The organism is Mesonia sp. K4-1 (assembly GCF_008017825.1).
GTDB lineage: Bacteria > Bacteroidota > Bacteroidia > Flavobacteriales > Flavobacteriaceae > Mesonia.
The window spans coordinates 1-57671 of record NZ_VRLS01000040.1 but is presented as its reverse complement, the minus strand read 5'-3'; the positions used below and the strand labels follow the sequence as shown (position 1 = coordinate 57671).

General features: G+C 33.2%; 53 protein-coding genes (1 of these 53 running past the window's edge). 28 read left to right on the top strand and 25 right to left on the bottom strand.

The window, feature by feature from the left end:
• Positions 1–280, top strand: partial view of an NUDIX hydrolase gene (locus FT986_RS06490; RefSeq protein WP_147864390.1) — the 3' portion only. The gene continues 149 nt to the left of window position 1, outside the view; the window shows 280 of its 429 coding nt (coding positions 150–429); the start codon falls outside the window, past its left edge; the stop codon is at positions 278–280.
• Positions 281–344: 64 nt separating this feature from the next.
• Positions 345–734, top strand: coding sequence for an acyl-CoA thioesterase (locus tag FT986_RS06485; protein ID WP_147864389.1), 390 nt, complete (start codon positions 345–347; stop codon positions 732–734).
• Here FT986_RS06485 and FT986_RS06480 read toward each other — a convergent pair.
• Together FT986_RS06480 and FT986_RS06475 are read right to left on the bottom strand one after the other, a co-directional pair.
• The gene (locus FT986_RS06480) at positions 731–1795 is read right to left on the bottom strand and encodes an endonuclease/exonuclease/phosphatase family protein (RefSeq protein WP_147864388.1); all 1065 of its coding nucleotides are present in this window, start codon (positions 1793–1795) and stop codon (positions 731–733) included. The genes FT986_RS06485 and FT986_RS06480 overlap by 4 nt on opposite strands.
• Positions 1795–2079, bottom strand: a complete 285-nt coding sequence (locus FT986_RS06475; RefSeq protein ID WP_147864387.1) for a DUF3817 domain-containing protein — start codon at positions 2077–2079, stop codon at positions 1795–1797. The genes FT986_RS06480 and FT986_RS06475 overlap by 1 nt, the downstream gene beginning before the upstream one ends.
• 215 nt (positions 2080–2294) lie before the next feature.
• On the opposite strand from FT986_RS06475, the gene galE reads away from it, so the two are divergent.
• A complete protein-coding gene (gene galE / locus FT986_RS06470; protein ID WP_147864386.1) occupies positions 2295–3308 on the top strand; it encodes a UDP-glucose 4-epimerase GalE in 1014 nt (337 codons plus the stop codon).
• Here the strand turns inward: galE and FT986_RS06465 are convergent.
• The gene (locus tag FT986_RS06465; protein ID WP_147864385.1) at positions 3305–3919 is read right to left on the bottom strand and encodes a M15 family metallopeptidase; all 615 of its coding nucleotides are present in this window, start codon (positions 3917–3919) and stop codon (positions 3305–3307) included. The genes galE and FT986_RS06465 overlap by 4 nt on opposite strands.
• Positions 3920–4012: 93 nt before the next feature.
• Entirely contained in the window at positions 4013–4378 is a 366-nt protein-coding gene (locus tag FT986_RS06460) for a hypothetical protein (RefSeq protein ID WP_147864384.1), read from the bottom strand.
• A 254-nt stretch (positions 4379–4632) separates the two neighbouring features.
• On the opposite strand from FT986_RS06460, the gene FT986_RS06455 reads away from it, so the two are divergent.
• Positions 4633–6132, top strand: coding sequence for a DEAD/DEAH box helicase (locus tag FT986_RS06455; RefSeq protein WP_111540399.1), 1500 nt, complete (start codon positions 4633–4635; stop codon positions 6130–6132).
• Between the two features lie 74 nt (positions 6133–6206).
• Here FT986_RS06455 and FT986_RS06450 read toward each other — a convergent pair whose 3' ends face one another.
• The gene (locus tag FT986_RS06450) at positions 6207–6827 is read right to left on the bottom strand and encodes a YqaA family protein (RefSeq protein WP_147864383.1); all 621 of its coding nucleotides are present in this window, start codon (positions 6825–6827) and stop codon (positions 6207–6209) included.
• Positions 6828–6916: 89 nt separating this feature from the next.
• Positions 6917–8212, bottom strand: coding sequence for a mechanosensitive ion channel family protein (locus tag FT986_RS06445; protein WP_147864382.1), 1296 nt, complete (start codon positions 8210–8212; stop codon positions 6917–6919).
• 149 nt (positions 8213–8361) lie between these two features.
• Here FT986_RS06445 and FT986_RS06440 point away from each other — a divergent pair, with 149 nt between their 5' ends.
• Together FT986_RS06440 and FT986_RS06435 are read left to right on the top strand one after the other, a co-directional pair.
• Positions 8362–10590, top strand: coding sequence for an FUSC family protein (locus tag FT986_RS06440; protein ID WP_147864381.1), 2229 nt, complete (start codon positions 8362–8364; stop codon positions 10588–10590).
• Positions 10587–11489: an SdiA-regulated domain-containing protein gene (locus FT986_RS06435; protein WP_147864380.1), complete on the top strand. Its 903-nt coding sequence runs from the start codon at positions 10587–10589 to the stop codon at positions 11487–11489. The genes FT986_RS06440 and FT986_RS06435 overlap by 4 nt, the downstream gene beginning before the upstream one ends.
• On the opposite strand, the gene FT986_RS06430 is transcribed toward FT986_RS06435, so the two are convergent.
• A complete protein-coding gene (locus FT986_RS06430; RefSeq protein WP_147864379.1) occupies positions 11486–13804 on the bottom strand; it encodes a transglycosylase domain-containing protein in 2319 nt (772 codons plus the stop codon). The genes FT986_RS06435 and FT986_RS06430 overlap by 4 nt on opposite strands.
• A gap of 107 nt (positions 13805–13911) precedes the next feature.
• The gene (locus FT986_RS06425; protein WP_147864378.1) at positions 13912–14682 is read right to left on the bottom strand and encodes a DUF1206 domain-containing protein; all 771 of its coding nucleotides are present in this window, start codon (positions 14680–14682) and stop codon (positions 13912–13914) included.
• A 178-nt stretch (positions 14683–14860) separates the two neighbouring features.
• On the opposite strand from FT986_RS06425, the gene FT986_RS06420 reads away from it, so the two are divergent.
• Positions 14861–15589: an SDR family oxidoreductase gene (locus tag FT986_RS06420; RefSeq protein ID WP_147864377.1), complete on the top strand. Its 729-nt coding sequence runs from the start codon at positions 14861–14863 to the stop codon at positions 15587–15589.
• 3 nt (positions 15590–15592) lie between these two features.
• Positions 15593–16543: an aldo/keto reductase gene (locus FT986_RS06415; protein ID WP_147864376.1), complete on the top strand. Its 951-nt coding sequence runs from the start codon at positions 15593–15595 to the stop codon at positions 16541–16543.
• Between the two features lie 162 nt (positions 16544–16705).
• On the opposite strand, the gene FT986_RS06410 is transcribed toward FT986_RS06415, so the two are convergent.
• Positions 16706–17572, bottom strand: a complete 867-nt coding sequence (locus tag FT986_RS06410; RefSeq protein WP_111540286.1) for an RNA polymerase sigma factor RpoD/SigA — start codon at positions 17570–17572, stop codon at positions 16706–16708.
• A 161-nt stretch (positions 17573–17733) separates the two neighbouring features.
• Complete coding sequence (locus tag FT986_RS06405; protein ID WP_111540285.1) at positions 17734–18162, bottom strand: peptidylprolyl isomerase; 429 nt, start codon at positions 18160–18162, stop codon at positions 17734–17736.
• Positions 18163–18372: 210 nt separating this feature from the next.
• Here FT986_RS06405 and FT986_RS15890 point away from each other — a divergent pair, with 210 nt between their 5' ends.
• A complete protein-coding gene (locus FT986_RS15890; RefSeq protein WP_187248583.1) occupies positions 18373–18525 on the top strand; it encodes a hypothetical protein in 153 nt (50 codons plus the stop codon).
• Between the two features lie 85 nt (positions 18526–18610).
• Here FT986_RS15890 and FT986_RS06400 read toward each other — a convergent pair whose 3' ends face one another.
• Entirely contained in the window at positions 18611–19435 is an 825-nt protein-coding gene (locus tag FT986_RS06400) for an OmpA family protein (protein WP_147864375.1), read from the bottom strand.
• Positions 19436–19606: 171 nt separating this feature from the next.
• Between FT986_RS06400 and FT986_RS06395 the strand changes: the two genes are divergently transcribed.
• Positions 19607–20266, top strand: a complete 660-nt coding sequence (locus tag FT986_RS06395; RefSeq protein ID WP_147864374.1) for a hypothetical protein — start codon at positions 19607–19609, stop codon at positions 20264–20266.
• Between the two features lie 67 nt (positions 20267–20333).
• On the opposite strand, the gene FT986_RS06390 is transcribed toward FT986_RS06395, so the two are convergent.
• On the bottom strand, positions 20334–21539 hold the full coding sequence (locus FT986_RS06390) for a multidrug effflux MFS transporter (RefSeq protein ID WP_147864373.1): 1206 nt from the start codon (positions 21537–21539) through the stop codon (positions 20334–20336).
• A gap of 290 nt (positions 21540–21829) precedes the next feature.
• Here FT986_RS06390 and FT986_RS06385 point away from each other — a divergent pair, with 290 nt between their 5' ends.
• Complete coding sequence (locus FT986_RS06385; protein ID WP_187248582.1) at positions 21830–22342, top strand: DUF4251 domain-containing protein; 513 nt, start codon at positions 21830–21832, stop codon at positions 22340–22342.
• A 1009-nt stretch (positions 22343–23351) separates the two neighbouring features.
• On the opposite strand, the gene FT986_RS06380 is transcribed toward FT986_RS06385, so the two are convergent.
• From FT986_RS06380 to FT986_RS06365, 4 genes are all read right to left on the bottom strand, one after another.
• Entirely contained in the window at positions 23352–25811 is a 2460-nt protein-coding gene (locus tag FT986_RS06380) for a S8 family peptidase (RefSeq protein ID WP_147864371.1), read from the bottom strand.
• Between the two features lie 6 nt (positions 25812–25817).
• On the bottom strand, positions 25818–26795 hold the full coding sequence (locus FT986_RS06375; protein ID WP_147864370.1) for an AAA family ATPase: 978 nt from the start codon (positions 26793–26795) through the stop codon (positions 25818–25820).
• Positions 26796–27198: 403 nt separating this feature from the next.
• On the bottom strand, positions 27199–30774 hold the full coding sequence (locus tag FT986_RS06370) for a M1 family aminopeptidase (RefSeq protein WP_147864369.1): 3576 nt from the start codon (positions 30772–30774) through the stop codon (positions 27199–27201).
• Positions 30775–30777: 3 nt separating this feature from the next.
• Positions 30778–31662: an ABC transporter ATP-binding protein gene (locus tag FT986_RS06365; RefSeq protein WP_147864368.1), complete on the bottom strand. Its 885-nt coding sequence runs from the start codon at positions 31660–31662 to the stop codon at positions 30778–30780.
• A 228-nt stretch (positions 31663–31890) separates the two neighbouring features.
• On the opposite strand from FT986_RS06365, the gene FT986_RS06360 reads away from it, so the two are divergent.
• From FT986_RS06360 to FT986_RS06350, 3 genes are all read left to right on the top strand, one after another.
• Positions 31891–33018, top strand: coding sequence for a sensor histidine kinase (locus FT986_RS06360; RefSeq protein WP_147864367.1), 1128 nt, complete (start codon positions 31891–31893; stop codon positions 33016–33018).
• Positions 33011–33709: a LytTR family DNA-binding domain-containing protein gene (locus FT986_RS06355; RefSeq protein ID WP_147864366.1), complete on the top strand. Its 699-nt coding sequence runs from the start codon at positions 33011–33013 to the stop codon at positions 33707–33709. Before FT986_RS06360 ends, FT986_RS06355 begins: the two co-directional genes overlap by 8 nt.
• A gap of 538 nt (positions 33710–34247) precedes the next feature.
• Positions 34248–34808, top strand: a complete 561-nt coding sequence (locus FT986_RS06350) for a DUF4494 domain-containing protein (protein WP_147864365.1) — start codon at positions 34248–34250, stop codon at positions 34806–34808.
• 143 nt (positions 34809–34951) lie between these two features.
• On the opposite strand, the gene FT986_RS06345 is transcribed toward FT986_RS06350, so the two are convergent.
• On the bottom strand, positions 34952–35269 hold the full coding sequence (locus FT986_RS06345; protein ID WP_147864364.1) for a hypothetical protein: 318 nt from the start codon (positions 35267–35269) through the stop codon (positions 34952–34954).
• Positions 35270–35272: 3 nt separating this feature from the next.
• A complete protein-coding gene (locus FT986_RS06340) occupies positions 35273–36349 on the bottom strand; it encodes a HEPN domain-containing protein (RefSeq protein WP_147864363.1) in 1077 nt (358 codons plus the stop codon).
• Positions 36350–37008: 659 nt separating this feature from the next.
• Here FT986_RS06340 and FT986_RS06335 point away from each other — a divergent pair.
• The 13 genes from FT986_RS06335 (at position 37009) to FT986_RS06275 (ending at position 46392) form a co-directional block, all read left to right on the top strand.
• Positions 37009–37242, top strand: coding sequence for a hypothetical protein (locus FT986_RS06335; protein ID WP_147864362.1), 234 nt, complete (start codon positions 37009–37011; stop codon positions 37240–37242).
• Complete coding sequence (locus FT986_RS06330; RefSeq protein ID WP_147864361.1) at positions 37242–37559, top strand: type II toxin-antitoxin system RelE/ParE family toxin; 318 nt, start codon at positions 37242–37244, stop codon at positions 37557–37559. The genes FT986_RS06335 and FT986_RS06330 overlap by 1 nt, the downstream gene beginning before the upstream one ends.
• A gap of 611 nt (positions 37560–38170) precedes the next feature.
• Complete coding sequence (locus FT986_RS06325) at positions 38171–39124, top strand: calcium/sodium antiporter (protein WP_147864360.1); 954 nt, start codon at positions 38171–38173, stop codon at positions 39122–39124.
• A 240-nt stretch (positions 39125–39364) separates the two neighbouring features.
• Positions 39365–39517, top strand: coding sequence for a hypothetical protein (locus FT986_RS16130; RefSeq protein WP_255505927.1), 153 nt, complete (start codon positions 39365–39367; stop codon positions 39515–39517).
• A gap of 81 nt (positions 39518–39598) precedes the next feature.
• Positions 39599–40120, top strand: a complete 522-nt coding sequence (locus FT986_RS06315; protein ID WP_255505926.1) for a UPF0158 family protein — start codon at positions 39599–39601, stop codon at positions 40118–40120.
• Positions 40121–40240: 120 nt separating this feature from the next.
• A complete protein-coding gene (locus FT986_RS06310) occupies positions 40241–40561 on the top strand; it encodes a hypothetical protein (RefSeq protein WP_147864358.1) in 321 nt (106 codons plus the stop codon).
• 4 nt (positions 40562–40565) lie between these two features.
• Positions 40566–41069, top strand: a complete 504-nt coding sequence (locus FT986_RS06305) for a DUF2231 domain-containing protein (RefSeq protein WP_147864357.1) — start codon at positions 40566–40568, stop codon at positions 41067–41069.
• A 3-nt stretch (positions 41070–41072) separates the two neighbouring features.
• Positions 41073–41963 (top strand): cation diffusion facilitator family transporter, encoded by an 891-nt coding sequence (locus FT986_RS06300; protein WP_147864356.1) that lies wholly within the window; start codon positions 41073–41075, stop codon positions 41961–41963.
• Between the two features lie 336 nt (positions 41964–42299).
• Positions 42300–42713 carry a helix-turn-helix domain-containing protein gene (locus FT986_RS06295; protein ID WP_147864355.1) on the top strand — a complete coding sequence of 138 codons (414 nt, stop codon included), beginning with the start codon at positions 42300–42302 and terminating at the stop codon, positions 42711–42713.
• Between the two features lie 497 nt (positions 42714–43210).
• Positions 43211–44158: a sterol desaturase family protein gene (locus FT986_RS06290; RefSeq protein WP_147864354.1), complete on the top strand. Its 948-nt coding sequence runs from the start codon at positions 43211–43213 to the stop codon at positions 44156–44158.
• A gap of 133 nt (positions 44159–44291) precedes the next feature.
• Positions 44292–44912 carry a DEAD/DEAH box helicase gene (locus tag FT986_RS06285; RefSeq protein WP_147864353.1) on the top strand — a complete coding sequence of 207 codons (621 nt, stop codon included), beginning with the start codon at positions 44292–44294 and terminating at the stop codon, positions 44910–44912.
• A 29-nt stretch (positions 44913–44941) separates the two neighbouring features.
• The gene (locus FT986_RS06280; protein ID WP_147864352.1) at positions 44942–45571 is read left to right on the top strand and encodes a thiamine phosphate synthase; all 630 of its coding nucleotides are present in this window, start codon (positions 44942–44944) and stop codon (positions 45569–45571) included.
• Positions 45572–45723: 152 nt separating this feature from the next.
• The gene (locus FT986_RS06275; RefSeq protein WP_147864351.1) at positions 45724–46392 is read left to right on the top strand and encodes a hypothetical protein; all 669 of its coding nucleotides are present in this window, start codon (positions 45724–45726) and stop codon (positions 46390–46392) included.
• A 70-nt stretch (positions 46393–46462) separates the two neighbouring features.
• On the opposite strand, the gene FT986_RS06270 is transcribed toward FT986_RS06275, so the two are convergent.
• Positions 46463–46912: a KTSC domain-containing protein gene (locus FT986_RS06270; RefSeq protein ID WP_147864350.1), complete on the bottom strand. Its 450-nt coding sequence runs from the start codon at positions 46910–46912 to the stop codon at positions 46463–46465.
• 334 nt (positions 46913–47246) lie between these two features.
• On the opposite strand from FT986_RS06270, the gene FT986_RS06265 reads away from it, so the two are divergent.
• Positions 47247–48329: an ArsO family NAD(P)H-dependent flavin-containing monooxygenase gene (locus tag FT986_RS06265; protein ID WP_147864349.1), complete on the top strand. Its 1083-nt coding sequence runs from the start codon at positions 47247–47249 to the stop codon at positions 48327–48329.
• A 432-nt stretch (positions 48330–48761) separates the two neighbouring features.
• Here the strand turns inward: FT986_RS06265 and FT986_RS06260 are convergent, their stop codons facing one another.
• From FT986_RS06260 to sbnA, 6 genes are all read right to left on the bottom strand, one after another.
• On the bottom strand, positions 48762–50312 hold the full coding sequence (locus FT986_RS06260) for an SDR family NAD(P)-dependent oxidoreductase (RefSeq protein WP_147864348.1): 1551 nt from the start codon (positions 50310–50312) through the stop codon (positions 48762–48764).
• A 120-nt stretch (positions 50313–50432) separates the two neighbouring features.
• Entirely contained in the window at positions 50433–51746 is a 1314-nt protein-coding gene (locus FT986_RS06255; RefSeq protein ID WP_147864347.1) for a DEAD/DEAH box helicase, read from the bottom strand.
• Between the two features lie 5 nt (positions 51747–51751).
• On the bottom strand, positions 51752–53092 hold the full coding sequence (locus FT986_RS06250; RefSeq protein WP_147864346.1) for a DEAD/DEAH box helicase: 1341 nt from the start codon (positions 53090–53092) through the stop codon (positions 51752–51754).
• Positions 53093–53293: 201 nt separating this feature from the next.
• Entirely contained in the window at positions 53294–54745 is a 1452-nt protein-coding gene (locus FT986_RS06245) for an alanine racemase (protein WP_222706187.1), read from the bottom strand.
• A gap of 11 nt (positions 54746–54756) precedes the next feature.
• Positions 54757–56511 (bottom strand): FAD/NAD(P)-binding protein, encoded by a 1755-nt coding sequence (locus FT986_RS06240; protein ID WP_147864345.1) that lies wholly within the window; start codon positions 56509–56511, stop codon positions 54757–54759.
• The gene (sbnA, locus tag FT986_RS06235; RefSeq protein WP_147864344.1) at positions 56504–57502 is read right to left on the bottom strand and encodes a 2,3-diaminopropionate biosynthesis protein SbnA; all 999 of its coding nucleotides are present in this window, start codon (positions 57500–57502) and stop codon (positions 56504–56506) included. The genes FT986_RS06240 and sbnA overlap by 8 nt, the downstream gene beginning before the upstream one ends.
• Positions 57503–57671: the final 169 nt, after the last annotated feature.

The window sequence follows — 57671 nt, the reverse complement described above, 5'->3', positions numbered from 1 at the left end:
GTTAATTGAAGGTTGCAAAAGAGAATTAGAAGAAGAAACTTCTTTGATGATCAACGATCTACAAAGAGTAGGGGTGTATGATGCAATAGAGAGAGATCCTCGTGGTAGGATGATTTCTGTTGCATTTACGGGTTGTGTAAAAAATTCCACGAAAGTGATAGCAAATGACGATGCAGAGAAAGCCGATTGGTTTTCAGTATTAGATTTACCGGCATTAGCATTTGATCATCAAAGAATAATAGCAGATGCAGCCAAGATTTTACAAATACCATTATCATAAACAGTGATGATTTCTTGCCGGAATTTTAACTAGTTTATTTTATATTTCAGTAAAACAAAAAACTATGAGATTTCACACTAGAAAATGGATAAAACCACAAGATTTAAATCCTAACGGAACTTTATTTGGAGGACGATTATTAGAATGGATAGATGAAGAAGCGGCCTTATATGCGATCATTCAACTGGAAAACCCTAAAACGGTGACCAAGTTTATGAGTGAGATAGATTTTAAAAGCTCAGCTAAACAAGGTGATATTGTAGAAATAGGTTTGGAGGTAACAAAATTTGGAACTGCATCTCTTACATTAAAATGCGAGGTGAGAAATAAAATGACTCGCGAAACCATTATTAGTATAGAAAAGATCGTCATGGTAAGCTTAGATGAAAATGGAAAAGCAAAACCTCATGGCAAAACCGAAATAGAATATGTAAAGAATAGATTAGAAAGTTAATTTCTTTTCTCTTTACTTTTCTTAATAGTGTTATTAATTCTTTTCTTTTCCTTTGGAGTAAGAGGGGCTACGTCTTCATTATTATTTTCCTTTTGAAGAACGATACTAGCGAAAATTGGAAAATGATCGGAGTGAATATTCCCTCCTTTATCAATTTTATCGATAAGGAAATCTTTAGACATAAATACATGGTCTAGAGGCCACCTTAATAAGATATTGTTAGCATTAAAAGTAGTATAAAATCCTCTTCCAATTCTAGGATCTAATAACTGACTGAGTTGCTGAAACTCTTTGGTAGTTTCAGACCAAGCAACATCATTAAAATCACCCATCACAATTGTTGGTAATTTAGAATCTTTAGCCATTTTTCCAACCATCATCATTTCTCCATCTCTATCGGTAGATTTAGGATTATGCTGTGGCATTGGTGGTGTTGGATGTATTACATATACTTGAATGGTATCTTTAGCATTCAATTTCATCTTGGTAGCAATAGAAGGTATAGAATCTGAGACTAAAAAATTGACTTTAGGGTCTATCAATTCTTTTTTAGAATACATAAGCATTCCATAAGTGTTTGGTAAAGGTTTCTTTAAAGTATATGAAAATTTGTTTTCTAATGATTTTACGGCCTTAGCCCATTTTTTATCCGTTTCTAAAAGAACGATAACATCTGGATCAAAGCTTTTAATTTCAGCTAATAATAAATCAGTTTTCTTGTTGGTCTGTAATACGTTAGCAATAAAAACTTTTAGGTTTTTAGAAGTATCAAAAGAAGATACATTTTTTACTTGATGTCTTGCAAACGGAGTATAAGGGTAAATTTTATAAAACTGAAAAAAGAGACAAGCTCCAATGCTAAAAGCAAATAAGTAATCCTTATAATTTTTTAAATCAAACCGCATAAAATAACATACAAATGCTGTAAATGTCAATATAGTTAATTGAACGTGCGGGTAATCAAACATTCTTATCCACCAATAATTCGCTGTAATTAGAGGGGTAACAGTTAGTAAAACTGCCAATGCTCCAAAAGCGATAAGAAAGTTTTTAAGTTTCACTATGCAGGAAGATATTTTTTGTCTGCGTAGAAAGGTCCGAATGGTAGAATAGAACACAAAACTACAATCATTAATGTTTTAAAAGACCAATTAAGTTTTTCGTACATCCAATAAGCTCCCATTACATATAATACAAAGAGAATACCATGTGCCATTCCTACAATTCTTACCATTTCTGGCATTTCCCAAATGTATTTTAGAGGCATAGCAATAAGTAGCAAAACTAGAAAAGAAATTGCTTCTAATATGCTGATGAGTTTAAAAGCTTTAATTGAATTATCCATGGAGTAAAATTTTATACAAATTTAGGCCATTTGAAGAATACTATAAAGAAATTCTATCTGGATTATTATATTAATAATATTCTTTTCAATTTTCCATTTATTTTTAAAATCTTATACCTAAATTGGTTTAAAATTATTTTTAATCTTTTAAAAGCATTCTATTTTTAAAAGAAATCAATGTCTATAATTAGGTGTTTAATTTTAATATTCTGTAAATGAAAATATTAGTTACAGGCGGACTTGGGTTTATAGGTTCGCATACCGTGGTAGAATTGCTTCAAAAAAATTATGAAGTGGTTATCATCGATAACCTTTCTAATTCTAGTATATCTGTATTGGAAGGAATCACTTCTATTACACAAAAATCACCACAATTTTATAAACTAGATTTAAAAGATAAACTAGAATTAAGCGAGTTTTTTGAAGAGCACCAAGACCTTGACGGAATTATTCATTTTGCAGCCTCAAAAGCGGTGGGTGAAAGTGTAGAGAAACCTTTAATGTATTATGAAAATAATATCAATACTCTTGTGTTGGTGTTACAGGAAATGAGAAGAAAAGAGCTTAGCAATTTTATATTTAGCTCGTCTTGTACAGTTTACGGTCAGGCCGATGAGTTACCAATTACAGAAGAAGCTCCTGTAAAAAAAGCAGAATCTCCTTATGGCAATACCAAGCAAATAGGAGAGGAGATTATTCAAGAATATGCAAAGGTTAATTCAGATTTCAGTGGTATTTCTTTGCGTTACTTTAATCCTATTGGAGCTCATGAATCTACACAAATAGGAGAGTTACCTATTGGCGTTCCACAAAACCTTATTCCCTTTATTACTCAAACAGCAGCAGGGAAAAGAAAAGAATTATCAGTATTTGGCGATGATTATCCTACACAAGATGGTACTGCAATAAGAGACTATATTCATGTGGTAGATTTAGCCAAAGCACATATTGTAGCTTTAGAGCGTCTTATTCAGAAAAAGAATAAGAAAAATTATGAGGTCTTTAATTTAGGAACAGGAAAAGGGAACAGTGTTTTAGAAGTGATTCATGCCTTTGAAAAAGTAACCCAACAAAAATTACCTTATAAAATCGTAGACAGAAGAGAAGGGGATATTATAGCCGCTTACGCCGATACTACTAAGGCAAATAATGATTTGGGCTGGAAAGCAGAATTGGGGATAGAAGAAGCTTTAAAAAGCGCTTGGGAATGGCAACTTAAACAAGATTAGTCACAATCAAATAAGGAATTGAGTACAGGAAAACTGTAAGCGTTGGAGAAATCATAATGCCACCATTCGGTTCTTATAGGGTTAAACCCGAATTTTTTCATTCCTTCCCTTAAGAGCTTTCTATTTTGAAGTACCACTTCAGGTAGATTAAAATTATCTTGATGAGCTTCTTTTCCGAAGAAATCATACGTAGTTCCCATATCTAATTCACAATCGTCAAAATCGACCAAAGTTAGATCTACAGCTGCAGCTCTGTTATGAACCGATTTATTTTTGTATGGATTTGCTACATACATAGCGTTAGGAAAAATATCCCACATCACTTTTTGTGCAGAAAGGGGTCTGTAACAATCAAACAACTTAATTTGATAACCAAATTCACAAAAATAGTTATTAGCAGCAATTAAAGCATCGGCTACTTTTGGAAGTAACAAGCATTTTGAGCAGTCATATATTTTCTTCTCTAGAAAATTATCTTCGGTAGCGTATTTAATATCGAACGTAAAATCTTTAGATACTTCTTCTAGATTAGTTAAATGAGCTATTTCTTGAGCTTGAGAATAACCCTTGTAATTCAGTAAAAAAAATAAAATTAGATACCACTTATACATACATACGTGCTCAATTATTAATTTAAGATATAAAAAAAAGAGGAGCTTTTATAAAAAACTCCTCTTTAAGACTAGATAAAATCGAGTAAATTTTTAGAACTCATACTCATTTAAAGCTCTATTGTATTCTCTTATTTCTTCAATATTGTGTTTGTTTTCGCTGTCTTTAATTAAATTGATAAGGTACATTAAACTCTCATCGGCATTAAATTCACTTTTCACTATTTCTTCTTCATCTTCAATAGGATCATCTTCAGGAATAGGAATATCAAATGTATAGTGCTCCTCTATATGCTCGGTAGTAAGTCTAAGTGCCTTTGCAATAACAGGTCTTTTTTCTTCTACGGCATAAGGTCTTAATTCCTTAAGATCGGCAACAAGAGTATTGGTGATGATTCCAGCATGTTCTAAATCATCAAGTATTTTCTTTATAATTTTTTGGGCCTTCGAGTTATTCAAAATGGACGGGTTTAATTATTTGACATTACTGCAAAAATAATTTTTTCAATCCTAAATATACCTACATATTTTAAAAAATTTCATTAGAAAACAATTATATACAAAACGCCGTTAGTTCTAATATTTTTAAAGGATTGACGCACAAGCCGATAAAATTATTTATCTATTTTATGCTAAATAATTTCAATAAACCTTTAAAACTGCGTAATTTTGCAGGGTTTTATAAGAAAAATAAGAAGGAGGAAATTAGCTTTATGAGAGAGAAAATAGTTGAAAAAGAATTATATGACTATCAAGAAAGAGATTTACAAAAAATCTTTACCTATTTAAACGACGCACCAGATAATTTTAATTTGTTGTATCAATTGCCTACTGGAGGAGGAAAGACAGTAGTTTTCTCTGAAATTGTGAGAAGGTATATTGAGCAGACCAACAAAAAAGTAGTGATCTTAACCCACCGAATTGAATTGTGTAAGCAAACTTCTAAAATGCTTAACGGATTTGGTGTACGCAACAAAATTATCAATAGTAAGGTAAAAGAGTTGCCAGATCAAGATGAATATCAATGTTTTGTTGCGATGGTAGAAACCCTTAATAACCGTCTTAACGATGAAAAGCTAGAGGTAGATAATGTAGGTTTGGTGATTATTGATGAAGCTCATTACAACTCATTTACAAAATTATTTAAATACTTTGAAGATTCTTTTATCCTTGGGGTAACCGCGACTCCTTTAAGTTCTAATATTAAGTTACCTATGAAAGATAACTATAAAGAACTTATTGTAGGAAACTCTATTCCTTCACTTATAGAAAAAGGTTTTCTCGCTAAAGCGGAAACCTATAGCTATGATGTGGGATTAACCTCTTTACAAGTAGGAATTAACGGAGATTATACTGTAAAATCTTCTGAAGACTTGTATACCAATATGTCTATGCAAGAAAAGTTGGTACAAGCTTATGAAGAGCGTTGTAAAGGTAAGAAAACACTTATTTTTAATAACGGTATTAATACTTCTTGGTACGTTTACCAGACTTTTAAAGATGCAGGTTATGAAGTAAGGCACTTAGATAATACGCACAGTAAAAAGGAGAGAAAAGAAATTTTAAAATGGTTTAAGCATAAGCCTGATGCTATTTTAACTTCAGTAAGTATATTAACCACAGGTTTTGATGAACCTACAGTTGAAAATATTATTCTTAACCGCGCCACCAAATCATTAACCCTTTATTACCAAATGATCGGTCGTGGATCGAGAAAACTGCCTCATAAAGACATCTTTAATGTAATTGATTTAGGAAATAATGCCGCTCGTTTTGGAATGTGGGATGCTCCTGTAGATTGGCAGCAAATCTTCAAGAATCCAGATTATTTCTTAGAAAATATTACGGGTGATGAGGAAATTGAGCGAGAATTTAAATACAAAATGCCTGAAGAGGTGAGAGAACTCTTCAAAAATTCTGAAAATATAGAATTCGATATTAAGAAAGCTTACAATGAAGCAGTTAATAACGGACAAAAATCTAAGGCTGTATTAGAAGAATCTGTGAATCAACATGCGCAAATGTGTGCTGAAAACAGTGAAGATGTTTTTGATGCAAGAATCCTAGCTAGAGAGTTAAAAGATGATATTAGAGATCGTGTAAAGAGATATTCTTACTGTATCATCAATAATACTAAAAACTACCGAGATTGGTTATTTGAAGACTATAATCGAAAATTACGATCTAGAATTAACGATCTATTTCAAGAGTAGAGAAATTGATAAAATAAAAAGCCCGATGTGAAAAATTCACATCGGGCTTTTTTTATTTTATAGAAGGAAACGTTTTAATTTAACGCTCCAAAGATCATAATTCCGTAAAGTAAGAAACGTACAAATCTTAGTAACCCAAATAAAAGGTAGCTTTTAAATGGAAACTTAATGACTCCCGCGGCAATACTAGAGATTGCAAAAGGAATTGGTAGAAGAGCTCCTACCACAATTAAAAAACCACCCCATTTACGCATATTTTTAATGTGTTTTGCCATTTTTACTTCTAGGTACACAAAAACAGAAGGAATACTTGCAATTCCTCTCCCGGCAAAATAAGAGACAATTCCTCCAAAATAAGAAAGAAAAGCAATGGCGGTAAGGTATAAATTAGGATGAGCAGACTTTCCAGACCAAGCGATAAATATCTCTGGCGGAATAAGTCCCAAAATCGATTCTGAGGCAAAAAATACCGCTAAAACACCAATGGGATGAAAATTATCGGTTACATACGTCAGAATATCGTTAATATCAATAACAAAGAAATGTACACAAATTAGAGCTATGATAAATAGAATTATGGGTAATGCTGCTTTTATTAAACTCTTACCTACAAATGAATAGAATCCCGTATACGAGTAATATTGGTGAAGTAATTTCCACCTAGGTTTTTTATTTGAATTATTTTTTTGTGTCATCTTTAGTATTAAAAGCTGCAAATGTAATAGCTTCTACAGCGGTTTACAAGTCTATTTGAGTAAGAATTAGTATTTCTTTTTTATAAGCTTCAGGCATCTTTATCTGATGTTTGAGAGGTTTCTTCATTTTTTAAAGAGACTTGAAAATTCTTCCCAGAAGGAAGTTCAAAAATCTCTAAATTAAAATAAGGAACAGCAGCTAAAACGTGATCAAAAATATCAGCAATAATATATTCATAATTCTGCCACACTTTATCTTTACTAAAAGCATATATTTCTAACGGGATTCCTTGGGATGTAGGTTCTAACTGCCTAATCATCGTCATCATTTCTTTATTGATCGCCGAATGTTGTTTAAGATAAGTATCTACATACTTTCTAAATACACCAAAATTGGTTTGATTTCTTCCGTTAAGCAAAGTAGATTTCTCTATTTGATTCTCTGTATTGTAATTATTAATTTCAGTTTGACGAGTAGTTAAATAGTCTTTTATTAAGTGAATTTCCTTGAGTTGATCAACTTCAGCCTCCGATAGAAAATGAATGCTTGATGATTTAATTAAAATCGATCTTTTTATTCTTCTACCTCCCGAAACACTCATTCCACGCCAGTTTTTAAAAGAATCGGAAATTAAATAATAAGTGGGAATGGTGGTGATGGTATTATCAAAATTACGCACTTTAACTGAGGCTAGATTGATTTCAATCACATCTCCGTCTGCCGCATATTTTTCCATCGTAATCCAATCGCCTATACGTACAGTATCGTTTACAGAAACTTGTATGCTGGCTACAAAACCTAAAATAGTATCTTTAAAAATAAGTAGTATCACTGCTGAGAGTGCGCCCAAAGCCGTTAGAAAAGTCCAAATATCTTTTCCTGTAATGTGAGAGAAAATGATTAAGAACCCACAAAACCAAGTGAAGATCATAAACACTTGTATGTAACTGTCAATTGGTTTGTCTTTAAAGCTATTAAGCGTTTTAAGAAAATCTCTAAAAGTGAGGATAACACTCCTTATTACCATAATAACAATAATGACCGTAACCACATCAATAAGTATTTTCGCATCGTCACTATAATGTTTAAAATCTATTAATGCTAAAGGCGTAAGCCATCTCACTAAAAACAATGTAAGTAAATGTGAGAAGTGATAAATGGTTTTGTTTTTAAAGAGGAAATCATCAAATTCTGTCTTGGTTCTCTTAGAAAGCTGAACCATGAATTTTCTTAAGATGGTTCTAAGAATAAAATTAAAAACATAGACCACAATAATCAACACCGTAAAATTGATGATTAAATTACCGTACACAGCTAGGGAATCTTGCCATCCCCAATCTTTAAATAGATGATAAAAAGTACGTGTTAATTTTGATGGAGTCATTAATTGCGGTTTTCTACAAAAGTAACGTGGATTCGCAGCTTAAGCAAAAACTTAACGCTATTTTTAGTTTTAAAATACAAAACTATTCTTAAAGGATAAGCTAAGCTTTACGGAACATCTATATTTGCATATCACCCGAAATTATAATTGTGTACAACCTAAAAAAAATTAAGAAAAATGCGGTTCGTTATGTAACCGGATTGGATTTTGCGAAAGGCTATGTTTTAGCCTTAGCTATGGTAGTACCTTTATACCTCACCAATCTTTTTGATTTATTACCTATAGGAGTGGCAATGGCTTTAGGAGTTTTGATGGTTGCACCTAGCGATGTAGCCGGAAATCTAAGACATCGTTTACTAGGAATGCTTTGTGCAGCTCTATTAGGGATTTTAGGAACGCTTTTAGGAGGATATTCTCAAGAATTTCTCTGGCTCAATTTATTGGTGGTTTTTATTTTTGTATTTGCGGTTTCTTTACTTTCCGTGTACGGATTTAGAGCTTCTTTGGTAACTTTTACGGGTTTGATAGCCATCGTATTGTCGTACGCTAATTTAGGCGATATAGCGATTTGGCTACACACTATATACATAGGTTTAGGGAGTCTTTGGTATATAGGACTAAGTTCTCTATTTCTTTATTTGAGGCCTAATAAACATACCGAATTGTTACTGGGTGAAACCGCTAAGCTTACAGGGGATTTTTTAATATTAAGAGGGAAATTACTTTCTAAAAAAAATAATAGAGAGCAACTCAAAGAAGAGCAGTTTAAGTTACAAGTAAGCATCAATGAAAAACATGAAGATTTAAGAGAAGCGCTTTTAAGTTCGAGAAAAGAATCTGGGGTTTCTAATTCTTCCCGTAGAAAACTATTAATTTTTATCGATTTGGTAGACTTGCTAGAATTAGTGGTTGCCCATCCCATCAATTACCAGTACATCGACGAAATAGAGGAGGAGGAGCCTTCGATGATTACCAAGTACCAAGAACTCATTTTTGAAATGAGTCAGCAGTTATTTCATATTTCTGAAGTATTTATAGATAATTCAAAAATAACATCTTCCACTAATGTATCTCAATCTTATAAAGAGATAGAATCCTTTTTACAAGAGGAAAAATCATCTACGCTCAACTCAGATCGATTTTTGTTTTTACAAAATATGTTCGATTTTGAAATGAAACAGATCGAAAAAATCAATTCAATAGAGCGGGTTTTAAAAAATATACACCAAAGAAATAAAATCAAAATTCAGCCAAAAGCTGAAATTCAACAATTTATAACCCCTATAGATTATAGTTTTAGAAACTTAATTCAGCAGCTAAGTTTAAACTCTCCCATTTTTAGACATGCATTAAGATTAGCATTACTAATGATTTTAGGCGTATTAATTGGTTCTTATTTTCAAGTTCAAAACTCTTACTGGATTTTACTCACGCTCATTGTGATTTTAAGACCAAGCTATGGTCTGACCAAGCAAAGATCAAAACACAGAATTATAGGAACTTTTATTGGAGGAGCAGTCGCTTTTATCATCATTTTATTTGTACAGCATCCATTGGTTTATATGATATTAGGTGTAATCTGTTTGATTTTAGCTTTCTCCATGATTCAAAAAAACTATGTAGGTGCAGCGGCATTTATTACGCTCAATGTAGTTTTTATCTATGCGCTTTTACAGCCCAATGTTTTAAATGTGATTCAATACCGTGTCATTGATACTATCATCGGCTCAGGATTGGCATTTTTTGGTAATTTTATTCTTTGGCCTTCGTGGGAGTCCTCTTTTTATAAAAAAAATGTAGTAGATGCTTTAGAAGCTAATATCAACTACCTAAAAGAAATAGATCATTTTTATCATACTAAGGGAAATTTACCCAACAGTTATAAAGTAGCTAGAAAAAAAGCATTTATAGCTATGGGTAATCTAAGTGCAACCTTTCAACGTATGGCACAAGAACCAAAATCTAAGAGAAAAGCATATAGAAGACTTTACAAATACAATGTATTTAATTATACGTTTTTATCTTCTTTGGCTAGTTTGGGTACGTTTATAAGAAACCACAAAACCACCCAAGCTTCTCACTCCTTTGAAACTTATATCAATCATATAGAGAATAATTTAAGACAAACGATTAATAGAATTGAGCACAAAAATCCTCAGCAACAAATTACTTCAACGGAAGATTTAAAAAAGGCTTCTGCTTTTTTAGAAAATGAAACAATTCGATTAAATTCGCAATATTTAAAAAAAGAAAATTTAAAGCATAAAGAAGAGCTACAATCCCATAGAAAGGAAGCTCAACTTATCACAGAGCAGTTAAAATGGCTTTATGAGATTTCTTTAAATTTAAAAAAGATACCAAAAAATAAAAAAACATGAATTCATACTTTAAAAGTCCTCCATTTTTTATCACCCTTATCATCATGGCTTTTGTGACCTTTATGTATTTTAATTTTAAAGATAAATATGTTACAAATTATGATAATCCTTTAGAGGTAGTTATAAAGAAGAAATGGGAGTTACCTAATATCTTAGAAGAGGTTTCGGGTATTGCTCATATAGATGATCAACGAGTAGCATGTGTGCAAGATGAAGAGGGTAAAATCTTTATCTATAATCTAGAAACAAAATCAATAGAAAAAACTGTCAATTTTGGAGAACAAGGCGATTATGAAGGTATTAGCATCGTTGGTACTAATGCTTTTGTAGTAAAAAGCAACGGTACTTTATACGAGGTGAAAAACTTTATAAAACCTGATTTTAAAGTGATTACACATAATAACTTCTTAACTAAAGATTTTGATGTGGAAGGTTTATGCTACGATAAAAAAAATAATAGACTCTTATTAGCTTGTAAAGAAAATGAAGATCATCGAGGTAATTTCAAATCGGTTTACGCATTTAATCTACCGACTAAGGAGTTATTGAAAACACCGGTCTTTAAACTGATGTATGACAATCCTGTTTTTCAGGATTTTGATGATGATAGAGATGAAAAGTTATTTAGAACTTCAGAGATAAAAGTACACCCTACTACTAATGATATTTATATGCTTGACGGAGTTATTCCAAAAATTTTGATCTTAAATGATAAATGGGAAGCTCAAAAGTTACTTGTTTTAGATCCCGATACGTTTCAACAACCAGAAGGTCTAAGTTTTGACTCAAATGGAAAAATGTTTATTTCTAATGAAGGAGATTTACAATCTGCTAATATCTTACAAGTAAGTTTAAATGAAAAAAACACAGGGGGTACAAAGAAAAAAGTAAAGAATTAATCTTCTTTATCTTTTTTCAACCAACCAAAGATTCCTTTTTTCTTTTTCTTCTTTTCGAACTCTTTTTCGTCTTCATTCCCTCCAAATAGGCGTTTAAAAAAGCCATCCTCTTTGCTATCTTCACAATCTAACATTTCTATCACATGAACTGATGGTTTCTCAAATTGTGCGTTGGCAATAGAATTATATTTATTATCGGCGTCAATTTTCTGGTAGTATTTAGCGAAAATAGGTAAAGCAGAATTTGCTCCTTGTCCAATTCCAGTATTGCTAAATCCTATTTGCTGGTTGTCATTTCCTACCCAAGTAAGGGTAACCAATTGAGGTGTAATTCCTACAAACCAACCATCTTTATTGTCTTGCGTAGTTCCTGTTTTCCCTGCAATTTCATTGGTTAAACCATACGTAGAACGCAATCTTGTGGCAGTTCCTTCATTCACTGTAGCCTTTAAAAAATCTAACATTACCTGGCGTGTATCGTCACTATAGGCTTGTTGTTTCTCGTTTCTAGATTGGGGATGTAAATCTTCAAAAGAAGCAATAGTATTTCCATTTTTATCTTCGATTTTCGTAATAAAAATAGGAGAGGAGGGAACACTTTTATTGACAAAGCTTGTATAAGCTTGAGCCATTTCAATGAGTTGAAGGTTAGAAGAACCTAATGCTATAGAGGGAACTTCTTCAATATCACTAGTAATCCCCATAGCGCGCGCTTGTTCAATTACACTTTCTATCCCTGTTTCATACAATACCTTTACTGCAATGGTGTTTACCGAGTTGCTTAACGCCTTTCTTAAGGAGTAATTTAAGTTTTCACTACCTTCGATTGTAGAAGCGTTGGTGGGTTTCCAATCATCCACATCAGTATAGGTAACTGCTTTTAACGGAAAATAAGTGCAAGCTTCCATGCCGTTTTCTAAAGCTGCGGTATAAACAATAGGTTTAAAGGTAGATCCTACTTGGCGCTTGCTTTGTGAAACATGGTCATATTGAAAAAACCTGTAATCAATACCGCCTACATAGGCTAAGACATTTCCGCTCGACGGTTCTAAGGAAACCATTCCTGCATTTAAGAATTTTGAATAGTACTCTAAACTGTCTAAAACAGACATGGATTTAATTTCAGTTTTATCCCACGAGAAAAGTTCAGTTTCTTTCTTCTTACTTAAAGAATCTTCTATCGCTTTCGCGGATAAACCTTGCGAAGCATACTTTTTATAAATTTTAAGCCTCTGCTTGGCGGCGAGAAAAGCCTTTTTACCTTTTAACCATGGAGCACGCTGTCCGTAAGCTTTTTCAAACTGACGTTGTAGATTGCTCATATGCTCTTGCATGGCTTCCTCTGCATAAGTTTGTAACGTATTATCTAAAGTGGTGTAAACTTTTAGACCATCGTGGTAAACATCATAGAATTCGCCATCAGGTTTTTTAAATTTCTTTTGTTGAAGTAAAGTATCTAATTGTTTTTTAATATGTGCTCTAAAATATGGAGCTAAACCTTGGTTGGGAGCATAATATTGATAATCTAATTCTATCTTTTGTTGTTTGGCAAAATTGGCTTCATTTAATGAGAGGTAATCATTTTTAAGCATTTGATTAATCACCACATCTCTTCTTAGTTGAGAACGTTCTGGGAAAAGTCTAGGGTTGTAGCTATGATTGGCTTTTAAAGAACCAATTAAGGTGGCAGATTGAGGTAAATTTAAATGACGAGTTTCTGTATTAAAAAACTTTTGAGCGGCGCTTTCTATACCATAAGTGTTATCGGGAAAGGGAACGGTATTCAGGTAAAGTGTTAATATTTCTTGTTTAGAATAAATATCTTCAATTCGTTGAGCTACAATACTTTCTCTTACTTTATTTACAACAATACTTAAATACCCGTAATCATTTCTACCGTAGAGGTTTTTAGCTAATTGTAGCGTGATGGTGCTTCCACCTCCAGAAGAATCATCAGACATTAAGATGGTTTTAAAAAAGACTCTTAGCAAGCTTTTATTGTCCACACCATCGTGTTCATAAAAACGAGCATCTTCAGTTGCGATTAAAGCATGAAGTAAATGTTTTGGAAAGCTTTCAAACTTTATAGATTGACGATCGTAAATGTAGAATTTCCCAATCAAGTCGGCATTTTTATCTAATACTTGTGTAGCCTGACTTTGTTTTAAGCTAGCGAGTTCTTTTTTTGTGGGTACTTCCCCCCACATTCCCGTATAAATACTGGCGTAAAAAGCAATCAGTAAGACTATAATAGAAAGACTTCCGTAAAGTAAAAATTTCACCCACTTTTTCTTAAAAAAAGATTTGTAACTCATAACTTGGTTTCAATAAGGAGCACAAATTAACGAATAAGTTCTTCGAAGAATACTGATTTTAAAATTTTTATAACGTTTTACTTTGTATAAGGATGGTAAACCAATACTTAAGCATCGAATCTTCTATATCTAGATAAAAGAATAATAAACAAACCATAAGCTGCTAAACCTGCTGCAGCGGTGGCCATTAAAATAGTACCGTAATCAGATTCCTGCAAGAATGAAAAAGCTTCTTTAGTACCTTTAACCTCATTTTTTTTAGAATATAAACCGGCTCGTAAAAAGAAATAAGCAATAATTAAAATTACAAATCCGCGCGCATAAAACCCAAAATACCCCGCATTTTTAGCTGCTTTATGCCACTTTCTATCGCTAATACTAAAACGCTTCATAAATTCTTTTTGATAGGCTTGTTTAATATGGTACCCCGCTTTAATGATTAAGGCTACACCAATGAGTATAAAAAGAATGGTGAAGAGAGTAGGACTTAAACTGCTTAATACACTTTTTCCTCCATCTCCTGAGGATGAACTCCATAAATGCCTAACAGCTAAAAATGAAAAAACTAAATAGATAATTCCACTAAGGAAATACGCCACTCGTTTGATTTTCCCTTTCCAATCATCTTCAATATGTTCAGGGTTTTTAATACTTTGTACAAACCTCCAAATAGCATAACATACCAGTCCGGCAGCGATCACTACCAATAAAGCCATACCAAAAGGCTGTTTTTTTATAAAATCAAATACTTGACTTTTTCCAGAGGTTGAACCTCCCAAATTAAGAGCAGTCATTAAAGTAAGAATGCCGCTTAAAAAGTAAATTAGACCTTTAGAAAACATTCCTAATTTAGCGATAGTTTTGTATTTTTTGTCCATATACTAAGTTGATTATCTTTAATTTGAAATAAATATAGAGTCATCCTAAATAAAAACGAAGTTATTTATAGTAAGATTAACAAGAAGTTATTTTATGCGTTAAAGTGATGTAAAAGCTTTCCAATCCCTTACAATTATACTTACTTCTGTTTATCTTTATTTTTCAAAAAACACAATCATGCAAAACTTAAACAATAAAACAGCACTCATCACGGGTGGAAGTAAAGGAATTGGTTACGGTGTAGCCGAAGCATTAATGAAAGCTGGAGTTAATGTAGCCATAACAAGTAGATCATTAACCAATGCAGAAAGCGCTGCTGCAGAATTAGAAAAAAATAACAACGCAAAGGCTTTGGGTATTAAAGCCGATGTTAGAAATCTAGTAGATCAAGAAGAAGCAGTACGCCATACGATCGAAAAATTCGGTCAGTTAGATTATGTAATTGCCAATGCGGGAATCGGACATTTTGGTAGCATTACCAGTTTAACAGATCACGATTGGAGAGAAACTATTGATACCAATTTAACGGGAGTATTTTATTCCGCGAAAGCGAGTGTTGAAGCTTTGAAAGATACCCAAGGATATTTTATTAGCATTTCTAGTTTGGCAGGAACTAATTTCTTTGCTGGCGGAGCTGCTTATAATGCGAGTAAATTTGGAGTTACTGGTTTTACGCAAGCTATGATGCTCGATTTAAGAAACGACGGGGTAAGTGTCTCTACGATAATGCCAGGATCTGTTTCTACTCATTTTAATGGGCACGATCCACATCAAGAAGAAAGTGATGAAGCTTGGAAGATACAAAAAGAAGACATTGGAGAATTGGTAGTGGACTTGTTTAAAATGAATAAGAGGAGTTTACCTAGTAAAGTAGAAATTAGACCTTCAAGACCTCCACAAAAATAAACTATGGAATCATTACAATTAGGAACGTCTCACCTAAAAGCTTCCCCCATTATTTTTGGGGGGAATGTCTTTGGGTGGACACTCGATGAAAAGGAATCGTTTAGAATTTTAGACGAAATGTTAGATCTCGGAATTACGATGATCGACACGGCCGATGTATATTCTCGTTGGGTAGACGGTAATGAAGGCGGAGAGTCTGAGCGCATCATAGGAAAGTGGTTAAAAGAAAGAAAAAATAGAGATAAAATAACTCTGGCCACTAAGGTAGGCGCCGATATGGGGAAAGGATCTCGCAATATTTCTAAAAATTACATTTTAGATAAGGTAGAAGATTCTTTAAAAAGATTGCAAACCGACTATATAGATTTGTATTTTACCCATTGGGATGATGATAAAACACCAGTAGAGGAAACGTTAGAAGCTTATCAGCAGCTTATAAAAGAGGGAAAAGTGAGAGTGATTGGTGCGTCTAACTTATCGGCGAATCGTCTAAAAGAATCTTTAGACGCTTCCGCGGAAAAAAATCTGCCCAAATATCAAGTTTTTCAACCCGAATATAATTTAATGTCACGAAAGCAATTTGAGGAAGATTTAGCTCCTCTTTGTAAAACTTATGAGTTGGGAGTTACGCCTTACTTTTCTTTAGCAAGCGGCTTTTTAACGGGTAAATACCGAAGTGAGAAAGATATGGAAGATTCTTCTCGAAAGGGTTTCGTAAAAGACTATCTAAATAGGAGAGGATTAGAAATTTTAAATGTATTAGATCAAATTTCTGAAGAACACCAAGTAGATAATGCTGCAGTGGCTTTGCGTTGGTTAATGCAAAAAGATATTGTAACTGCTCCCATCGCAAGTGCTACAAAATCTAAACATCTAGCAAATTTTACAGAGGCAATAGAGATGAAACTTTCTTCTGAGGAAATGGGAAAATTAGATGAAGTTAGTAAAATGTAAACTAAAGCCAATAGCGTTACACTAATAACTATAAGATTAAGTTTTAATCTAAGAAATTTTAAATATTTATGAGATGCTATTGCTTTAGAATCTAAAATTATAAATTAAAAAAGGCTGCTAGATAATTCTAAGCAGCCTTATTCCATAATAAGTAGGTGGTATTTAACCTAAGTATTTTTTAAGAATTTTATTTTTAGATTGATGCTTTAATCTTCTAATTCCTTTTTCTCTAATTTGTCTTACACGTTCTCTACTTAAGTCGAAAGTATCACCAATCTCCTGTAAGGTCATCGCAGGTTGATTTCCTATTCCGTAATTAAGGCGAATAACATCGGCTTCTCTTGTAGAAAGTGTATCTAAAGCTCTATTGATCTCAATGCTTAAAGAATCTTGCATTAAGTTATCATCTGGAGTAGGGGATTCTCCCGAACTTAAAACATCATATAAATTAGAGTCATTTTCTCCTTCTTTAAATGGTGCATCCATAGATAAGTGTCTTCCAGAATTTTTCAATGCTGTTTTCACTTGTCCCGTAGGCATATCTAACTCTTTTGCAATTTCTTCAGCCGAAGGAGGGCGCTGTAAACTTTGTTCTAGGTGAGAAAAAGTTTTATTGATTTTATTGATCACTCCAATTTTATTCAGCGGTAAGCGAACTACACGAGACTGTTCTGCTAAGGCTTGTAAAATAGATTGTCTAATCCACCAAACGGCGTAAGAAATAAATTTAAAACCTCTGGTTTCATCAAAACGTTTTGCAGCTTTTACTAAACCTACATTCCCTTCATTAATTAAATCGGGAAGTTTTAAACCTTGATTTTGATATTGTTTTGCTACCGAAACAACAAACCTTAAATTGGCATTAGTTAGTTTTTCTAATGCGCGTTGGTCACCTTCTCTAATACGTTGTGCTAATTCTACCTCCTCTTCAGCAGTAATTAAATCTACTTTACTGATGTCTTGTAGGTATTTATCTAACGATTTTGATTCACGATTAGTAACCTGTTTGGTAATTTTAAGTTGCCTCATATATCTCTACTTATGTTTGTGATTTCTAATAAGTTTTATTATACGATAAAAAAATCAATAAAACAAATTATTTTCAATATAAATACATTTTATGTTATAATATAAAACGCAGGCTATTAAAAACAATAACCTGCGTTTTAGTCGTAATACTTAGTAAGAAATTACTTGATCTCCATAACTTCTAATTCAAAAGTAAGATCTTTTCCTGCTAATGGGTGATTAGCATCAATGATAATAGACTCTTCTTTAACTTCAGCAACTCTTAGTTGTCTTTCGCTTCCGTCAGGATTTTTAGAAACAAGTCCCATACCTACTTGTGGCTCAATTTCTTGAGGAAGTTGGCTTTTAGGTACTTCTTGAAAAAGCTCTTTTTGTACTTCTCCGTAAGCTTCTGTATGTGGAATTTCAATGGTCTTTTTTTCGTTCACTTGCATATCGATAAGTCCATTTTCAAACCCAGGTATAATTTGTCCCTGTCCGATAGTAAATTCGATAGGCTCTCTTTCTAAAGAACTATCAAATACCTGACCGTCTTGTAACTTTCCTGTGTAATGTACTTTTACCGTGTCGTTCGTTTTAACTTGACTCATAAATTTGTTTTTTACTAATTTATAGATTATTGAAAATGAAGTTTTTAGACTCATCTTCTCTTAAAGCTTGCAAAGCTATGAGAATTCTATTGAATACCAAGATATTACAGCATTAATCCCTAGTCTTTAAAGAAATCTTAACAAAAATTGTAGAAACTGCTTTTAAATCTTTCTCTATATTGTACATAACTAACTAAACAAATAATTTATATGAGTACAGAGACCAATAAAAGTCAAAATCAAGAAGATTATATTCTAAAGGATAATAAAAAAACTAAGTTTGGAGCAGGATTTATCATCGTGGTTCTCATTTTATTGATTACAGCGGTAGTGATTTCTGGAATTTATTTTGAGTGGTTTTAATATAGAAAAACATTCAAAAAAAAAAGGAGCTGAAAAATTCAGCTCCTTTTTTTGGTTAGACTTAGTTGGTTAGTTTTATAAGTTTCTAAGACTCTTCTAGCATAGCTAAAAACTTGTCTAAGTTGGGTAGAATTATAATTCTTGTTCTACGGTTACTTTCACGTCCTTCGGCAGTATCATTTTCGGCAAGAGGAACAAAACTACTTCTACCAGCTGCGATCAATTTTTTACCATCTACTTCAAATTTATCTTGTAATAAACGAACAATAGAGGTAGCTCTTCGTACACTTAAATCCCAGTTATCTTCAATATAAGATTCTTTTTTAAGTGTTTGAGCATCGGTATGTCCTTCTACCATAACTTCCATAGCAGGCTCAGAGTTCACTACTTCAGCAATTCTACCTAATAATTTGTGAGCTTTAGGGCTTACCCAATAGCTACCACTTTTAAATAATAGCTTGTCAGATACGGTAATTTGTACCACCGTTTGGTTGACATCGATCTCAATCCCTTCATCTCCATCAGATAAAGATTTCTTTAAGTTGTGCGATACCGCAAGATCAATAGAATCTCCTAATGTTTTTGCACCTGCTAATAAACTAGGATCTACATTTTTTAGCGTCTTGCGCATAGCTTCTTTGTTCTTATTAGACATAGCAGCAATATTATCTACCATTTCTAATTTTTCATCATTCTCATCTTGTAGAGAGTTGATTTTTGCGTAATAATTAGACACGCGTTCTTCAATTTTCGCATACTTTTCTTCGCAATCTTCTTTGTCCACACGAGTCTTCATCAATACACTCTTAGTGTCGTCTAATTCGGTCTCTAACTCTGTGTATTTCTTTTTCGAAACACAAGACGTCAATAAAGACGCAGAAATTACGGTTAATGTCAATAATCTTTTCATGGTTTTTCTTTATTTTTGGTTACGACAATATTAACCACATGAAATAGGTTTTGTTTTATGAGTGTTCCTATTGTTTTGTTAAAAAGAGTTGAGAAAATCTTAATATTTTGGTTTGATTCTTGTATTACAAATACTTACAATACCTTTATCAGAATAAAAAAAAAGCAAGAAATGATAAAATATATATGTAGCCTTTTGGGAATTTTAGCCTTTTGCGGAATTTCTCACGCCCAATTAGATAATTCTAATACAAGTACTACTGGGGGACGCCTTGGCGGAAATACTATGAATAGCGGAGGCTTTACAAGGTCTACACCCGGACTTAGCAAACCGAATAATTCTTTTTATTCGGGGAGGAAAGACCGACTTACTTCCGATAAGGAAGGCTTAGATATCACCGATCAAGAAGAGTTTTTAGATCCTACTAAAAAGTTTGATCCTAAGTATTTAGCAAAAAAAGAAGGAGATAAGACGCCTGAAGAGTTTAAGAAAAACCAATATTTTGGAGACTTCAAAAACAACGGAAAGTTTGTGAAAATTGTCTGTAGAGACCATATGGCGGTAGATGGTGATATGGTTCAGATTATTGTAAATGATAAAGTACAAGTAGAAAAAATATCGCTTTTAGGTAGTTACACGAATGTATATATAGATCTAGAAGTAGGATTTAATAAAATCGAAATTCTGGCTCTTAATCAAGGTATGTCCGGTCCAAATACGGCAGAGTTTAAAGTATATGACGAGTTAGGCGGACTTATTTCTAAAAACATATGGAATTTAGCGACTGGCTTTAAGGCTTCTATGATCATCGTTAAAGAAAAGGAAGACTAAAACCTCTAAGCTACTTCTGTAAGCTAACTTTATAAAAACTCTTTAGTACTTATCGAGTCTTAGAAATTTATTTTAAATGATGATTCTTTTTTAAGTAGAGTAAAATAAGTAGCGATAAAGCTCCGCAAATAGAAAAACCAATAAATAGAGGTAGAGTACTACTCACCACAAACCTACCTATAAAAGTACTAATAGGTACAGCCATTAATGTAGAGATAAGTCCCGTGATAGCGGCGGCGATTCCTGCAATATGTCCCACAGGTTCCATAGCCAAAGCTCTAATATTTCCGAAAAGAAAACCTATAAAGAAAAATTGAAGGGATATAAATCCTAACAAGATAAAAATATTGGGCTGCGGAGTTCCGTAAAATAACAGAAGGTATATAAGGGAAACACCAAAAAAACCGAGCAGGGAAGCGGTCACTAATTTTTCCATCCCAAAGCGTACCACAAAGGTTGCATTTAAAAAGATTGAAATACCAATGGTGATGGCGAGACCTGCAAATATATAAGGAAACTCATCTTCTAAGCCATATTGATTTTGGAAGATTTGCTGAGAAGCGCTTAGATAAACTAAAAATGAACCCACTACAAACCCCGAAATTAAAGTGAAACCCAAAGTTTTTTTATAGCCTAAAGTTTCTTTAAAACCATCAAGTATTCTGGTAGCGGATAACGGAATTCGCTTTGGCTGAAGTAAGGTTTCTCGTTGTCGTAGAGCAAACCAAAGAGCAATTACTGCACTTATTACTATTTGTACATAAAAAATAACTTCCCATTCATAGTAATCTAAAATAAGCTGTCCCGAAGCTGGAGCAATGATAGGCACCAAAAGAAAAACTACGGTTACAAAAGACATAATACGCGCCATATAATCTCCCTCATATAAATCTCGAATGATAGCCACGACAATAGTACGTGGTGCTGCCAAACCAATACCTTGCAAGATTCTACCGGCTATCATTAACTCTAAACTTTGCGCATTTACACACATAAAGCTAGCAATAGTAAAAAGCACCAAACCAATATATACCGAAGGTTTTCTGCCTAAAGCATCAGATAATGGACCAAATATGAGAGGACCCACCCCTAAACCTAAAAATATCATGGTGATCAATAACTGATTGTCTGCCGCATGTTGAGTGTTGATGTCTTTACCAATCACATCTAAGGCAGGTAATAATGCATCTATAGAAATAGCGGTAACCGACATTAATGCTGCCATTAGCGCAACAAATTCGAATTGGGAAATTTTGGTTTTTGTAAATTGCATTTGGCAAAAATAGGTTTTCCCATCATCATACTTAAGCCAGTATCATAGATTTTAGGCATTTTATCATTCATATTCTGGAAACTAAGTAACTTATATAGGAGATCATGTTAAAAAGACCTTCACATTTACCCGAGATAAATCGTTCTTAAGCTTTGATAGTGTTATCTTTAGAAATAAATTTATTTTACTGATGTTATTTTAAGAATGGTTTTTGAGGTGGTATATCTAAAATAATTGAAAGAAAGAAAATGAAAAATTTTATCCTTTTAGTCTGTATGACGCTGTTTTTAATGAATTGTAAAAGCTCAGATTCAATCTTGGTTTCTAAAGAACAAATGAAAGAACTGCATACTTGGATCGAAAACAAAGCTTTTGAAATTGAATCTCATAGAGCTAATCCTCAAGTTTCAAACGGACTCCAGCAATTGGATTCTTCAATATTTGGGGCAGGAAATAATGCTAGTAGTATTAATTTAATAAGTAATCCTAATTTTTTACGTATTCAAAACGATAGTGTTTTTGTGCATTTACCATATTACGGAACCCGACATATGATTAGCCATAGAAGTTCACAATCTGGAGGGATTCAATTAAATACTGAAATGAAAAATTATTCATCGGTTTATCAAGAATCTAAAAACAGAACCACCATAAAGTTTGAAGCAAAAAATGCCAATGAGGTTTTAGATTTTACGCTAACGATTTTTGATAACCAAAGCACAACCATAAACGTTTACAGTTCTCAACGAAGTAGCATTAGTTATGATGGGAGAATTTCTGCATTACCCAAAGAAAAAGAATAGTGGGTAATAATTGATAAAAGCAAGTTAGTTTTAAAATATCCTATTTTACATAATATAAATTATAGTACAACTTGTTTATTTAGCAAATTGGCGTATACGTAGTATTTTATATAATATCAGATATAACTTCAAGTATATGAATTATATCGGCAGATATTATGTAAAAGCCAATTTGCGGAACGCTATGTTTATTTGTAAGCTATATGTAACAGCCGTTTTACGACCTGAGTTTCATTTATATTCGTAAGCTATAATTAGTCGCTATGTAAAATAGCCGCATGCCAATGCACTCGATTGATTTTTAAAAATTTAAATACCTTTTTATGACATTTATTTTTAAACACAATTTCCAGCCGCTTTGCCAGCGCCAAAAAAAAGCTAACCTTTTTGCTCTAATTAAAAATCTTGTATTCGATAAAATGTACGGAATAAAAAATTTTAGACGATTCTCGTAAGCTTGCCATAAGAGCATAAAATTACTCTGCGAGATAATTTCTATGCACTTGTTAACTATAGAACTTCAATTAATTCTTTTTTTCGTGTTTCATTATCTTTTGTCTTGACACAAAAGAAATCGACTTTCGGAGATTCACGAACTCCAATAAAATATTAACGCGTGAGCTAAACAAAAAATACTCATTAATAATATCTATTGTTTTTAATGGTATTCGTGAATCTGCGATTTCAAGGCTGCATACGGGCAAACGTTAAGAAAATGTACCCAAAGTACATTTTTAATGTAGCAGCGAGCTAGCGTGTTGGCGAAACAATGTACGGCTCAATCGCTATATTTTAGACGGCATAAAATTGAAAGTCTAGTAGACTTTTGATTTTTTTGAGCGAGCTGGCGTGTTGGCGATTTAAAACGTTTTGTTTAATCAATAGAACTATCATTATCCAGCCGCATCTTCTCGAATTTTTATAAAATGTACACGCTCACTTCACCTTATTGTTTAACCAAAATTTAATGAGGTCAAACGTAACATTAAGATTATATTTTACATAATAATTAAATATCAATAGGTATTGATACTGTAATCTGATTCAATACATTGTTATATATATCAATATCAGCTTCGTTTGTTTCAATAGAAGTAATTAAACTATATCTAACCGATGAATCATAACGATTGAGTTTTTTTCTGTTTTTCCACCATCCACCTACTGGATAAACCGCAATTTTATTTCTTAATGCTAAATCAGCAGCGGCACCAACCCAAATATCCTTGTGAATACTACCTTTATCTCTAACTTGACTGCCTAATATCCAATTCTCGCTACCTTCAGCTACATAATCGTCTTGTTCATCTTTTATAGCTTTACTAACTCGAGCTTGAAAAGCTCCTTGACTTTCATTTTTATCAATCATTTTAAACCTCAATCCATGTGATTTGTATGATTGGTCACTAGCATATCTTTTATTTCCAGGATTTGGTTCAATAAAGTATGATAACGTTACTATTAATTTCACATCTAATTCAGCTAAATCAGACAAAATATCTGTAGGCCAGGGTAAATCAAATAAATGAAAAACATTAGTTTTAACTCTACTATCTTCAAATTTAAAAGGCTTTAGAGTTCTTTCTGCTATTATACTTAATGAATTTTCAGCACTATATTTAGCTTTGCTCAAATTAGGTATACCATAGCCTACTCTCGCTAAAAGTTTAGATTTTTCTTCTGAAGAGAAACTATTGATATCCCTGTTATTCAACATTATACCATTCCAATCTGCAGAATGAATTATTAAGGCACGAATAGTTTCAGGTAAATAGCTTGGGTATTTTTGATATAATTCAGCAGCAAATTTAGAAGCAAGTGCAGTAGCTGCACTTGTATCTGCCATTGTTGAGAGCCATGATCTTCCTATACCTCCTACTCCTGTAGACAAAAGTTTTAATGATTCTTCATCTAATATACCAGAATTAAAGATACCATCATTTCCTCCTTCAAAAACTATATCTGGTTTTTTTGGCCATTTTTTATTCCAACTTATGGAAGTTGTGTTACATGGAGACATTTGTCCTCTTTGAGCCAATAGTTGTGCTCCAGGATAAGTTACAACATCCAATCTGTCCTTGTTTGTATAAGCTCCTACGGTTATAGCATTAAATGCTTGAGCTGGATCTTCTATTGATAGATCATCATTTGAGATAGGGTAATTTAATCTATCTACAAAGGATAGGTTTCCACTTGAAACTAAAATTACAGTATTATTATTTCTATCCTCAATTGACCCAAACATTTTTTGATCAACTGCGGCGGACCACGAAGATGGTCTGCCTAAATATTTATTATCAGGAGAAGTTACTGCCAAACAAACGACTCTTTTATTTTTAGGGTTCATAATTTCACCAATAGCTATGGCTTCAAGAGTTATTTGGCCATATAAATCTGGGTCATTCGCTGTACGATCAACAATTTTAATACTCTCAATATTATTAGAAACATTGATTGGTGTACTAGAACTCAATGGGGCAATTAAATCCCCATATATAATAAGACCAGCCATTGGAGTACCATGTCCTTGTCTGTAAGAGTCAGAATTTGTCCAAGTTGGGTTTACTGAATCTAAATTTCTTTCCGAGATTAAATCTACCAATAGTGGATTTAATCGATTGACTCCAGAATCCAATAAACAAACTGAAACATTATTCATTTCTATTTGATTATTAATTCTATCACGTAAATCATTAATGAAATCACCTTCCCAATCTTTATCGAGATTTGTAAAAAAATCAGCGGTTTCAATAGGTTTTCTTATTTCTGCTAAATTATCTACATAAAGTAATCTTTCTCCTAATTCTTCTGGAGTAGCTTTAATTAAACCAACAATGTTTTCTGGAAAAACAAGAAGTCTACTATTAGTTAAAACAGTATCTGTTGTTAAAGTATTTAATGTTTCTACTACTGTTTCTTTATTAGCACCACTAAACCAAACTTCCCACCATACACTAACATTTGAGCTAGGAAAATCTACTTCTGGTTCTTGCCAAAAACTTTCTAGAGTAGCTGCTCTAATATTTTCAATATTCGCTATTAAATTTTGGTTTTTTGGCTTACCTGTTATAGTTTCCTCTGTTAAGTATTTTTCAACTTTATTTAAAAAATTGGAAACAGCTTTCTTATTTAAGTAAACCGCAATTTTGTATACAATTTGCTGATTACCATCAGAATCAGTGCTAAATTCAGCTTTACAAGATGCAAGTCTGTAATTTCCAGCAGCATCTTCAAAACTATCGAAAGCTAATTCAAAATTTAATGCAGATTCAAACTCTATATATACAAATTCATATTCTTCATTTCCGTCAGTAAACTCAGATACAGCAGAACTAAAAGAACTTTTTATACCCCTTCCATGCGCTGTTCTATCTCTACCGTCTTTATGATGAAATTTTCCACCACCATAAGTACTATATGGCAAAGAAGAATTATTTCCATTAAGAAAAATGTGATTTAAGTCAGACATACTATTTTATAAAGATCTTTTTCTTGAGTTAATAATTTCAAATAAAAACTCTAAACTTGACTCTTCCTTTCCGTAAACGATAATATTTTTTAAAAAATCTTGACAAATTTTTTCTAGGTCTGAAAAATTTAGTCCAATAGATTTTTTTGAAAGTTCAATTAGATTTTTTTCGCTTATTAATTCATTTTTTAAAAGCTCTCTTTTAAAGTATTTGAAGATTTGCTCTTCATTAGGTAATGGATAATTTATAATATCATCGAATCGTCTAAATAATGCTTCATCTAAATTTTCAGGCATATTAGTTGCCGCAATTATTAAACTATTTGAATCATCTTTTTCAATTTGAAGTAAAAAACTATTAAGCACTCTTTTTATTTCTCCAACTTCATTGCCTTGACTTCTAGTTGTTCCAATACTATCAAATTCATCAAATAAATAAACGGCTCTAAATTCTTTCATTGTATCAAAGACCAAACGAAGTTTCGCTATTGACTCTCCCATATACCTACTTATTAGGCCATCTAGTCTTATTACGAAAAGAGGAATACTTAATTCATTAGATATCACTCTTGCCGTCATTGTTTTTCCACAACCTGGAGGTCCAGTTAATAGTATTTTTTTTCTAGGAAATAAATTGTGTTGTCTTAACTTTTCTATTTGACGTTGTTCATCTAAAATTCTTTGAATAGTTTTTTTTAGTTTAATAGATAAGACCATATCTTTCAATTTATCCACAGGTCTAGAGAATTCTAATAAATCATTAAGCTCTTTTTGTGCAGCATTTACTGGTAATCTCTTTAGAATATTTTCATTAATCTTAGATTTTTTCGAATCTTGAATTAATTTTTTCAACTCTTCTGCAAGATCTTGATGTCCTTTACGTGCTTCTGCAGCAGCAATTTGCATAGCTGTAGCATAGAAGCGTGAATCATCACCTTCACTAAAAGATTTAATTAAACTTTTTATTTGTTCAGCAGCAGCCATTTAATAGTGTAGTATTTGTGGTAAAAATATACAAAATAAATCATTAATTAAGAAATAATTTTCCATTCCACTCACATTACGCTTCCCTCCTACGTCGTCGCATAAAAAGTGTTCCATTAACATTGTAGAAGAAACTTTTTAGAATAAATTTTTATAAGAAACTGAAGAAATACTTTCACTTTTACCAAAACATAGCTACCCTTAGATTAAAAAATCAGGACTTGCGGCAAATAGAACATTATAGGAAAAATTGTTGTTTTTAATATCATCCTGTTACAACGTCTTTAAGCCTATAACTAGGGATGATCTCACAGCAATTTTTATCTAAGATATGTATGTTCGTTATTCCCATAGTCTAAATTTTAGGTGTACAAGTATAAATTAGAATCAAGATTCTTGCATTTTAGATTTCTGTTCTTAGCATTTTAAATATATTATCCACTAAATTTTCATCCGATCTTGTGCCATAAGGATCAATGGCAATATAACTAGGTTTTTCATTTACTATAAATTTTATTACAGTACTTTCTTTATTGATTTGTGTTGACTCATAATACAGTATAGAGCTATCCTCTTTTACTAAGGAGGGATGTGTTGTAAAGATTCCTATTTTAATAGGTTCATTAATTCCTATAGGAACAATCTCTCCATTAGCTATGCTTTCAAAGCGTTTTGCTTTTATAGTTGCTGTAATTTCATAAGTGCCATTTTCTAAAGCTATATAAGAACTCTTCTCCATAATTAAGTCGTAGGTGATTACTTTTTTAAACCAATCATCAATTAAATGATGGTATTCTTTAGGCGTTTCCTCATAAATCATTTCTAAAAATTCAACGCTATTTGCATCTAATGTGACATGGTTTCGGTGTTTTTCAGTTAAGGCTTTTATAACCTGGTTAAGCTGATTCTCCCCCAGCAAATCTCGTAAGCCTAACATCACATTTAAAGCTTTTCCATAAGAAATATAACCTTCGCCCAGTACTTTATAAACTGGTGGTTCTAGATCGCTTGCAAACGATCTTCCTGAAAAATAACGTCTCCTAGCATTTTCACTCAATGCATAAACAGCAGCTTTGCCATACATCTTTTCCATCACAACGGCTTCTGTATATTTTGCAAATCCTTCTACAAAAATAGATCCGCCTGCTACTGGTTTTGCTGATAACGTATGCCCCCAATATTGATGAGCCACTTCGTGAATAGTCCTTTTTGCAACCAAATTGAAATTTTCCTCGTTCCTGACATCGGTTAAATACAATCGATCCTCCACCATACTAATCACTCCGGGATGCGCAAATCCACCAAAGGACCAATGTGAAGGAATTTCTGCTATTCTTATATGATCAAAAGCATAATCCCCAAAGTTTTTCTCGCAATAGTCTAAGGTTTGTGTAGTGCTTTTTTCAATCTCTTCCACATTAAAGGAATGAGCTTCATCGAAATACTGTTCTATAGAAATTCCTTGATGATCCACTATTTTAGTAGTATAGTTGGCGGAGAAATAGGCTAACATGGGGATGACTTTATTCTTGGCTTTATAGTGAAAATAATTTCGGTTATGGTCTGACCATTGTTTTATCAGTTTACCTGAACTTAGTGCTATTTGGTCGCTACTTGTAGATACAATAGTTTCGAAGCTCGTTTTTTCATTGTTAAATTCTTCAAGCGCAATATGTTCATCTGAAGTAATTTCTTTTTCCCGTGTAGGTAAATTTCTCTTTTCTCGTTCTGCTTTATCTGTAAGTTCTAGACTAGAGCTATATCCTAACATAGGTTCAAAATTGCGGTGGGTGATATAAGTTCCGTTATTGACAATGGTTTTGTCTTCATCATAAACTTTTAACCTATGGTTCAAATGATAAGTATAACGCACAGTTTCCTGGGGTTGTAAAGGTTTTTTCAAACGAAATAGATAAACGCCATAGGTGGTATCATGCATCACTAAATCTGCGTTTTCAATTCTTATAGATTCCAATGGAAGACGCTCCGTAATAAAGATGTTGTATAAAGGTTCTTCACCTCCGTTTTTCAATATATAATCTGCTTTTATACTATAACTTCTTTCTTCAGGAAAAATAGCCATTTCGGTTTTTCTGGATATGGCATAAGGTCGCACTAAATCTTCATAGGGTTTAAATTTTTTTTCATACTGTTCCCTAAAATTTAAATTATCGCTTGTGGTTACGTAGTCTGAAACCCAATTCATATTATAAAAAATCAAACTTCCGGCACCTATAAATACTAAAATGAAGAAGATAAATGATGCTTTTTGAAAGGTAGAACCACCATTTTTTAATTGTTTTAGTTGGGTTGAAAAATTAGCCCCTACTCCTCTATTCCAAATTTTAAATGAGCCCCAAACGAATAGCAGACCTAAAGCTAACCAATAGACTGCTAAATGATGAAATAAGCTCAAACTTCCATAAAAGCCATTCATATTCGTATAGGATATTCTAGGCATAAACCCAAGGCTAGTTAATGGGTGTTCGAGACCAATCACATCAGATTTTAAGCTTAATAGTACAAATAACCCAAACAGACCCATACCTAAATATTTAGTTTTGGCTATACTGTTAATAAACATACCTATCATACTAAATACTACGAGTTGTAATCCGTAATGGTAATATAAAGAGGCATACAAACTCAACTCGAAGTTTGAATAGTTTAAATACACCTGAAATAATATACACATTATGATTCCACTTGTGATTAGAATGACAGGTAATAATAGAATAGCAAAAAGCTTAGAGAGAAAGAACACACTATTTTTTGTGGGTACGGCATCAATAATTAAGTTGAAGTTTAAACTACGTTCTCTCCAAACAATTTCGGAGCTATAAAAAATGATTAAAATGAGACTAAACAGCGTTAACGGATTGACTATTAAACTTATAAGTTGGTTAGTAAAAGGGTATTGACTAACGCCATATTCTCCGCCACCAATTACAGTACTATGCAATTCTGAAAACACTATCATTAACCACATAATCAATACCGCTATAAATGGTAAACTCTTAAAAACACTAGTTAATTCTAATTTTAGTAATGAAAAAAATGCTCGTAATTGTGCTTTAAAATGATACGCGGTCTCTAGGGGTTGGTAAGATATTATGGGTGCGTTTGTACTGGTTGCGGTTGTGGTTGTTTTCTTTTCTTTTCTCGTAAGGTTTCTAAAGGTGAACAAACTGTAGGTGACCAACAAAATTCCTAAACCTACGACGATCCACAGCAGTCTATTCCATAAAAACAAGCCTGAGAATGAAAGTAGTTGCGTGTTTTTTTGAAAAGGTGTCCAGTACTGTGTTTGCTCAAAAAATGCAGCCACACCAAAAGGATCTGCTACCGCCGCAAAAGCCATAGCTTCTGGTGATGCAGGAACGGATTGTGCTAGTAAAGGCGAATTTAAAAATAGCGAACAAACAAAGTATAGCATATATACAAATACGGCACTTGCATAAGTTGCCATACTATTTTTTGACAAAGTACATACAGAAAATATGATGGCTGTGCATATAAATAGATTAGGCACCACCATGTATAACCAAGGCTGTACATAGGTTATTAATTGAAACTCACCAAGACGTTCCGCGTCTAAGCCAGAAAAATAATTTCCAAAAATATATCCTAAAACAAAAGGTGTAAAAGCTAGTAAGCTAAAAATATAGGTTCCTAGAAAACGAGTCCAAAAGTATTGCAACTTTTGTACAGAAGAGCTGAAGACTAAACTTTCCATTTGGTATTGCTTATCACGAAGCATAGCATTAATCGCAAAGAACATGATGATAAATACACTTCCTAAAGTAAATAAACCTGTATGAAAATAAACTTGATATACAGAGTTAAAGTTTACACCTGTGGGGGCAAATCCTTGACTCCCCACAAATACACCCAATGCCAAAAATAAAATAGCAAATATGGGAAACGCCCGTTGTTTTACTTGATAAAACACTTCAAATTGTAATAATGATGTGAACATGGTTTAAGCGTTTTTAGATGGATTGAATAAGGTTGCGAAATAGAAATCTTCTAAATTTGGTGTAATAGCTTTAAAATTATCTCCTGGCTTATGATCTGATAAAACTCTTATTTGAGTTTCTCCTGACACCAATTTTGTAGAAATAACGCTATAAGATTCTTTATACATCTTTAAATCCTTTTTAGGAATTATACGTGTCCATATTTTACCTTCAATACTTGTTACCAATTCGGTAGGGTTACCTTGAGAGATAATGGCGCCGTTAGAGAGAATAGCCATTTTAGGGCATAAGTTTTTTACATCCTCCACAATATGTGTAGATAAAATAACAATAACATTCTCTCCTATTTCACTTAATAAGTTTAAAAAACGATTACTTTCTTCTGGATCTAAACCTGCGGTGGGCTCATCTACTATAATAATTTGTGGATTGCCTAACAGAGCCTGGGCTATACCAAAACGTTGTCGCATACCTCCAGAAAAGGTATAAACCGCTTTTTTTCTGTGTTGATAAAGGTTGACTTGCTGCAACAAAGCTGTTACTTGTTCTTTCCGCTGTTTTTTGTTTAATATGCCTTTTAAAACCGCTAAATGATGGAGCAATTTCTCTGCTGAAATTTTAGGATATACACCAAATTCTTGAGGTAAATAGCCTAAACATTGCCTAATGTTTTCAGGCTTTCTAAGAATGTCTGAATGATTAAAGAGTATACTACCAGAAGTCGGTTCTTGTAATGAGGCAATGGTTCGCATTAAAGAAGATTTACCTGCGCCATTGGCTCCAAGCAAACCAAACATACCATTCGTGATTTCTAAATTAATGTTATTTAAAGCCTTAACTCCATTAGAATAGGTTTTACTTAAATTATTGATTTGTAAAGTATTCATAATTATTGATCTTTAATTGATGTTTTAATTTGCTTCTCAATGGTGTCAAACATAAACTGAAGAAAATCATATTTCTAATTAAAATGATATATGCTATGATTATGAAGTTATACCCTATAATAAGCTGTATGAATGCTGTATGGATAAAAAATAATAGTGTTGGACTGCTTTTTACTAGTGTCTATCAACTTTCTTGTAAAAGCTGTATTACATACTTACTTTTGTTTTATGGTTGAATACATCAAAAAATATAAAGGCTTTTTAATAGCACTCGTTATTATACCTATCTTTTATTTGCTGGATTATTTTGGTGTTATCCATATTCCAGATGATGATCCGCTTGAGGTGATATTAATTACCCTGTTTTGGGGGTTAGCCATTGCATTGCCTATTCATTATTACAACTATTTAAAACGTAATGGAGTTACCATACGTAAAGTGCTAGGGCTAATGCTTGTTTTTATGCTAGCATTAGGTGTAGATGCATTTATGAATATACCAGATAACCCTGTGACTTTTATTCTATTGATGTGCTTTTGGATAGGCATTGTGTATGTGCTTATTCCTGTATTTATAAAAAAGTATTGGAAACTTATTGTACTTATTTATATTCCTTTATTTATATATTTTCTTTACCTAAGGTTATTTTCTGGGGGTTTAGAAGCTTATTTAGAAATTAAGAATGACTATCCTTTCTACGTGTTTTTTATACCCATTCCTATTTTATTTTTTGTTTGGGTTTATGAACAGTGGAAATGGTTTAAAAATTTAAAAGCTGAAAAATCTAAAACAGAGCTTTCACTTTTAAGAACACAGATTAATCCTCATTTTTTCTTTAACACCTTAAATAATCTGTATGCATTAACGCTTACCAACTCAGATAAAGCACCAGAAGTAATTTTAAAATTATCTGATATGATGCGTTATACTATCTATGAAGGTGAAAAAGAGATGGTTAAGATGAAGGACGAAATAGAGTATTTAAATAACTATATAGAATTACATAAAATACGTTATAAAAAATCTGTAGAGATCCTATTTAATTATGATGTAGATACCAGTTTAACTATTGCACCTTTATTATATATTATTCTTTTAGAGAATGCTTTTAAACACGGAGTTGAAACTTTAGCCGAAAATGCTTTTATACATATTAATTTAACTGATAAAACGGGTTTTATTATTTTTTCAATTGAAAATAATTTTGACCCTAATGAAATAAGTCCATCAAACGGAATAGGACTACAAAATTTAAAAAGGAGGTTATCTTTATTATATAAAGATAAATATGAGTTAAAAGTTGATGTTTTTACAGACACCTATAAAACAACTTTAAAAATTGCTAAACATGCTTAAGTATATAATTATTGATGATGAACCTTTAGCACACGACATTATTCAAGAGCTTTGTAGTATGTTACCCCATTTGCAATTAGTGAAAAATTGCTACAGCGCTATGGAAGCTATGCAATATCTTAATGAAAATCAGATTGACTTTATGTTTTTAGATATTAATATGCCTAAACTAAAAGGTTTAGATTTTTTAAAGACACTATCAACCCCTCCAAAAACAATAGTAACAACTGCTTATAAAGAACATGCTCTAGAAGGTTTTGAGTTAAACGTGGTAGATTATATTTTAAAACCTTTTAGTTTTAACCGATTAGTAAAAGCTGTAAACAAAGTTTCTGATTCTCTAGTTGCAAATACCATTACAAAAGAAATTAATTCAAATACATCTACTAAATTCTTTGTAAAAGGCGATAAAAAACACCATCAAATAGATTTAAAGGACCTACTCTATATTGAAGCTTACGGAAATTATACCAAATTATTTTTACAGGAGGAAATGATTATTAGCCATGAAAAAATATCGCATTACGAAATTATCTTAAATGAAGATAACTTTTTAAGGGTTCACAAATCGTTTATAATTGCTATAGATAAAATTAAATTTATTGAAGGAAATCGAATTTTAATAGGCGAACATAAAATTCCTATTGGACAAACCTATAAAAGCAAGGTAAATAAGTTATATAACACTTAATTCGCATTCCAAAGCACTTATGCCTTTCTCTCACACATTAATTTTATTCCGTAAGAAGGGGATATATTACTAAATAAAATTGAATTTGTCAGTTTTTATATTTTATACTTTAAGGATTTCGGGAACCTCATCGTATTTAAAAGTGAAAGATCCTAAATACTCAATTTAAACCCCATAATGCCCTATAACACCTATCTTATTTCTAGATATCCACAATATAATGAAATTAAACTGAGTCCACGTTTTCCCACGATTCTGTGGCTAGGCTATATATTGGGTGTGGGTTGAGTGTGGACTCACTAGGAGGAAGCTATAAGGGAAAGAGAGGTGAAATTTGAAAGAGAGAGGTTTCCTTTATAAATGAAAATAATTTTGAGGAAATGTTAAACTTTTTGCAGGTTATAGATTTGAAAAACCCTAACCTCCTCTTTTTAAAACTGCTATAAAGTCCTGCCCTAAATTGTGAATATCTATCTTATTATTACACACGTTCCCTTTAAGCTAAACCTTACTTTTGGCATCCTAAAAATAAAAAGATATGAGTGCAACTTGGTATGAGTGTAAAGTAAAATATAGAAAATTTGATGAAGCTTCGGCGACACAAAAGGTGAAAACAGAACCTTTTTTAGTCGATGCGATTTCGTATACTGAAGCTGAAAGTAGAATCACCGAAGAGATGTCGGCTTATCTATTAGAAGGTGAGGAAATAAAAATCACCAATATTAAGGTAGCTAACTTTGCGGAAATCCATCCGTTTGAAAATGCAGATCGTTGGTTTAAATCTAAAGTAGCCTTAATTGCCTTCGATGAAGAAAGCGGAAAGGAACGTAAAACCAATCAATATTTATTGGTGCAAGCGAATGATGTTAAAGAAGCTTACGAAAATACAGTCCACGTTATGAAAGACAGTATGGGAGAATATAGTATTCCAGCAGTTTCTGAATCTCCAATTGTAGATGTATTTCCTTATTTTTCTGGTGATGAAGATGAAACCGAACGCTTAGAAGAGTTTACCCGACTTAAAGATTCGGTGCCTTTTGACAATCAACCCGATGAAGAATTAGAGACGGCCGACTCATTGGTAACAGAAAACGAGTAAGCTTTAAAAAAAACTATCTAAAAGCTGTTTTTGGTTAGCCTAAATGGTGTAAAAAACAGCTTTTGGAACTTTAAGTCTGCTTCAATTCAATTAGGATTAGCGTAGCTATAAGTTTATTAACCTTAGTTATGGCTATGTACTACCTACGAGTCTATCTCTTTAAAAAATTGATGGGCTTCATCTAAAAATTCTCCTTCTTCAAAGGGTAAGAGATCTCTAGCCAAGTCTAAACAGTTGCCAATATGCTCTTTTGGTACTAATTTTGCCGGATCGTATTGTTCATTTTGACTCGCTAAAAGACAAACCGCGAGTAAAGAGTCTATAGTCACCAACAACTCCCAATAGCCCTTAAAATTTAAATGGGTGGGTTTAAAATTACCTCCTTGGGTTTCACGTAAAGCGTTCAGTTTACTGCTAGCTAATTGCTGTAGCTTTTTAAGCTTTTTGTTTTTTTTCTTCATGTTTTATTTTTTGTTTTGACTTTCTTTAATGAGGTCTTCGAGAGTTTCCATTTCATCTATAGGGAGTAATTGTAAAATATGTTCTAAGGCTGTTTGTACATTAAGATGAGGCTGAGGGATTAATCTATGGTAAGGAGCATCTGCATGGTCTAAGGCTACAATACATACTTTTAAGATTCCCATGATATTGTACATGATATCTGCAATCCCGTCGATACGAAATTCTGCTTTATAAGCAAGTTGATTTGAATTAAAGGGAGTCCCCTTTAATTTTAAATCGATCAATTGCTGTAGTTTGCGATGAAGGTTAATTTTTTTATCTGGGGCTGTCTCTGCAGCGCCTTTATAGGCGCTATATCTTAGGTTAAACTCCTCTTCCACTATGGTTATAGCTTTAGACAATTTGTGCTGGAAGAGCTCTATGGAGGTTGGAGATATTTTATAATCCCGATCGTACCTCACCTCTCGGTAAGCAGCGTCTAATAAGTTTAACTCCTTGATTTCACTTTCAGTTTTAAAAAGCTGACCCAGTTCCGGCACAAAAAATTGAATATAGGTTTGATGATTTGCAATATGGTGACAAATTTTCTCTTTCCCCATCGTAAGAAGTTCTGCGGTACGAAAAGCAAGTTCTATGGCTTGATGGAGCATAAATGCTGCTTGAGGATAATTTCTTTTTTCATTATAAAAATGAGCTCCTGCCTGAAAATCTAAAGCTTTGGTATACTCTTTTTTATAAAATGCTTTTACGGTAGTTGATATTTCTTCAAAATCTACAGATATTGATGGTCTATTTAAAGCACCAAACTGTAAATAGGCGTCTTGAAAGCACTGTAAAAAGAAAATATTACCTTCCCGTAATTGTTGTAGAGCGTAAGCTTCTTCATATATACGATATATACAGAGAGGATGCTGTTTGAATATATCATTTAAATCAATCTGTTGAAGAGGAGTACCGGTCTCTGTAATGATTACAAAAAGATTTTTTTCCTCTCCTCTTATTAAGGGTAACCAATATATAGCCTTGATAACAGGTATTTTTGCGACTTGCTGAATGAGTTGGATTATGGTAGATTTCATAGGTCTTCGTGTTAAAAATGATGGTATGATAAAGAAACGAGAATTAACCTAGGTACCGAACCCAAAGCTTTGGTATCCCACCCAACCCATTGGTATTTTACCAAACGGTATATTATGATTTACCAACCTGGTATAAATTAGCTTTAAAAAGAACTGTTATCCCGACAAACGGAGGAATTCCTCGAAAGTTACCTACAAAAAGTACTTTCATTCCGACGAAGGGAGGAATCTATTAAAATTTACCTTTAAAAAGGACTGTCATTCCGACAAAGGGAGGAATCTGTTGAAAATTACCTTCCAAAAGAACTGTCATTCCGACAAACGGGGGAAATCTCTCTAAAGTTACCTTTTAAAAGAACTGTCATTCCGACGAATGGAGGAATCTGTTGAAATTTATCTTTAAAAAGTACTGTCATTCCGACGAAGGGAAATGTCTCTCTAAAGTTACCTTTAAACCATTTAAAACTAATTGCAGGTTTATACTATTTACGAAAGTCCTCGTGGACTTTCTATCTGTGATTTATTTCCTAACTTTATTGCTAAATCAACGTAAGTAATCTTATACAAAACCATTGGTAACAAGCTGTGAAATTCGTTAAATCAGCACGGATATTGATTGAATTTGATAATTTCGTATCTTTGATAAAAAGAAACTCGAAATGAATATAGAAGCTCGAAAAATAGAATTTATAAAAGAATTCTTACAACTTCAAAGTGAGGAAGCAATTTCCAAGCTTGAGGAAATATTGAAAAAGGAAAAAGACACTTCTGACGAAAGGCTTTTTAAGCCTATGAGTATTGATGAGTTAAACAGACGAATTGACAAATCAGAATCGGATTTCAAAAACAATCGATTTAAAACAAGTTCTGAACTTTTAGCCAAATACGAATAATGAATTTTAAAATTATTTGGTCTGACTTTTCGGAAACTCAACTTGACAAAATTTATGAGTATTACGAAAAGAAAGTTAGTTTAAATGTTGCTACTAAAATTGTTACCGGAATAATTAAAGAATCAGAAAAATTAATCAATGCCTCCTTCATTGGACAAGAAGAAGAATTACTTAAAGATAGAGAAATTCAATATCGTTATTTGGTTTTCAAAAACTACAAAGTGATATATTCGGTTGATGAACAAAACGAATTTATAAAAATTGCTGATGTTTTTGATACTCGCCAAAATCCACCGAAAATGAAACGAACAAAATAAAGCCTGATTGCCAATAAATTACTGTCATTCCGACGAAGGGAGGAATCTCTTGAAAATTACCTTCAAAAAGAACTGTCATTCCGACGAAGGGAGAAATCTATTAAAATTTACTTTTAAAAAGGACTGTCATTCAGACAAAGAGAGATGTCTCTCTAAAGTTACCTTTAAAAAGAACTGTCATTCCGACAAACGGAGGAATCTATTGAAAGTTACCTTTAAAAAGTACTGTCATCTCGGCGAGGGAGAAATCTGTTTCAATTAACTTCGGAATTGAAATCGAATTACAAATCGGAAGCTTCTTAACACTAGAGTTTTTTTTCGATAAGCAAATTTATTGATATCGATTTCAAAAATTTTTCTATATTTATAGAAGAGAACTGCTTGATGAAAGAAGAGATGAGTTTAATTGCAATCTCTTGAAAAACAAGCCTAAAGCTTTATTATCGCTCTAGGACAGAAAACGAACTGAACTTGCTTGAAGTAGTTAAAAATAGTGGTTCATCAAATGGGATAAAAAGATAAGGTTTTACCGTAGAATCACCTTTCTCTTTAGCTATTTATTTTAAAATATCAATTTAAAAAAGCTAACTTAAAAGATATAATAATAAAATATGATCATAAGTTCCTTGCTGGTTGTTTTAGGCTTTGCGAGTCTAATATTCGGTGCGAATTGGCTGGTGGATGGAGCTTCCTCCTTAGCTAAGAAAAACAATATTTCCGATTTGGTTATTGGTTTGACCATCGTTGCTTTTGGAACCTCGGCACCTGAATTAGTGGTTAATACTGTAGCTTCTTATACTGGTCTTTCTGATATAGTTTTTGGAAATATTATAGGTAGCAATAATTTCAACCTATTTGTCATACTCGGCATAGCAGGCTTAATCTATCCCATTACCGTACAATCTTCAACAGCTTGGAAAGAAATACCTTTATCGCTGATGGTAAGCATCGTGTTATTTATTTTAGCAAATAATTTTTTTATCAACCAAAACCTTGAAATCTCCCGACTTGACGGAATTATTTTACTCGTTTTTTTTCTATGTTTTTTGTATTATGTTTTTAAGCAACTTCAACAAGAAAAGACCACCGCTATACTAGCTGAAACTAAATCAAATTATAAAATTTGGGGATTGATCATAGTGGGTATTGCGGGTCTTATTATTGGCGGAAAATTAGTGGTGGATAACAGTATAGCCATGGCCACTGAATTAGGAGTAAGTCAAAAAATAATTGGGTTAACCATAATTGCTGCAGGAACTTCCTTGCCAGAATTAATGACCTCTATTGTCGCTGCTTTAAAAAAGAACAGTGATATCGCCATTGGAAATGTAATCGGTTCAAACATTTTTAATGTTTTATTAATCCTTTCAATAAGTTCGTTCGTAAATCCTGTCAAGTATGATCCCAATTTTAACCAAGAATTATTGATTTTAATTGGAGGAACAGTATTTCTACTCATCGCAATGTTTACAGGAAAAAGAAAAAAACTTGACCGATGGGAGGCATGCATCTTATTAAGCTTTTATTTAATGTATACGACTTATCTAGTGGCAAAAGAAATTTAAAAAATGACTGAATAGGAATGCAAAACATGGGAAAACACACTAACATACGTTGATAAAATAGTACGAATAGAAGCTTTTTTAACTTTTGAGGTCGGTATAAAACCGAATTTATAAATTTGGTGTTAGAATAAAAAAATTGAAAATTAGCTTATGTTTAGCAAAAAAATTATTAGATTTCACTTAGTTAAAATAGCCGATTTTAGGGTGTTAACCGCTTCGCTTGAATTCGCTTGTAGGTAAATGAAGAATAAAACAATTGACAGCAATGAATCTACTATACAAAGCTATGTGGAAGCTTTACGTCCAGAAAGTATTGAAATTCGGGAGCAAGTAGATCTTGGATATTCATATGATGTAAAAAATGTCCTCCTCTTTGAAATTCGAACCGATTAGAACAATCCTAAAATAAAACAACAAATTGAATTTGCGAAAATCTGTTATGATAAATCTAGAAAAGAATGGAATTTATATTGGATGAGAGCAACTGGAGCTTGGGAGATTTACGAACCTTTTTCCAAATCTACTCATATAGAAAAAATAATAGAAGTGATAAAAGGGATCAACACCATTGCTTTTTTGGATAATATTCAATCAAATATCGTTAAGAATATTGCGCAAGAATTGGATTGCGGAAGTGACTGTTACTACAATCCGAGTACTGATGAACTCATAGCTATCCCCAACTTTTCACAGTTTCCAGACGATGATGAGTTTAAAGAAGCTTTTCGTGACAGTTTAGTAATCATTGAAAAGCATCGTTCAGATTTTATGAAATTTGAGGCATTGGATAGTTTTGAATCCTTTAAAATCATGGAGCGATTTGTGAGAGAAGTACCTAACGACCCTCTTAAAAAGAAATTAGAAAATGCTTTAAACCACAAAAAACCGTTTCAGAATTTTAAGTATATAATCGACCATTCTGAAGTTAGACAAAGTTGGTTCGACTTTAAGCAGAGGGAGTTGGAAAAAATAGTAGCGATGCAATTAGTGAAATAAAAAGCTACCCATCACAAAGAAAGTAATATATGTTAGTAAAATCTTTACAGGATTTTTTACAGTTCATCATAGTATAGAACCAAAAAATCTTTAATTTTGATAAACTAAAAACTTATAATTATGAAAAAATTAATTCTTAGCTTATTTCTAGGGGCAATGTTTATTTTAGCTTCTTGCGGTGAAAACAAACATACAGATGTGGTGGAGTCAGGAACCTATCAAGGAGTCGCAGAAGAAGTAGACGCTGATGAAAAAGAAATTTATGTAAGAACTGCTGATGATAAATTAATTGAACTTTATTTTACCGATGAAACTAAGTTAACGTCTTCCAATGGTGATGAACTCACATTTAAAGAGTTAAAAGAAAATGGCAAGGTAGAAATTAGGGTAGAAAAACAAGGTAATAAAAATGTCCCTATATCGGTGAAAACTCTTAATTAAGTAGATGAATTCTCAAATCCCTTCTTTTTGGAGAGAAGAAGTTTGGCATCCGCTTTCTGTACATTTACCCATAGCCACCCTACTATTGGCTTCTTTATTTGCAATTATAGGTTTCTTTTATAAAAAGGAAACCTATCGTTTTTTAGCAAAACAAATGAGCTTAGTATTATTAGCCATTGGTGTTTTTAGCGGATGGGCAGCTATTTATACTGGCGAGTTGGCTTATAACATTGAAGTCCGTAAAATTTGTGATCCAAAAGTTTTACAGGAACATCAATGGTGGGCATATGCAACCTTGATTGTTTATTCTGTTAATTTAATACTACAATTAAGTATAAAATTCATTCCCTTCTTATCTCGTAAATTAGCGCAAACTATAGGGTTGGTTTTACTTACCATAGCATTAGGAGGTCTTTTTTATACTGGTCATTTAGGCGCTTCATTGGTATATCAACAAGGAGCAGGTACCTATCAACCCACCGCAGATTGTGTTGAATTTGTAAAATAACAAATGGAATTATCAAAGGAATCGTATGCCATAAAGGCCACTTATTTCAGCATTATAGGAAATACCCTATTAGCGGTTATTAAATTAATAGCTGGTTTTCTGGGTAATTCCTATGCTTTGATTGCAGACGGGATTGAATCTACAGCCGATATTTTCTCTTCATTCTTTGTCTTGCTGGGTTTTAAATATGCCCAACGCCCCCCAGATGATAATCACCCTTACGGGCATTCTCGTATAGAGCCTTTAATTACATTTATCGTGGTGGCCTTTTTGGTCACTTCAGCTACAGTGATAGCTTATGAGAGTGTGATAAATATTAGAACGCCCCATAAAATACCTGAAGCTTGGACCTTAATTGTTTTAATCGGAATTATTATTTGGAAAGAGATTTCTTACCGGTATGTACGCTATAAAAGCAAGAAAATAAACAGCTCTTCTTTAAAGGCCGATGCTTGGCATCATCGAAGTGATGCCATCACCTCCATTACTGCATTTATAGGCATCTCGATTGCCCTATACTTTGGGGAAGGTTATGAAACAGCTGATGATTGGGCAGCTTTATTTGCCTCTGCTTTTATTTTATATAATGCTTACCTCATATTTAGACCGGCTTTGGGAGAAATTATGGATGAACATCGGTATGACGATTTTGTAGAAGAAATAAGGACAATAGCTACCCAAGTAAAAGGAATAAAAGGAACTGAAAAGTGTTTTGTGAGAAAAGCAGGGATGAAATACTTAATAGAACTTCACGCCATCGTAGATGGAGAAATTTCAGTAAAAGAAGGACATTATTTAGCACATCAGCTTCAAGATCAACTTCAAGACGATTTACCGGAAATATCACATATCACCATTCATATAGAACCTCCTTCACTAGATGAATTGAATTAAAATCGAACTTCAAATTGAAAGATTCTTCACTCCGCTGCGCTCCATTCTGAAAGCCAATGAAGTGGTTCGGCGAAGCCAATGACAATTCGGGTGTCATTCCGACGAGGGGAGGAATCTCTCGAAAATTACCTCCAAAAAGAACTGTTATTCCGGCGAGCGTAGAAGTCTGTTGAAAATTACCTTTAAAAAGAACTGTCATTCCGACAAACGGAGGAATCTTTTACAATCGAGCTTCATACTTTTGAGCTCCCCTCCTACTTAAAAAAAACTAAGCTGTTTTCTTATTCAATTTTTGAAAATTGATTATCTTTAAGTTTTATAATTAGTCCGTTTTTTATGAGTACCACAGCCACACCCCATATTGGAAGAAAAATAAGTCGCATTAGAGAATTACGCGGGATGAAGCAAGAAGCTTTGGCGATAGAATTAGGGATCAGTCAACAAAGTGTTTCGCACCTAGAACAAAGTGAAACTATGGAAGCCGAAAAGCTGGAACAAGTGGCGAAGGTGCTGGGCGTTACTCCAGAAGCGATCAAGAATTATTCAGATGAGGCGGTTTTTAATAATATTCAGAATAATTATGAAGGTTCAACGATAAATGCTGGGCCTTCAGTAAATCACAATTGCACCTTCAACCCCTTAGATAAACTCCTAGAAGCAACGCAAGAGAACAAAAAACTTTACGAACGACTCTTGGCTGCAGAACAAGAAAAGATTACCTATTTAGAAAAGTTATTAGCTCAAAAATAAGTTAGTTTTCATATTTCTTTATTTAAATAAAGAAAACCTCTAGCTATAAAAAGCTAGGGGTTTTTATATGTTATTACATTTGCTCATTATCTTCCTATTTCTTAAATAGGTATTCGAGAAGCTATCGATTTCTGAAAGCAGATTCCAGACCACTCCATTAAGAAACTAGGATTGAAACGTTTTTACTTATATTTGTACTATCTAAAACGGGAGTGAGAAGGCGAGAGTCATTGAGCTCCCTCCTTTTATTCCAGACCATTCCATCAAGAAACTAGGAGATTAATAATCAAATCTTGTTGATTAAATATGAATATGTTTGCTGTAGATTATTGAGCTAAAATCTATCAAGAGGGGTCTAGATTTATATTTAAATAAAAAACTCTGTCGATATAGATTTTACGAATGCTCGGTTTTACGATAAAATAAAATGTACATTGCGAAAAATTTTATATTAATAGGAGTTTACTCGCTATTAGCACCCAGAAAATTACACCTACATGGATTTTACGAACCCCCTAGTATATGGAGTTCCTTGTTTTTTAGCATTTATAGCTATAGAACTTACTTACAGTAAAGCTTTTGACAACAAACAACTTTATAAATGGAAAGATCTAAGATCTAGCTTATCCCTAGGAGTAGGTTCAGCCATACTCGGAGCGCTTTTAAAAACCGTATCGGTCATCTTAATTTTTAATTTCGCGTATGACTTGTTTAACCCTATGGTAAATGGTGTTCGTACTAATATCTTAGGATATGAATCTTTTGGTTATGCTTGGTATGTATGGTTAGCTTGTATGCTTTTAGATGATTTTTCTTATTACTGGTTTCACCGACAAAACCATATGGTTCGTTTTTTATGGGCAGCACACATTGTTCATCATTCTTCAGATAATTTTAATTTAGGTACCGCAGTTCGTAACGGATGGTTTACCATATTTTATAAACCATTTTTTTATGTGTGGATCGTGATGATCGGTTTTCCGCCAGAAATGCTTATTGTATGTTTAGGAATAGAAGCGCTTTGGCAGTTTCAACTGCATACCCAATATATTAAGAAAATGGGGTTCATTGAGAAATTCCTAAACACGCATACCATGCACCAAGTGCACCACGCGAGTAATTTGGAATATATGGATAAAAACCACGGAGGTATTTTAAATGCTTTCGACCGGATGTTCGGGACGTGGAAAGAATTAGATGAATCGGTTGATATCGAATTTGGGGTTTCTAAACCTCCCAACTCTTTTAATTTATTTGTGATTTTAACCCACGAATACAAAGATATTTGGAACGATATGAAAAAATCAAAAAATTGGCGTCATAAGTATATGTATGTTTTTGGGCCTCCTGGATGGAGTCACGACGGAAGCACGCTTACCATTAAGCAAATAAGAGCTCAAATGGCAGAGCCATCTAAAAATGAGGTTATGAAGAAAGCATCTTGATCATCCATTTTTTGATTAATGTTAAGCTTTTTTCTTTTAATAAAAATAGAAAAAGAGACTACTTCTGTTTAAATCATTTACAGTAAGTATATTTGCGTTTCGAAAGATATAATTTGTAATCCAATACCTATTCATGTTTCCTAAGCCTTTTAAAAAATTACATTCAGATATACTTTATAAACTAGAATCTCTAGGGATTACCGAGCCTACTCCTTTTCAGGCAGAGAGTATTCCAGTGATTAAAAGCGGATCTAATTTATATTGTTCTGCTCCGCCAGAGAGTGGTAAAACCACTACGCTTATTATCACTACGTTGCAGAGATTACAATGCGAAGCGGTGGGGACATCGCCTAGAGCTATTGTTTTGGTAAAAGATAAGGAGAAGGCGATGGAGATGTACGATGCTTTCTTAAAATATACCAAACACAATTCTTTACGGGTATATGTAGGACACGAAAAAATGCACGTAGATTTACAAAAATCTGAAATTATGATGGGAATAGATATTCTTATATCTACTCCTAAAAGTTTAAACAATTTATTTTTGTTAAACGGAGTCAACACCTCTCAGTTAAAACTTTTTAGTGTAGACGACGCCGAATTTTTAGTACCTCAATCGGCTTATGCTTCCATGTTATCTATCACGGCTATGATTAGAAAATGTCAATACGTACTGTATTCAGAAAAAATTTCTCCAAAGTTAAAACGTTTTGAGTCTAACTTTATGGAGTTTTCTAAAAACATCAGTATTTAACCCCAATTCTCATAAGCACACAAGATCGTATGATTCCTAAATTGCATTACATAGCTCAAGGTAGTTCTCCCAAAGATTATTTAGACAACATTCAAAATGCCTGTACATCGGGTATAGAGTTAATACAATTAGGAATTCCTAAGCTAGTTGATAAGAAATTTTTAAAACTTGCCCAAGAAGCTAGAGAGACCACTTCTCACTTTCAAACACGACTCATCATTGAAGATCGTTATAAAATTGCTAAAGAAATTAAAGCAGATGGGGTATTAATGAATAATCCCAACTCCTACCCTACTTTGCGAAAGCATTTACATACTTGGCAAATGATGGCAGGAAAAGCGAATACCCTGCAAGACTGTGAGTTCTTATTGAGCAAAGAGGTTGATTATATAGTTTTAGGACCATTTAAAACAACGACAAAAGAAGATAATACCACTTTAGGTGTGAACGGATTTACGGCCATTACCGATGTTTTAAATACCGAAACTCCTATGATTGGCACGGGTAATATTCTAATAGAAGATGTCAAAGATATTTTAGCAGCGGGGATTTCTGGTATCGCTGTCGCGGAAGAAATTACAGAAGACTTTCATTGTATACGAACCTACAACCAATTACTGAATGCTTCGGTAACCGAAGAACAGCGTCATAGTTTTTAACCTTTTATATCGAGAAATCTTGTGAAATAAGATGATGCACAAAAAAGTGCTAATGCAAAACAGAAGTAGACATTAGCATTTCTTTATTATAGTTTTCTTGACGGAATGGTTATTTTTGTAAAGACCACAATCTATAAATAATAAACAAGAAAATGACTAAAAAAACTACACTCACTTACCTGTTTTTAAGCGCTTTACTCATTCTTGTTTCTTCTTGCTCCTCTACAAAAGAAATTAGCAGTTGGCGTAAACCGGAGACTCAACAAAAGAAATTCCAAAAAGTTTTAGTCATTGGGATGATCAATAGTCTAGAGTTGAGAACTACTTTTGAAAGTAAATTCTCTGCAGCTTTAAACAAAAAAGGGATTCAAGCTACGGGAAGTTTAGCATTTTTTGGAGACGACCTTCTAGAAGTACCCGAAAATATAGAAGCTTGGAAACCTCTTATTGCTGAATTAAAATCTGATGAATTTGATGCTGTATTGGTCACGAAGGTAGTTGGCGTTGAAGGAAAAGATTCCGATTCAGGCATTGTACGTTATTATAATGAGTTTTTTGCCAGTTTTGAAGAAGACCTTATGAAAAACAAGAACATTTATTCGGAAGAGGAAGGATTTAAAGATTTTCAAGTTCATCAAGTAGCTTCAAATTTATACTGCCTTTGTGAAAGAGACTTGGAGGAAGATTTAATTTGGAAAATAAACATCGAATTAAAACAAGCCTTTGATAGCGATTACCTTATCGAAGAAGGTATTAGATTGTTTAGTAAGAAATTTATTGAAGAATTAAAGGAAGAAGATTTATTTATAGAAAAGAATTAATTCTTTTCTTCTTTTTCTATAAAAAAACACCCTACTTAGAAATTTCTGAGTAGGGTATTTTTAGGCTATGCTAAGCCTCTTCTTGAGTGCGTTTAGACTTTCTATAGGTATACTTTGGATAAATTGAACGTTTAGCAAAACGATTCAATTTATTACTGTTAATCATTTTAATGTACGTAGGTTTCGTAACCCCAAAATATTCGTAAGTGTTTCCGTCTAAGAAAGTAATTTCTAGCAATAAACCTTTATGCTGGTAATCTGCAATTCCAGAATTAGTGATGGTTTCTGTATATGCATCTAAATTAGCCGCAATAGTTTCTGGTGCAATACTCACTAAAAAGTGATACCCATCAATTATTTTTCGACTTTTAATCTCTGCTTCTTCTTTTGCTTTATCGCTATCTTGAAATTTATCTGGATGCCATTCTTTTACCAAATTACGGTAACTTTTTTTTAAGTCTTTTAATTCAATTTCTTTTTCCACTCCAAAGAGCTTCTTATATTCGTTTATGCGCTTCATATTCAACATTTATTTGAGGGCGCGAAAGTACGTGATAATTTTACATGATGAGCTAAGAAAAGCTTTATTAATTTAATTATTTTAGGCAGAGGCTTTTACCTCTTTATATGCTAAAAAAAATGTTTATCATCAGTAAATAAATGTAACCAAAATTGGCGCTTTCCCCTATTCCATTTTCTTAATAGATCTTCACAAAGTCTACGGAAGTAATATTTCTTTCAATTACAAGCATACAAAATTGTAATTAAAAGTAGTTACCTTGCTTATGAATAGGGTTTAACTCTTTTAAATAAGCTTAAGAATTACATTCACTCGAATGTATAAAACCACAAGTATGACAGAATATAAGGGTCATAAAGTATATGATATTATAATTATAGGAGGCGGACAAGCAGGAATCTCTGTTGCCTATTTTTTAAAGCGGACAGACTTCAACTATTTAATTTTAGATGATCAAGAAAGTCCTGGAGGGGCTTGGCAGCATACTTGGGATAGCTTAAAGTTGTTTTCTCCCTCCACCTACAGTTCTCTATCGGGTTGGCAGATGCCTTCTACTAAAAAGGAATACCCTACTAAAACTGAATTTATCGACTATTTGACTCAGTATGAAAAGCGTTATGATTTCCCTATACAAAGAAAAACGACGGTAGAAAAAGTAACTAAGGAAAAAGAGTATTTTAAGATCACTACGACTCAAGGGGTTTATTACAGTAGAACCCTAGTAAGTGCTACCGGTACTGCAAAAAATCCTTTTATTCCCAACTACACAGATCGTGATTTATATGAGGGAGAACAAATTCATTCTGTAGATTATAAAAATCCTGAGGGTTTAAAAGATAAAAAAGTATTGGTCGTAGGTAGTGGAAATTCTGGAGCGCAAATTCTAGCAGAAGTATCTCAAGTGGCTAAAACGACTTGGATTACACTTAGGCCTCCCGTATTTTTACCAGAAGAGATTGATGGCCGTTATCTCTTTCAACAAGCAAACAAGCGTTTTTTTGGCGGCGAAAAGAGTCCGAATCAAAATGAAAAGGTTTCCTTAAGTGATATTGTTCAAGTAGAAAGTGTGCGTGACGGACTTCAACGTGATGTGTTTCAGCACCAGCGTCCCTTTACGTCTTTTTATAAGAACGGAGTTATTTGGGAAGATGGAACAAAAGAGGAGTTTGATGCTGTGATTTGGTGTACGGGTTTTAAAGCTAATTTGAGCCATTTAGAGTCATTAGATATTATAGATAACAATAAGATAGCAACAGAAGCTACTCGATCTATAAAGGAACCACAATTATGGTTGGTGGGTTATGGAAATTGGACTGGTTTTGCCTCGGCAACTATTTATGGGGTGGGAAAAACAGCTAGGAAAACGGTAAGAGAGATGAAGGAATATTTTAAAGATGCGTCAGGTAATAAAAAGTAGTTTGAGATGCTGAAATCGCAGATTCAACGTAGTTAATCAAGCCCGCTTGAATAATTTTTTTAATTCGTATAGGTTCTGCCTAACAAAGTGGCTTGAAATGTTGAAATGAGCCGACTAAGTATTTCACGTTATATTTTGAATAGTTTATGAAGAGTATCGATGAGATGCTGAAACGAGTTCAGCATGACGTATTAGAGATGTTGAAATCGCAGATTCAACGTAGTTAAACAAGTCCGCCTGAATGGATTATTCGATTTGAAGGTTTAGTATGACGCGTGACATTTTGAATAGTTTATGAAGAGTATCGATGAGATGCTGAAACGAGTTCAGCATGACGTACTAGAATTGTTGAAATCGCAGATTCAACGTAGTTAAACAAGCTCGTCTGAATGAATTATTTAATTTGGAAAGGTTTAGCAGAACAAAATACGATTACCAATCTATAGGCCTGTAATCTTTTAAAAACTTACCACACCAATGTTTCCCGGTATTGATACCATCGAATAACGGATCCATTACGCGAGCAGCTCCATCTACGATATCTAACGGGGGTTGAAAATCGTGTAATTCTTGTTTTCTTTTCGCTAATTCTGCCGGATCTTCATCGGTTACCCAGCCTGTATCTACGGCGTTCATATAAATTCCGTCTTTGGCTAGATCGCCAGCAGCGGTATGGGTTAACATATTTAAAGCAGCCTTCGCCATATTGGTATGAGGATGACGTGATTCTTTAAAGAAACGGTGGAACTTCCCTTCCATCGCCGTCACATTAATAATATGCTTTTGACCCGTGTTTTCTTTCTTCATCAATTCTGCCAAACGATTACATAATACAAATGGCGCAACCGAATTAACCAATTGTACTTCAATCATTTCGGTAGTTTCAATAGCTCCAAGTTTTAAACGCCAAGAATTCGTTTTTCTTAAATCTACTTGTTGTAAATCGGCGTCTAATTCCCCTTCAGGGAACACTTCTTGCGCCACTAAAGAATTATCAAAACTATACGGAATTTGAGATAATTTAGCCGAAGCTCTTAATCCGATTCCTGGTTCTGGTCCGTGCCACGTGACAGGCATATTTTTATTGGGAGAAGCGCCTGTTGAAAAGGATTTTAATTCAGTTAAACAATCGGAATGATCTGCTAATAAATCTTGAACATATGTAGGTAAATTCTCTAGCGGTTGTTCTTCATTATGCATTAAATGCGCATAAAAACCAGCGGGTCTTCTTACGGTTTGTGCAGCATTATTAATTAAAATATCTAAGCGATCATACTTCTGCTCCATATAATTACAGAAAATCTCTACACTTGGGATATGTCTTAAATCTAATCCGTGAATATGCAATCTATCTTTCCATTGGTGGAAATCTTCTTCCTTAGAAAACCGAATGGCAGAATCTACAGGAAAACGAGTGGTGGCAATAACCGTCGCCCCGCCACGCAATAGCATAAGTGTAATATGGTAACCAATCTTTAATCGAGAACCGGTAATGATAGCCACTTGTCCATCTACATCTGCCGTTTGAAAGCGTTTAGCATAGTTAAAGTCTCCACATTCTGTACACATGGTATCGTAGAAATGGTGCAATTTTGTAAATAAAGTCTTGCATACATAACAGTTTCTAGGTGTTTGTAGTTCTAAACTTTCCTTACTTTCTAGGTCTGCTGCAGCCAATAATTTTGGTGCTACAAAAACATGCGCTTCTCTTGCGCTTCTAATCCCTGTTTCTTTACGAGCACATTTATCACGAGCAGCTTGCTTGCGCTTTGCTGCCTTTTTTGCATCCTTTTTTCGACGTGAAAATTCTTCTCGACTGGGTCTAGAGAGTAATCCTGCTGCTTTTATAAGTGCAGTTCTTTGTGATTTTGGGATTTCAAAAATCTGGTTAGTATCGGCATTAAGGTTTTCCAATACCGCTATACAAGCATCAATTTGTTCTTGACTTAACATGTTCACTTCTTCTTCACTCCTATTTTGCATAGCTTATTTTTTCAAAGCGCGAATATAGCTCTTATTTCTTCTATAAAATATAATATTTTTAGGCGAAGCTATGTTTAGATCTTGAAATATAGAAAATGACTGCGTAAGCCTTAGTTATATTTATAGCACAGAAATCCTAACCTTCTTTTTCTTTAATCTGGTGTTGTTTAATTTATCAACCAATTCGTTTGCAATACTTAATGGAACTGCAACAAATGTACAATCTTGTTTTAACTCGATGACTCCTAATTGATCTTTGTTGAGACCACCTTGTTTAAAGAATAATCCTGCAATATCTCCTTTAGAGATTTTATCTTTTCTACCACCAGAAATAAATAAAGTTTCCCAAAACTGAGCTTTTTGAGGGGCTTTTTTAGAAATATCTACTTTCTTACTACCTTTAATAAATTCTGGTAAAGATTCTTTTTCCCATTTAATAAGATAGGCGGTTCCTTTTGCATTTACCCGAGCAGTTCTTCCGTTACGGTGCGTGAACTCTTCTTCGTGGATAGGTAATTCATAATGAATAATATATTTCATTTCGGGAATATCTATTCCTCTAGCTGCCAAATCTGTAGCTACTAATATTTGACAGGTTCCGTTTCTAAATTTAATTAAGGCACGTTCTCGATCTTTTTGCTCCATTCCTCCAGAAAAGCAGGCATGATTTACGTTATGACGTTCTAAAAAAGAACTCACGAATGAGATACTATCTTTTAAATTACAAAAGATAATTCCAGGTTCATTCCCTATATATTGTAATAATTCTAAAAGGGTGTTTAATTTACTCTTATCGGGAGCAACAACCGTTTGAAGCGTTAATTTGGCACTGGCCTTTTCAGTTAAATAATTGATCACCTTCGGTTTATCTAACTGCACAAACTTAGGAATACTAACTCCTTGTGTTGCTGAAGTTAAGATGCGTTTATTTAAACTAGGCAATTCATTAATAATTCCTTTCATTTCTTCCTCAAAACCGTTCTCTAAAGACTTATCATATTCATCTAAAATAAGGGTTTTAATATGGTTTCTAGAAAAACGATCACTCATAAAATGATCTAAAATTCTTCCCGGTGTCCCGATTAAAATAGCAGGATTATGTTTTAATTCAATCTTATCTTTACTCATAGGTCTGCCGCCATATACTGCATTTACCTTATAACCCGATCCCATAGAGCGTACCACTTGTTCTATTTGAATAGCCAATTCTCTTGAAGGCACTAAAATTAAGGCTTGAATTTCTTCTAAATGCGGATCTAAGGTTTCCATTAACGGAAGTAAAAAAGCTAAGGTTTTCCCTGTTCCTGTAGGCGATAATAAAATGGTATTTTTAGAAGTTTCAATCACAGAAACCGCCTCTTCCTGCATAGGATTGAGGACATGTATATTTAGCTTAGCTAAAATCTCTTGCTGATTTTTAATGTTATTTGCCATAAGAATTAATGCTTTTTGTTCTTTTTAGTTTCTTCGGAAGTTGAAATAGAGTTTTTAGATTCTGCTAAATGATAAGCTAATATTTTTTCAACCAGTTCTTCTTTAGTGAGGTGGTGAAATACGGTTTTTACCTTCGTTTTAAAATCTTCAGAAACTTCACGATTAGGTTTTGTTTTAAAAATTTTCTTAGCCCATAATAAAGTATTGTTTTCTTCAATACTCTGAGCATCTGCTTTCTTAAATTCTGTAAAAACTAAACCTAATTCATCTTCAAAATCTGGAATTTCCTTTACTTCTTCTTGCTGAATAATACTTAGAGATAATCCTTTTGCTCCTGCCCTAGCCGTTCTTCCACTTCTATGCACATAGGTTTCATAGACATCTGGTAAATGATAATTCACTACATAAGAAATTTCTTTCACATCAATACCTCGAGCGGCTAAGTCTGTTGCCACTAAAATATCAATATGTCCTTCTCTAAATTGCCCCATAATTCGATCTCGAATAGGCTGTGCTAAACTTCCGTGCAATGCGCCCGAAGAAAACTTATTAATAGCCAGTTTTTTAGCTAATTTATTTACTGCCGCTTTCGTTTTACAAAATATAATTCCGCGTTCTCCTTCTTTGGTTGCTAGGAAATGGAGTAAAACTTCTAATTTTTCGATAGGTTCTACTACCACATATTGATGGTCTATGCCTTGATGCCCCAAGGTTTCCATATTTGCTTCAAGATGAACTACATGTTTCGACATATAATTCTGTACCAATTGCTTGATGTAACCTGGCATGGTCGCCGTAAAAAGAAAGGTTCTTCTCTGTTTTGGAATTTCCTTTAAAATATTTTCTAACTCTTCTTTTAGCGCACTAGCCATTTCATCGGCTTCATCGAGTACCAAATGTTGAAGTTTATCGAGCTGGATTGCTTCTCGCTTAATTAAATCTAATAAACGTCCAGGAGTAGCCACTATAACGTGTGTGGTACTTTTTAAACGCTCTATTTGAGGTTTAATAGGTATTCCTCCACATAATGAAGCAATTTCTATCTCTGGACTTGCAGTAGCATAAGAAACTAGGTTATTGTAGATCTGCTGACCCAATTCTCGGGTCGGAGCAAGAATTAAAGTCTGTATGTGCGTGTTGTTTACTTCCACCAATTGCAATAATGGAAGACCAAAGGCTGCAGTTTTCCCCGTTCCGGTTTTCGCCATGGCCACCAAATCTTCTTTTTGATTGAGTATGTGAGGAATTGTTTTGGTTTGTATATCGGTAGGTTCAGAGAACTTTAAATCGACTAAACTTTTTTGAATTCCATCTTGAATTCCTAAGGCTGAAAACTGCTTTGACATGGTTTATTTTTTGCCAAAGATACTGACACTTTTATTGGGAATTGGGTTTATTATGAATTTTAAGGCTTAATCGATAAATAGATATATCTTCAGAAAAAAAAAGGTTACTATCTCTTTGAGCAGCGGAATGTTTTTATATCAAAAAGGAGATTTCCAGCTGAGCCTTTCTCAAAAAATAATAGAAAGGCTCAACCAGATTTACTAAATTAAATTATCATCTATAAAATCGCTTGCTTGCGGAACTTCAAGAGTTTTCTCATAAATTAGATTGGTAGATAATTCAAATAAATGAGCTTCGGTTTCAAAGAAATGCATCATATATCCTGCCGTATTTACAAATACTACCGTATCACCAATAGCGGGTAATTTTGGAAGCTGAATAGCTCTTTTTAGTAAAATATCACGCTCTAAACAATATGCTCCCGTAAAATATACCTTTACTTCTTCCTGATGATCTTCAATTTCATCTTGATAAATTATATACGGATCTAGGAGAAAATCGGCACTCGAGCTGAGCATCTGACTCATATTCATTTCTAAACCTACCAACCATTGACCTTTAGCATCTTGTTTGCGATGAGCTACTTTGGCCACCGTAATCCCCACCTGATTTAATAGCGATCTTCCAGGCTCTATCCTTAATTGAATTTGTTGTTGATTTGCTCTTTTATAATTTTCTAAACCGCTGTTATGTTGTTTATTATTCAACACCTCTTCAATAAACAGTTGACCATTAATTTTATTGAAATATGGATATGTTTTTAAGCTTCCTTCTAGTTTTCCATTAATCATTTCATAGCCCAATCCTGTTCCGTTAAAGGTTAAATCTTCCTTTTGTTCCTTAACGGAATTTTTCAATTGCTCTTTAAAAGAAAGCCATTCTTCCTCCTTTTCTAGATAATTCATAAGAATGCCTCCACCCATATCGATAAACCTAATAGGCAAGTGGTAAGCTTTTAATTCTTCCACCAAATCTAAACAGCTATGTAGAGCTATTCCTCGTTGATGAGTAGAATATCCATCTAAATGAAAATGCAGCCCTGTGAGTTCTAACGAATGGTAAGTTTTATCTTTTACAAAATGCTGGAGTATATATTCTTTTACAGTTTCTATATCAAATCCGAATCGGCTATAGAGTTTTTCTCCATCAACGATAAAACCACTAACTCTAATCGCAATAAGTGCTTTTGCATTTTTTTGTTGAGCAATTTGCTGAGTAAGTTCACATTCATCGTTATTATCTAAAACAATAGGTATTTGTTGATCTATGGCTAGTTCTATTTGTTCTTTGGTTTTTATGGCGCTCGTCAATACCAAAGTATCGGTTTTGCCACCTAAAGAAATAGATTGTTGTAATTCTTTAAAACTAGCAGTATCTACTCCTATTCCTGTTTCTAAAGCTTTTTTGACTAGACCTTTAGATTTGTTGGCTTTACGGGCGTAGAACAACTGAGCATCTACTTGTTTATTTTTAAAAACTTGCTGAAATTTTTTAATGTTATTGACAAAACTCGGTAAGTGATGAATATTAATGGGAGAACCGTAGGTACTCATTAATTCGTTTAGTAGAGATTTATTTTCTAAAATTTCTTTTATCCAAGTCGAAGTGATTGGAGTTAAGCTATTTTCTTTATTTCCTTTTACGTAATTCATTTACATTTCGTTTAATTAGCTATTTGTTTGATGATGGATTTAGCCCAATACTCGCTAAAATTATTACGAGAATTAGAAAGGGTATCGTTATCAAATGTAATCCCTTCTGTAGGGGTTCCGTAACAACTTAGGTTAGGTTGTACCCTTCCATTTACATCTAATACATTCCCCTTTTTATTGATGTTGACACTGCCTGTACAATATTTTCCTTTAGAAGTATTCACGAATTCAGTAACAAGTTCTCTTTGAACTAGATTTTTATATAAACCTGCTTTTTCTTTTTTACCTGCTGCTCTTGGGATGGTGGCATTGATAAGAAAATCTATAGTAGTTGAGGAAGTTTGATTAACTATTTTATACGCTTTATCACCTTTTAAAGTCTCTATTTCTGGAGAGCGAGCGTAACTGAAATCTATGACCTTATTTTTAGCTAAAGTTAATATTTTAAGCAGGTTTTCTACAGGAGGACCGTAGGATAACCTGTTAAACAATCCAAAGTAAACACGGTCAAATTTCTCTTGAGATTCGGCTGTAAGTCCGCCGAAACTATAAATCTTATTGAAAAGCGCACTTACTTTTCTCCATACAGCAATGGCCTCCATTAAAGGAGAAGTTCCTTTTATTAAAGTTGCTTCTTTACACATTTGCTCTATATAGTCACAGACGTAATCGTGTGTTAGTTCTTTTAATTCTGAAAAAGGAAAAAATACCTTATCCCAATTCCATTTTTCAACCTCAGGATGTGTTTGATGAAATAGGGTAATTTGTTTTTCTAAGTCGGTATAATTTTCAAAATCCTTTATTGAAAATCCGTTAATTTTAAAAGCGGTTTCGTAATAAGCATAGGTGTATTCCTGCTTCAATAATGGCAAAAGATCTTTTTCAAAGTCGGCTTTTTTTCCATTTATAAACGTAGATAATTTTTCTTCCGTAAAAAATTTTAACTCTCGATCTCGATCTGGCTCTCCTGTTCGAGGAATCATGGGAATTCCACTTCTGGAAAATGGAATTATCTTACACGTATTCTTCGCTGAAGCGGAATCAGATAACGAATTTGTATTTTCCGTTAAGGCTAAAACTGCATCAATAAAAGTAAGTCCCATCCCTTTAATTCCCACTTTTGCAGTGGAGGGAATACCAGAGAGTTGTTGAGTTACGGGATAAATAAAATCGATATAAGAAAAAAAACTTTTACTTGGTTTTATTTGCTGTCGGTTCCAAAAATGACCTGTGGTAAATAAGATATTATCGACTTTAATTGGAGTGGGCTTTCCTTCTTGAGTAACTATTTCGTATTTTTCTTTTATCGAAATTACATCTATAACACTTGCTACATGCGTTTGTACTTCTACGTGTTCAGGAAGCAACTTTAATAAAGATTGGAAACAATATTCTAGAAAACTCCCTACCACAGCCCTTGGAGCATATTTATACTGAAGTTCTTCGGTTTTTTGATTTGTCTTTTCAGCTAACCAAGGTAAAAAGTCTAGAAAGTCTTCAGTTTTTAGACTTGGAGTATTCTTATTTTTAAATTGAATGTTATGGTTTGAATAGTTCATCAATAAAGACAAAGGTTGATCGGATCTATAAACATCTCCCGATCCAAAAAATGAAGTTCTATTAAATAGATGAATATCAAGAGGTTTATGGGAATCTGCTTGCTGAAGTTCAGCTATAAGTCTTTCTAAGGCATATAATCCTTTAGGACCAAAACCAACAATAGCTACTTGAAATGGAACCTGTTTTTGCTCTTTCACTTTATTCATTTATAAATTCCAAATCTTGTGCTCCATCAATATTTTCTAGAATCCATTTTTTATTATAAATGGTATCCAAATAGCGATCTCCTCTATCACAAAGCATCATCACACAATTACTGCCTTCAGTAATATACGGACTGTACTTTTGAATAGCTTCAACAACACCACCAGTACTTCCTCCGCATAAAACGGCTTCTTGCTGAAGCAAAGACCAACAGCCTTTAATGCAATCAAAATCTGTTACCTCGGTATGATCTGTAATTTTCGAAACTTCTAAAAACTGAGAAGGAACTCCTGCCCCGTGACCAGGAACCAACCTTTTACCAGGTTGACCGCCAAATAGCACACTTCCTTTAGCATCTACAGCAATAATTTTAGTGGACAATTGGTGTTCTTGAATATATTCTGCACATCCCATGAGAGTACCGCAAGTACTGGTAGCTAAAAAAAGATAATCTACTTGATGATCGAGACTTTCGCAAATTTCGTTCATCGTTTGGTAATGTGTTTGAGGGTTATTTACATTTCCATATTGGTTGGTCCAATAACTATTAGGTATTTCTTTTATTAACTGCTTTACTTTATTTAGTCGGGCTCCTAAAAAACCTCCTTTGGGGTCTGGAGTGTTTACCTTTACTATATTAACTTTATAAGTTTCTAGTAATTTTTCGGTGTGGCTATTAATTTTAGGATCTACCACCACTATTAGTTTTAAACCTAAATATAAACAAGCCTGAGCTAAGCCTAAAGCCATATTACCAGAGCTAGACTCTATGATGGTCGTATTTTTATCGATAAAACCTTCATTCATCGCTTCTTCTAAAATATGAATAGCAATACGATCTTTTATACTTCCACTAGGATTTAAGAATTCTAATTTTCCATAAACATTAAAAGAGTTATTTTTAAAACACTTTTTGAGTTGAAGAAGTTTAGTATTTCCAGAAGTCTCTAGAATATTAGCATGAATTTGAGGTTTTTTTTTAAGGTCTATCATATTTTATCTCCGTTACAGACTTCATCTGATTAGAGTTTCTAAAATATAATTTAAGCAGCAAAACCTACTGTGAGACATTCATAATGTTTTGCTAAAGTAATGTGAAGTAAAACCTAACTTTATTTAAATGTAAAAGGGAGGTAAAAAAAAACCACTCATTTGAGTGGTT

What these genes read in the sequence shown, in the direction of transcription:
- FT986_RS06275 (WP_147864351.1), top strand. Translation starts at nt 45,724, where the DNA reads ATGACTAAAAAAACTACACTCACTTACCTGTTTTTAAGCGCTTTACTC.
- FT986_RS06350 (WP_147864365.1), top strand. Translation starts at nt 34,248, where the DNA reads ATGAGTGCAACTTGGTATGAGTGTAAAGTAAAATATAGAAAATTTGAT.
- FT986_RS06240 (WP_147864345.1), bottom strand. Translation starts at nt 56,511, where the DNA reads ATGAATAAAGTGAAAGAGCAAAAACAGGTTCCATTTCAAGTAGCTATT.
- FT986_RS06335 (WP_147864362.1), top strand. Translation starts at nt 37,009, where the DNA reads ATGAATATAGAAGCTCGAAAAATAGAATTTATAAAAGAATTCTTACAA.
- FT986_RS06435 (WP_147864380.1), top strand. Translation starts at nt 10,587, where the DNA reads ATGAATTCATACTTTAAAAGTCCTCCATTTTTTATCACCCTTATCATC.
- FT986_RS06385 (WP_187248582.1), top strand. Translation starts at nt 21,830, where the DNA reads ATGAATTGTAAAAGCTCAGATTCAATCTTGGTTTCTAAAGAACAAATG.
- FT986_RS06295 (WP_147864355.1), top strand. Translation starts at nt 42,300, where the DNA reads ATGAGTACCACAGCCACACCCCATATTGGAAGAAAAATAAGTCGCATT.
- FT986_RS06325 (WP_147864360.1), top strand. Translation starts at nt 38,171, where the DNA reads ATGATCATAAGTTCCTTGCTGGTTGTTTTAGGCTTTGCGAGTCTAATA.
- FT986_RS06410 (WP_111540286.1), bottom strand. Translation starts at nt 17,572, where the DNA reads ATGAGGCAACTTAAAATTACCAAACAGGTTACTAATCGTGAATCAAAA.
- galE (WP_147864386.1), top strand. Translation starts at nt 2,295, where the DNA reads ATGAAAATATTAGTTACAGGCGGACTTGGGTTTATAGGTTCGCATACC.
- FT986_RS06270 (WP_147864350.1), bottom strand. Translation starts at nt 46,912, where the DNA reads ATGAAGCGCATAAACGAATATAAGAAGCTCTTTGGAGTGGAAAAAGAA.
- FT986_RS06450 (WP_147864383.1), bottom strand. Translation starts at nt 6,827, where the DNA reads ATGACACAAAAAAATAATTCAAATAAAAAACCTAGGTGGAAATTACTT.
- FT986_RS06415 (WP_147864376.1), top strand. Translation starts at nt 15,593, where the DNA reads ATGGAATCATTACAATTAGGAACGTCTCACCTAAAAGCTTCCCCCATT.
- FT986_RS06430 (WP_147864379.1), bottom strand. Translation starts at nt 13,804, where the DNA reads ATGAGTTACAAATCTTTTTTTAAGAAAAAGTGGGTGAAATTTTTACTT.
- FT986_RS06305 (WP_147864357.1), top strand. Translation starts at nt 40,566, where the DNA reads ATGAATTCTCAAATCCCTTCTTTTTGGAGAGAAGAAGTTTGGCATCCG.
- FT986_RS06265 (WP_147864349.1), top strand. Translation starts at nt 47,247, where the DNA reads ATGACAGAATATAAGGGTCATAAAGTATATGATATTATAATTATAGGA.
- FT986_RS06445 (WP_147864382.1), bottom strand. Translation starts at nt 8,212, where the DNA reads ATGACTCCATCAAAATTAACACGTACTTTTTATCATCTATTTAAAGAT.
- sbnA (WP_147864344.1), bottom strand. Translation starts at nt 57,502, where the DNA reads ATGATAGACCTTAAAAAAAAACCTCAAATTCATGCTAATATTCTAGAG.
- FT986_RS06485 (WP_147864389.1), top strand. Translation starts at nt 345, where the DNA reads ATGAGATTTCACACTAGAAAATGGATAAAACCACAAGATTTAAATCCT.
- FT986_RS06370 (WP_147864369.1), bottom strand. Translation starts at nt 30,774, where the DNA reads ATGTTCACATCATTATTACAATTTGAAGTGTTTTATCAAGTAAAACAA.
- FT986_RS06245 (WP_222706187.1), bottom strand. Translation starts at nt 54,745, where the DNA reads ATGAATTACGTAAAAGGAAATAAAGAAAATAGCTTAACTCCAATCACT.
- FT986_RS06285 (WP_147864353.1), top strand. Translation starts at nt 44,292, where the DNA reads ATGTTTCCTAAGCCTTTTAAAAAATTACATTCAGATATACTTTATAAA.
- FT986_RS06355 (WP_147864366.1), top strand. Translation starts at nt 33,011, where the DNA reads ATGCTTAAGTATATAATTATTGATGATGAACCTTTAGCACACGACATT.
- FT986_RS06455 (WP_111540399.1), top strand. Translation starts at nt 4,633, where the DNA reads ATGAGAGAGAAAATAGTTGAAAAAGAATTATATGACTATCAAGAAAGA.
- FT986_RS06405 (WP_111540285.1), bottom strand. Translation starts at nt 18,162, where the DNA reads ATGAGTCAAGTTAAAACGAACGACACGGTAAAAGTACATTACACAGGA.
- FT986_RS06260 (WP_147864348.1), bottom strand. Translation starts at nt 50,312, where the DNA reads ATGCAAAATAGGAGTGAAGAAGAAGTGAACATGTTAAGTCAAGAACAA.
- FT986_RS06465 (WP_147864385.1), bottom strand. Translation starts at nt 3,919, where the DNA reads ATGTATAAGTGGTATCTAATTTTATTTTTTTTACTGAATTACAAGGGT.
- FT986_RS06290 (WP_147864354.1), top strand. Translation starts at nt 43,211, where the DNA reads ATGGATTTTACGAACCCCCTAGTATATGGAGTTCCTTGTTTTTTAGCA.
- FT986_RS06425 (WP_147864378.1), bottom strand. Translation starts at nt 14,682, where the DNA reads ATGGACAAAAAATACAAAACTATCGCTAAATTAGGAATGTTTTCTAAA.
- FT986_RS06360 (WP_147864367.1), top strand. Translation starts at nt 31,891, where the DNA reads ATGGTTGAATACATCAAAAAATATAAAGGCTTTTTAATAGCACTCGTT.
- FT986_RS06330 (WP_147864361.1), top strand. Translation starts at nt 37,242, where the DNA reads ATGAATTTTAAAATTATTTGGTCTGACTTTTCGGAAACTCAACTTGAC.
- FT986_RS06250 (WP_147864346.1), bottom strand. Translation starts at nt 53,092, where the DNA reads ATGTCAAAGCAGTTTTCAGCCTTAGGAATTCAAGATGGAATTCAAAAA.
- FT986_RS06255 (WP_147864347.1), bottom strand. Translation starts at nt 51,746, where the DNA reads ATGGCAAATAACATTAAAAATCAGCAAGAGATTTTAGCTAAGCTAAAT.
- FT986_RS06400 (WP_147864375.1), bottom strand. Translation starts at nt 19,435, where the DNA reads ATGAAAAGATTATTGACATTAACCGTAATTTCTGCGTCTTTATTGACG.
- FT986_RS06300 (WP_147864356.1), top strand. Translation starts at nt 41,073, where the DNA reads ATGGAATTATCAAAGGAATCGTATGCCATAAAGGCCACTTATTTCAGC.
- FT986_RS06380 (WP_147864371.1), bottom strand. Translation starts at nt 25,811, where the DNA reads ATGTCTGACTTAAATCACATTTTTCTTAATGGAAATAATTCTTCTTTG.
- FT986_RS06310 (WP_147864358.1), top strand. Translation starts at nt 40,241, where the DNA reads ATGAAAAAATTAATTCTTAGCTTATTTCTAGGGGCAATGTTTATTTTA.
- FT986_RS16130 (WP_255505927.1), top strand. Translation starts at nt 39,365, where the DNA reads ATGAAGAATAAAACAATTGACAGCAATGAATCTACTATACAAAGCTAT.
- FT986_RS06390 (WP_147864373.1), bottom strand. Translation starts at nt 21,539, where the DNA reads ATGCAATTTACAAAAACCAAAATTTCCCAATTCGAATTTGTTGCGCTA.
- FT986_RS06375 (WP_147864370.1), bottom strand. Translation starts at nt 26,795, where the DNA reads ATGGCTGCTGCTGAACAAATAAAAAGTTTAATTAAATCTTTTAGTGAA.
- FT986_RS06395 (WP_147864374.1), top strand. Translation starts at nt 19,607, where the DNA reads ATGATAAAATATATATGTAGCCTTTTGGGAATTTTAGCCTTTTGCGGA.
- FT986_RS06345 (WP_147864364.1), bottom strand. Translation starts at nt 35,269, where the DNA reads ATGAAGAAAAAAAACAAAAAGCTTAAAAAGCTACAGCAATTAGCTAGC.
- FT986_RS06315 (WP_255505926.1), top strand. Translation starts at nt 39,599, where the DNA reads ATGAGAGCAACTGGAGCTTGGGAGATTTACGAACCTTTTTCCAAATCT.
- FT986_RS06340 (WP_147864363.1), bottom strand. Translation starts at nt 36,349, where the DNA reads ATGAAATCTACCATAATCCAACTCATTCAGCAAGTCGCAAAAATACCT.
- FT986_RS06475 (WP_147864387.1), bottom strand. Translation starts at nt 2,079, where the DNA reads ATGGATAATTCAATTAAAGCTTTTAAACTCATCAGCATATTAGAAGCA.
- FT986_RS06365 (WP_147864368.1), bottom strand. Translation starts at nt 31,662, where the DNA reads ATGAATACTTTACAAATCAATAATTTAAGTAAAACCTATTCTAATGGA.
- FT986_RS06280 (WP_147864352.1), top strand. Translation starts at nt 44,942, where the DNA reads ATGATTCCTAAATTGCATTACATAGCTCAAGGTAGTTCTCCCAAAGAT.
- FT986_RS15890 (WP_187248583.1), top strand. Translation starts at nt 18,373, where the DNA reads ATGAGTACAGAGACCAATAAAAGTCAAAATCAAGAAGATTATATTCTA.
- FT986_RS06420 (WP_147864377.1), top strand. Translation starts at nt 14,861, where the DNA reads ATGCAAAACTTAAACAATAAAACAGCACTCATCACGGGTGGAAGTAAA.